Below are 56,867 nucleotides of genomic sequence, written 5' to 3'. Positions count from 1 at the left end.
TCATGCACGCCATCCTGGCCGCCACCCGGGCCCCCGCGGCCGCCCCGCACAGGGGCTGAACCGGCCATGGCCGGGACCGGATCGACCGTCCCGGATGCTGGAATTCGCGGTCCGCCCACCGGGCCGCTGACTATCGTCCCCGCCGTGGAGCACAGCACCGCCCTCTACCGCCGCCTGCGCACCGACCCCGGCCGCCCCCTGCCCGAACTGCGCGACGAACTCGGCTGGAACGAAACCGAGTTCGACCGGGCAATCGGCGAACTCCGCGACCTCGGACTGCTCCAACCCACCACCGCCACCGGCAGCGGACTCGCCGCCGTCTCCGTCGCCTCCGCCGTCCGCCACCTCCTCGCCGACGCCGACGGACACCTCGCCGAACTCTTCACCGCCGTCCGCCGCACCCGCGACTCCGTCGAACACCTCCACACCCGCTACCTGCCCGCCCAGACCGACCCCGGCGACGAAGGCTCCCACCACCTCGTCCACGGCGCCGACCGCATCGCCGCCCTCCTCGAGGACGCCGCCCGCAGCGCCCGCACCGAAGCCCTCTCCCTGCGCCCCGGCCAGGACCACTCACCGACCGCCCTCGACGGCAAACTCGCCCGCGAACGCATCGCCCTCGCCCACGGCGTCCGGCTGCGCACCGTCTACCCGGCCGCCGCACTGCGCCACCCGGACGTGCTGGCCCACGTCCAGGAACTCACCGCGGCCGGGGCCGGCATCCGGGTCGCCCACACCCTGCCGCTGTGGCTGATCGCCGTGGACACCACGATGGCCGTGCTGCCCGCGCCCGGCGGCGCCCCGGACACCGCCCTCGTCGTCCGGGACCCGGCGGTCCTGGCAGTGGTCCGCGAGCTGTTCGAGTACTTCTGGGCGGCCGCCTGGGTGCCGCCCGACCTCCTCGGCCGCCCGGCGCCCGACGACCGCCACCGCGAGGTGCTGCGACTGCTCTCGGCCGGACTGACCGACCAGGCGATCGCCCGGAAGCTGGAGATCTCCGAGCGCACGGTGCGCCGCCTGGTCTCCGACCTGACCACCGACCTCGGCGCCCAGAGCCGCTTCCAGGCGGGCGTCCACGCGGCCCGCCTCGGCTGGATCTAGCGACTCGCGCCCACCCGCTGCCGCAGGCGGGCCAGGGCCAGTCGCGGCTCGCGGCGGGTGCCCAGCGGGACGAGTGCCGCCCGGCCCGGTACCCGGACGCCGCCGGTCAGCGCCACCCGGGTGGCACCGGCGCCGTCGGCGACCGCGGCCATCCCGACGATCAGGAACCGGCTCTGCAGCCAGCACCAGCCCGGCCGGAGCACCCCGTCGAACCGGGCCCGCATCCCGTACCGGCTGCGCGCCAGCGCCGCCACCCGCTCGCCGTCCCGGCGGGTCACGCGCAGGCTGTGCATGTCCGGCTGGAAGCGGCCGAACTCGCCCTCCAGGTCGGCCATGACCGCCCACACCCGGTCGAACGGCGCGTCGACCACGCCCTCGGTGACGTGGGCGCCGTGGATGCCCGCGGCCATCACGTGCAGCCGCCGCACCGGGTCCAGCGGGGCGGTCGGGTCGTCCGTCGTCATGCCGTCCACATCCTTCGGAATACGGTCCGGGCGCGGTGCAGCCGGGACTTCACGGTGCCCTCGGGGATGCCGAGCAGCCCGGCGGCGGCCCGCTCGTCCAGACCCTCGACGTCGCGCAGCAGCAGGACGGCCCGGTGCTCGGGGGAGAGCCGGCCCAGCACGTCCCGGATGTCCGCGGCGAGCTGCGCGTCCCCGGGCGAGGGCAGCGCGGCGAGTTCGGCGGGGGTGTCCCGGCCGTCCCGGCGGGCCGTCCGCACCGCCTCGCGGACGGCCAGCACCCGGACCCAGCCGTACAGCGCTTCCGGGTCCCGCAGCGAGCGCAGGCCCCGGAAGACGGCGGTGAGCGTCTCCTGCACCGCGTCCTGGCGGCCGGCCGCGGCGGCGGGCCCGCAGATCCGTCCGCAGATCCGCCCGACGTAGGGCGTGAGGTGGTCCAGCAGGTCGCTCATCGCGAGGGTGTCCCCGCGCCGGGCGGCGCGGGCCAGCGCCACACCGCGGGAGTGGTCGTCGGGATCAGCCACGGCGGAAGTCTCGCACCCGTCGGCGCGGGCCGAACCCGGCGGCTCGGGCCGCCGCCGCGCCGAAGCCGAGGCAGAGCGGGGTGTACAGCACCAGGTTGAGCAGGTGGAAGGTGCTGCCGGGGTCCGTGCCGAGGCCGCAGGCCCACACCAGCCCGGCCGCCCCGCGGAGCAGCAGCCCGACGGCCACGGCGGCGGTGGCCGGCCGGCAGAGCCGGGCGGTGCGGGGGCCGCCGAGGCCGTACGCGCGGGCGAGCACCGCGGCCGCTGCGGCCAGCAGTACGGCGGCGAGCGGCAGCACCACGGGCGGCGTGAACGGGACGTCGGCGTTGAGCACGGCCTGCGAGAGCGTACGGCTGTCGGCGGCGGGCCAGGTGAGGCCGGTGGCCCAGTACAGGTGGAGTGCGGCGTCGGCGGCCAGCAGTCCGGCCACCGCCGTTCCGGTGTGCTGCGCGGTGCGGTTCACCGGGTTCCCCCTCGGTTCGGTCGGCCGGGTCGGCCGGTCGGCGCGGTCCCGTCGACGGGCCGTCACGGGAGAGGGAGGAGCGGCCCCGGCCGGACGTTCCGTGTGTCCTGCCTCACACCGGGCGGGAACGGTGACGGACCCCGCCCCGAGCAGTGGGGCGGGGTCCGTGCGGCGGGGGAGCGGCGTCAGGCCTTGGTGACGTCCTCGACCTCGGTGTCGTCCTCGCGACCGGGGGTCTTGAGGTTGAACTTGGTGATCGCGAAGCGGAAGAGCACGTAGTACAGCGCGGCGAAGACCAGGCCGATCGGGATGATCAGCAGCGGGTGGGTGGCCTTGCTGAAACCGAGGCCGTAGTCGATCAGACCGGCCGAGAAGGTGAAGCCGGCGTGCACGCCGAGTGCCCAGGTGACGGCCATGGAGACGGCGGTCAGCACCGCGTGGATGGCGAACAGGACCGGGGCGATGAAGAGGAAGGCGAACTCGATCGGCTCGGTGACGCCGGTGACGAAGGAGGTCAGCGCCAGGGACATCATCATGCCCATCACGGCGGCGCGGCGCTCCGGCCGGGCGGCGTGGGCGATGGCGAGCGCGGCGGCGGGCAGCGCGAACATCATGATCGGGAAGAAGCCCGACATGAACTGGCCGGCGGTGGGGTCGCCGGCGAAGTAGCGGGTCAGGTCGCCGTGCACCACGGTGCCGTCGGCCTTGGTGTAGTCGCCGGTCTGGAACCAGGCGTAGGAGTTGACGAACTGGTGCATGCCGACCGGCAGCAGACCGCGGTTGATCAGGCCGAACGCGCCGGCACCGAAGGCGCCCGCGCCGATCAGGCTGTCGTTGAGGCTGCCGATCGCGTCGCCGACCGGGCCCCAGAGCAGTGCGAAGAGCACGCCGACGGCGGTGCCGACGAAGGCCATGATGATCGGCACCAGGCGGCGGCCGTTGAAGAAGCCGAGCCAGTCGACCAGCTTGGTGCGGTGGAACTTCTGCCAGAGTACGGCGCTGAGCAGGCCGATCACGATGCCGCCGAGCACGCCCGGGTTCTGGTAGGTGGGTGCGATCCACTTGCCGTCGGCGATGTGGCCCTCGGTGATCGGGAACGCGGTGAGCACGTTCTTGTACACCAGGAAGCCGACCAGGGCGGCGAGGGCGGTCGAGCCGTCGGCCTTCTTGGCGAAGCCGATGGCGATGCCCACCGCGAAGAGCAGCGGGAGGTTGCTGAACACGGCGTCGCCCGCCGTGCTGAACACCGCGGCGACCTTGTCCCAGCCGAGGCCGTCCTTGCCGAAGACGTCGTCCTGGCCGAGACGGAGCAGCAGGCCCGCGGCCGGCAGCACGGCGATCGGCAGCTGGAGGCTGCGGCCGATCTTCTGCAGGCCCTGGAGCGTGCTCTGGCCGATCTGCTTGATCGGGGAGGGGCCCGGTGCCGTAGCGGGCGCCGGTGCCTGCGCAGTCGTACTCATGGGGTGGTTCCTAACGGCAGGGCGGGTCGGTGGGGGTGCATCGGGGGCCGACTCGCAAACTGGTCTACACCACGAGTGGTGTAGACCAGTTTCTAACACGCGTCTGACGGAGGGGGGAACCCTGGAAAGCGCCGCAGGTGGGAAGCGCTATGAAATCGAAACCTTGTTGCGGATCGACGATCTTGACTGCGCTCGGTCACCCATCCTTTTGGCGAGTTGCGCAACAAATGGCCCTCAGGCCTTGGTCACGTCCTCGACCTGGTCCTCGTCCTCCCGGCCGGGCGTCTTCAGATTGAAGTGCACGATCACGAAGCGGAACAGCGCGTAATAGACCACCGCGAATCCCAGACCGATCGGAATGATCAGCCATGGTTTCGTCGCCAGCCCCCAGTTGATGACGTAGTCGATCAGTCCGGCGGAGAAGCTGAAGCCGTCGTGCACCCCCAGGGCCCAGGTCACCGCCATCGACGCGCCGGTCAGCAGGGCGTGCACGACGAACAGGGCGGGCGCGATGTAGGCGAAGGAGTACTCGATCGGCTCGGTCACGCCGGTGACGAAACTGGTCAGCGCCACCGAGGTCATCAGGCCGTAGATCTCCTTGCGCCGGTGCGGCTTCGCCGAGTGGGCGATGGCGAGCGCGGCGGCGGGCAGCGCGAACATCATGATCGGGAAGAAGCCCGAGGTGAACTGGCCGGCCGTCGGGTCGCCCGCCAGGAACCGCGGGATGTCGCCGTGCACGACCTCGTCCGTCCCCGGCTTGGTGTACTCGCCGAACTGGAACCACACGAAGGTGTTGATCAGCTGGTGCATGCCGATCAGCAGCAGCAGCCGGTTCGCCAGGCCGAAGATGCCCGCGCCGCCCGCGTCGAGATCGGCGAGCCACTGGGAGAAGTCGTTCATCGCCCGGCCGATCGGCGGCCACACCCACAGCGCCAGGCAGGCCAGCGCCAGCCCGCCCACCGCCGTGATCATCGGCACCAGGCGCCGGCCGTTGAAGAAGCCCAGCCAGTCCACCAGCTTCGTCCGGTGGAAGCGCACCCACAGCCAGGCCGACATCAGGCCGATCAGGATGCCGCCCAGCACGCCCGGGTTCTGGAACACCGCCGCGCTCGACGTGTCGGCCGAGAAGTCGATGCACTGGTTGCCCTGGATCGTGCCGGCGCACTGCTCCCGGTCCGGGAAGGCCCGCAGCACGTTGTAGTACACGAGGAAGCTCGTCACCGCCGCCAGCGCCGTCGAACCGTCCGACTTCTTCGCCATGCCGATCGCCACGCCGATGCAGAACAGCAGCGGAAGGCCCAGATTGGAGTCCAGCAGGGCGCCGCCCGCCGCCGCGAACACCTTCGCCACGTTGTCCCAGCCCAGGCCGTCCTTGCCGAACACGTCGTCCTGGCCCAGCCGGTTCAGGATGCCCGCCGCCGGCAGCACCGCGACCGGCAGCTGCAGGCTCCGGCCCATCTTCTGGAGCCCGCCGTAGAAGGACTGCCACCACGGTGTCGGCGCGGGCGCCGTACCTGCTGTACTCATCCGAGTCCTCCGCGTGCGGTCGTCGGCCCGTCCCGGGGTCCGTTCCGCCCATCCGCGGCATACACCTACTATTGGTGTAGACCACTTGGATGGGCGGGCGGACGCCGGACGGCAGCCCGATGATCGCCATCCTCCGACCCGGCCGCACCCCCGTGCGCGCCAAAATGGGCCAAAAGTGGACTGGCGTGGCAAACCACCCCGAAAAGGGAAATGCTTGTCGCGCCGCCGGCCGACACGGAACCTGAACCCGCGTCACCACACACCGGCACCACCGCACCACTGCAACGACGCGGCAACGGCACCCGACACCACCCCGCCGAACCGCCGACAGACAGGGAGACACACATGGCCAGCAAGGCAGAGAAGATCGTCGCCGGCCTCGGCGGAATCGACAACATCGTCGAGGTCGAAGGCTGCATCACCCGCCTGCGCACCGAAGTCGTCAACCCCGGCGTCGTCGACGAAGCCGCCCTCAAGGCCGCCGGCGCCCACGGCGTCGTCAAGATGGGCACCGCCATCCAGGTCGTCATCGGCACCGACGCCGACCCCATCGCCGGCGAAATCGAAGACATGATGGACTGACCCACCACCACACCACGGCCCGCCGCCCCCACCAGGACGGCGGGCCGCACCACACCCCACAACGACTACCCTCGATGCCTATGTCACGCATCGACGGCCGCACCCCCGACCAGCTCCGCCCCATCACCATCGAACGAGGCTGGAGCAAGCACGCCGAAGGCTCCGTCCTCGTCTCCTTCGGCGACACCAAAGTCCTCTGCACCGCCAGCGTCACCGAAGGCGTCCCCCGCTGGCGCAAGGGCACCGGCGAAGGCTGGGTCACCGCCGAATACTCCATGCTCCCCCGCGCCACCAACACCCGCGGCGACCGCGAATCCGTCCGCGGCAAGATCGGCGGCCGCACCCACGAAATCAGCCGCCTCATCGGCCGATCCCTCCGCGCCGTCATCGACCACCGCGCCCTCGCCGAAAACACCATCGTCCTCGACTGCGACGTCCTCCAGGCCGACGGCGGCACCCGCACCGCCGCCATCACCGGCGCCTACGTCGCCCTCGCCGACGCCATCACCTGGGCCCGCGACAAGAAGATCCTCCGCGCCAAGGGCCAGCCCCTCACCGGCGGCGTCAGCGCCGTCAGCGTCGGCATCATCGACGGCACCCCCATGCTCGACCTCCGCTACGAAGAAGACGTCCGCGCCGAAACCGACATGAACATCGTCTGCACCAGCGACGGACGCTTCGTCGAAGTCCAGGGCACCGCCGAAGGCGCCCCCTTCGACCGCGCACTCCTCGACCAACTCCTCGACCTCGGCACCCTCGGCTGCGCCGAACTCGACGAGATCCAGCGCAAGGCCCTCGGCCGACTCGAAGGCTGACCCCGCATTGTCGACCCGGCACAGGCCGCGGGCGCGCATCCTGTACACAGCGCGCCCGCAGCCCGTACCGTTCGGACCGGAACCGGAGGAACCGGCAGAGCACCACCCGCCGTCCCACACCACGGACCCGCGCGCCCACCACACAACGGAGGACACCCGATGCCGGACAGCCTCACCCGCTCCACCACCCTCGCCGTGGCCGGCCTCGTCCTCCTCCTCCCACTCAGCGCCGTCAGCTGCTCCGCCGCCCAGAAGGCCCTCGACTGCGGCAACACCGCCGTCCGCATCACCAACGACATCGCCCAGGCCGGCGACGCCTTCAACAACGCCGCCAACGACCCCGCCGCCGCCGGCCAGGCCCTCCAGACCCTCAAGAACGACCTCGACCAGATCAGCCGCAACTCCAGCGACACCGACGTCTCCCAGGCCGTCACCGACCTGCAGACCCAGGTCGACAAGGCCCAGCAGGCCATCGACAACAAGCAGGTCCCCGACCTCAAGCCGCTCGGCGACGCCGCCGGCAACCTCAGCAAGGCCTGCACCGGCTGACACACCCCCGAGCATGCGGCCCCTCGCTAGGGTGGGCCGCATGACTGCACGACGCCTCGTCCTCGCCACCCGCAACCGCCACAAGGTCGCCGAACTCCGCGACATCCTCGGCGACGCCGGACTCGACGTCGAACTCGTCGGCGCCGACGCCTACCCCGAGATCCCGGACGTCCCCGAGACCGGCGTCACCTTCGCCGAGAACGCCCTCCTCAAGGCCCACGCCCTCGCCGAGGCCACCGGCCACCCCGCCGTCGCCGACGACTCCGGCCTCTGCGTCGACGTCCTCGGCGGCGCCCCCGGCATCTTCTCCGCCCGCTGGTCCGGCAAGCACGGCGACGACCGAGCCAACCTCGAACTCCTCCTCGCCCAGCTCTCCGACATCGCAGAGCCCCACCGCGGCGCCCACTTCGCCTGCGCCGCCGCCCTCGCCCTCCCCGACGGCACCGAACGCGTCGTCGAAGGCCGCCTCCTCGGCACCCTCCGCACCACCCCCACCGGCGACGGCGGCTTCGGCTACGACCCCATCCTCCAGCCCCTCGGCGAGACCCGGACCTGCGCCGAACTCACCCCCGCCGAGAAGAACGCCATCAGCCACCGGGGCCAGGCCTTCCGCGCCCTCGCCCCGGTCGTCCGCGAGCTGCTGGGCTGACCCAACGCCGAAGGCCCGCCCTGGAGATCCCTCCGGGGCGGGCCTTCGTTTCTTAGGTTCGTGCGGCCGGAGGGATTCGAACCCTCACGGAGTTTCCTCCACTGGCACCTAAAACCAGCGCGGCTGCCCGTTACGCCACGGCCGCATGGCCCCAGTCTAGGGGCTGCGTCCGTGGCGACGACAGCGCCTTTGCGCTCGTGGCGCGGGTGCGCCTTTCAGTCGGTGCGCGTGCCGCGGCGGTTCTTGTTCCGACCGCAGTAGGTGTCGGTCGTGGCATGACAGTTGGGGCAGAGCAGCCGGACGTTGCCGGGTCGGTTGTCCGACCAGTCTCCGTTGATGTGGTCGACCTCCAGGGTCATCGGCCTTCCTCGCCAGACCGGGCCGGTGCCACAGTCCGTGCACTCCTCGGGGAGGCCCATTTCGAGCAGGGCTTGGCGGATTCGGCTGCCTGGCAGCCGCTTGGCGTCCGCGGGCCGCCGCACGAGTACCTGGTCCGGACGCAGGCGACGCCCGGAGCGCTGGCCTCGGTTGTGCGCCTGGCCCGTGAAGTGCGAGGTGTCAATCCCAAACGCCTTGATGCGCCGTCCGACGTGTTGCTGGGTTCCCCCTGACGAGCGCTGGCCAAGGTAGCGGACCACCCCGGCGATGCTGTGGCACGCGGCGACTGCCTCTTCGAGCCGCTCCTTCGTGTAGACGACGCCCCTTACCCGGAAGTGAGAGGTGTCCACCCCGTGGAGGTTGAGCTGACTCCGTAGGTACCGCCGGTTGTTCGTCTCGGGTTCCTTGCCGAGCGCGACCAGCATCTCGTCGATCGACGAGGCCTCCGCCGCCGTCGTGGCGAGGAGTTCGCGGGTGTATCTGACCTGCATGTGTGCCCCCGTGTGGGTTCCTGTGTTCGGTACCCGTCCCCCAGTGTGGAAACGAGCGGGCGGGGCGGGGGTCACGGGGGAGTTCAGCGGTTTATTGGTACAGACCTATTGACCGGGATGGTCCAGACCACATAGCTTCGGCGCACTCTGTGGTTCGGCGGCCGGGTGGTTGACGGTGCGTCGGCTGCGGTGTGTCCGACCCTCCCCCACTTGCGCGTCCGGCTTCCCCACTCGGACGTGCCGACACTCTCTCCTGGAGGACCGAGTGTTGAACCGAACCCTGACGGCGCAGCGTCGTACTGCCGTCGGCAGCCACCGGGCGTCCGGCCGGCGGGCGGCTGCGGCCGCCACGGCTGCGGCCGGTCTGGCGGGCCTGCTGCTGGCGACGCTGGGTGCGTCGCCCTCGCAGGCGGCCGCCGACAACCAGTCCTGTCGCCCCGACGGCATGTACACCACCCCGGGTGTGGACGTCCCGTACTGCGACGTCTACGACACTGCGGGCCGCGAGAAGATGGGCGCCGATCACCAGCGCCGGATCATCGGCTACTTCACGGGCTGGCGCACGGGCCAGGACGGCACCCCGGCCTATCTGGTGAACAACATCCCGTGGGACAAGGTCACCCACCTCAACTACGCCTTCGGCCATGTCGGCAGCGACAACAAGCTGTCCGTGGGCACGGACTCGGCGACCAATGCGGCGACCGGGATGACCTTCCCGGGTGTGGCCGGTGCGGAGATGGATCCGAGCCTGCCGTACAAGGGCCACTTCAATCTGCTGACGAAGTTCAAGAAGCAGTACCCGAATGTGAAGACCTTGATTTCGGTGGGTGGCTGGGCCGAGACGGGCGGTTACTTCGGGGACGACGGGAAGCGGGTGGCCTCGGGCGGCTTCTACTCGATGACGGTGAATGCGGACGGGTCGGTCAACCAGGCCGGTATCAACACGTTCGCGGACTCGGCGGTCGACTTCGTCAAGAAGTACGGCTTCAACGGCGTCGACATCGACTACGAGTACCCGACCTCGATGAAGGACGCCGGCAACCCGCTGGACGCGGCCATCTCGAACGCGAAGCGCGGTTCGCTGGTCAAGGGTTACGCGGCGCTGATGAAGACGCTGCGTGAGAAGCTCGACCGGGCGGGTGCGGCGGACGGCAAGCACTACATGCTGTCGGTCGCGGCGCCGTCCTCGGGCTATCTGCTGCGCGGCATGGAGACGTTCCAGGTGACGCAGTTCCTGGACTACGTCAACATCATGTCGTACGACCTGCACGGTGCCTGGAACAAGTACGTGGGTCCGAACGCCTCGTTGTACGACGACGGCAAGGACGGCGAGCTGGAGGCGGCCAATGTGTACGGCACCTCGCAGTACGGCGGCATCGGCTACCTGAACACGGACTGGGCGTACCACTACTTCCGCGGTGCGATGCCGGCCGGCCGGATCAACATCGGTCTGCCGTACTACACCCGCGGTTTCAAGAACGTGACCGGTGGCACCAACGGCCTGTGGGGCACTGCCTCGACGTCGACCTGCCCGGCGGGTTCCGGCCTGACGGCCTGCGGTGACGGTGCGGTCGGCATCGACAACCTGTGGCACGACCTGGACGACAACGGCAAGGAGTCCCCGGCGGGCTCCAACCCGATGTGGCACGCCAAGAACCTGGAGAAGGGCATCGTCCCGGACTACCTCTCCAGGTACGGCCTGACGGACACCGCGCTGCAGGGTTCGTACACCCGCAACTACAGCTCCCAGCTGGTGGCGCCGTGGCTGTGGAACGACAGCAAGAAGGTGTTCCTGTCCACCGAGGACGAGGAGTCGGTGGGTGCCAAGGCCGACTACGTGGTGAACCAGGGCGCCGGTGGCGCGATGATCTGGGAGTTGGCGGGCGACTACCGCTGGGACGCGGCCGCGAACGGCGGCAAGGGCGAGTACGTGCAGGGTTCGACGCTGACCTCGCTGATGTACGACAGGTTCAAGGCGGCTTCGGCGTACGGTGCGACGCGTTCGACGATCGCGCTGCCGCAGCAGATCCTGCCGATCGACGTGTCGTTCACCAACTTCGCGCTGGGTGACTCGAACTACCCGATCAACCCGAAGATCCACATCGTCAACAACTCGACGGTGACCCTGCCGGGCGGCACGGAGTTCCAGTTCGACTACGCGAACTCGGCGCCGGGCAACGCCAAGGACCAGTCGGGCTTCGGTCTGACGGTGATCCGGCAGGACCACACCGCGGCGAACAACGTGGGCGGTCTGAAGGGCGTGTACAACCGCGTGTCGGTGAAGCTGCCGAGCTGGCAGTCGCTGGCGCCGGGTGCGTCGATCGACATGGACTTCGTCTACTACCTGCCGGTGTCGACGCCGGCGAACTGGACGGTCAACGTCGGCGGCACGCTGTACGGCCTGACCGGTGACCTGACCCGCGGTTCGAGCGGTGCGACCTCCTCGCCGAGCGCCTCGGCCTCCGGCTCCTCGTCGGCCAGCCCGTCGGCCTCGGCCAGCGCCTCGTCGAGCAGTTCCGCGAGCAGCTCGGCCAGCCCGACCGGCGGCACCTGCACCGCGCCGGGCTGGAACGCGGCGACCGTCTACGCCACCGCCGGTACCAAGGTGTCCTGGAAGGGCCGCCAGTACAGCAACAAGTGGTGGACGCAGGGCGAGGACCCCTCGACCACCGGTCAGTGGGGTGTGTGGAGCGACCTCGGTCCGTGCTGAGTGACCTGAGGTGAGGAACGGCGGTGGCGGTCGACCCGGTCGGGGGGTCGGCCGCCACCGCTGCTGTCGCGCCCCTGAAGACGGCCCTACTGCTCGAGGTCGGCGCGCATGGCGGCGAAGAGCTTGGCGGCCGCGGCGGGGGTGGACTGCGGGAAGAGCGCGACGGCGGCGGTGGAGGAGTCGGCCCAGCCGCAGAGTGCGTCGGCGCCGTAGGGCAGGCATTCGAGGCTGCCGCCGAGCGGGCCGGCCGCGTAGGCGGTGCCGGTGCCGGGGTCGCCCTTGGAGCCGTTGCCGGCGGCGTAGTCGATGAGGCCGCGCCACAGGTGCTCGCGGCGCTTGTTGGTGTCCTCGGGGACGTTGTCGACGCCGACGAAGAGGATGCGGCGGCCGGAGGTCTGGCCGATCCGGTCGTAGTTCTCGACGACGAGGTTCATGCCGTCGCGCATCTCGCCGGGGTCGACGGGGACGTCGGTGACGGTGCCGTCGCCGGTGGACTTGGTGAGGCCGCCGGCGTGCTGGGCGGAGACGACGGTGTGCTTGCCGCCGGCCTTGGCGCTCTGCTTGGCGGTGGCGGACGGGGCGGCGGCGGGGCTGCTGGGCGCGGTGGCGGGGGTGGTGGTGCCGGCGGGCGGCGGGGCGTCGGCGGTGGTGCCGGCCTCCGGGTCGCAGGCGGTGAGGGTCAGGGCGGCTGCCAGGGCGCCGGCGGCGAGGAGGCTGCGGGCGGTGCGGGGTCCGATGCTCGGCACGGTGTCTCCTGGGTGCGTGGTGGGCGCGGGCTGCTCGACCCGACGCCGACAGACGCTAGCGGCCGGCGGCCCCGGCCCCGGGGGCCTTGTCCGTCCCAGAACCCCATCGGTACACATCGGTGACACGGTGACAGCCCGGTGCGGTGGCGGAAACGCCGCGGCGGGCACCGGGAGTCCCGGTGCCCGCCGCGTGCCGTCGGGGTGTCAGGCGCCGATCCTCAGGTCGCGCAGCAGCTTGGCGACGTGGCCGGTGGCCTTGACGTTGTAGAGGGCGTGCTCGACCTTGCCCTCCTCGTCGACGACGACGGTGGAGCGGATGACGCCGACGACGGTCTTGCCGTACAGCTTCTTCTCGCCGTAGGCGCCGTACGCCTCCAGCACCGACTTGTCCTCGTCGGCGACCAGTGTGACCTTGAGGTTCTCCTTCTCACGGAACTTGCCGAGCTTCTCCGGCTTGTCGGGGGAGACGCCGATGACGTCGTAGCCGGCGCCTGCGAAGACCTCCAGGTTGTCGGTGAAGTCGCAGGCCTGGGTGGTGCAGCCGGGGGTGAGGGCGGCCGGGTAGAAGTACACGATCACCTTGCGGCCGAGGTGGTCGGCGAGGGACACCTGGTTGCCGTCGGCGTCGGGCAGGGTGAAGGCGGGGGCGGTGTCGCCCGCCTTGAGGCGCTCGCTCACGGTGGATCTCTCCTCGTGCTGGACGGGTGGTCGTACCCCGGCAAACCTACCCCTGTTGGTGGGTGGCGCTGCGCGGCGCGTGTGGCGAGCTGACACACTGTGCGTGTCGCACAGGACAGCATCAGTGATTGGGGTGGCTCTCGTGGCCCAGGCGAGCAAGGACAAGGCGGCGCGGACGACGGCCCAGATCGAGGCGGACATCGCGCAGGCCCGTGAGCGGCTCGCGACGACGCTGGACGAGCTGGCGATGCGGGTGCACCCCTCGACGGTCGCGGCGCAGACGAAGGCCCGGATGCTCGGGGCTGTGGAGCAGAAGGCCGGCCGTGCGTACGTGGCGGCCAGTGGGGCGCTGGAGCAGGTGAAGGCCGGTTTCACGGACGAGAAGGGCCGGCCGCGGCCGGAGCGGGTGGTGCCTGCGGCGCTGGTCGGTCTGGGTGTGGTGCTGCTGGTGGCGTCGACCCGTCGGCGCCGCCGCGGCTGAGCGCGTCGGGGAGGGGCCGGGACGCAACTGCGTCCCGGCCCTTTCCGTATGGCGGGCACCGGCGGGCCCGACGTGCACCCGGGGGCCGTCGGGCGGGTACGGTCGGGGCGTGAGCAAGAACCACGAGCAGAGCGCGCAGTACGACGAGTCCCGGCACGAGCGGCTGGGGGAGAAGCTGCCGATCAGGATGTTGCACGACCGGGTGCTGGTGAAGACGGAGGTCGGGGAGGGGGAGCGCCGTTCGACGGGCGGCATCCTCATTCCGGCGACGGCGGAGCTGTCGCGGCGGTGCGCCTGGGCGGAGGCGGTGGCGGTCGGCCAGAGCGTGCGGTCGGTGGAGCCGGGGGACCGGGTGCTGTACGACCCGGAGGACAAGCTGGAGGTCGAGGTCCGCGGGGCGACGTACGTGCTGCTGCGAGAGCGGGATCTGCATGCCGTGGCGGCCGAGCGGCTGACGGGGGCGGAGGGGTCGACCGGCCTCTACCTGTGAGACCGGGGCCCGTGCGGCCGGGCCCGTGCGGTGGGCGGCCGGGGCCGCCGGCCGGGAGGGCCGGCGGCGGGATCAGAGTCCGGCCGGGCCGGTGGGCCGGGGTGCGGGGGCTGGTGCGGGCGCTGCGGCGGGCCGGCCGGCCGCGGGGCGCTTGGGGGCGGGTGCGGGGCGCTTCGGTGCGGGGGCCTTGGGCTTCGGCTTCGGCTTGGGCTTGGGCTTGACGGGCTGGGGTGCCTTGGGGGCCTGTGCGGTGGGGGTGGGCGGTTCGGTGTTGCCGGGGCCGGGCTGCAGGTCGAACTGGGTGACGGGGGTGCCGCCGAGGGCGCTGGCCATGTAGGCGGTCCAGATGCGGGCGGGGAAGGTTCCGCCGTTGACGCGTTCGTACCCGGCGGTGCCGGCCAGGGACTCCTTGGCGTGGGTCTTGGTGTTCTCGCGGAACAGGCCGACGACGGAGGCGAGTTCGGGGGTGTAGCCGGCGAACCAGGCGGAGCGGTTGTCGTCGGTGGTGCCGGTCTTGCCGGCGGCGGGGCGGCCGAGTGCCTGGGCGGTGGCGCCGGTGCCGTTGGGGCCCGCGGTGTCGCGCAGGACGTCGGTGACGGCGTCGGCGCTGGTGCGGCTGACGGCGGTGGTGGCGTCGTGCGAGGGGAGCGGGGGCTTCTCTCCGGTGGCGGGGCGGTCCAGGGCGGTGACGGCCCAGGGGCGGACGGCCTGGCCGTGGTTGGCGAGGGCGGCGTAGACGGCGGCGAGGTCGAGGGCGCTGGGGGTGGCGGTGCCGAGCGTCATGGAGCTGTGGTCGGGGTCCATGCCCTGGAGGCTGTCGGGGAGGCCGAGGCGGATGGCGGTGCGGCGGACGTTGTCGAGTCCGGCGTCGATGCCGAGCTGGGCGTAGACGGAGTTGACCGAGCGCATCATGGCCTGGCGCAGGGTGATCTGCCCGTGGTCCTCGTCGTCCTCGTTGGGCGGGGCGTAGGGGGTGGGGCCGCCGACGACGAGGCGGCCGCTGGTGCCGTCGTAGAGGGTCTGGGTGGTGATGGGTTTGCCGTCCTGGGTGGTGCGGTCCCCTTCGAGGGCGGCGGCGAGGTCGATGGGTTTGAAGGTGGAGCCGACCTGGTTGTCCTGCCGGAGGGCGTCGTTGTAGGGCTGGACGGCGTAGTCGGGGCCGCCGTACGCGGCGACGATGCGGCCGGTGGCGGGTTCGACGGAGGCGCCGGCGACGCGGACGTCGGTGTCGGTGCGGGGGCGGCCGACGGGGTCGAGTTCGGCGGTGAGTTCCTGTTTGACGGCGTTGACGAAGGCGTCCTGGCGGTTCTTGTCGAAGGTGGTGGTGATGCGCCAGCCGCCGGCTTTGAGGGTGGCGGTGTCGAGGACGCCGGTCTGGGTGAGCCAGTCGTCGGCGATGTCGACGAGGTAGCCGGCCTGGCCCTGGAGTCCGCCGGCGGCCTTGGGTTCGAGGACGTCGGGGAAGGCGGTGGCGGCGCGGGCGGCCGGGTCGAGGAAGCCGAGGGTGACCATGCCGTCGAGGACGTAGTTCCAGCGGGCGACGGCCTTGTCGCGGTTGGCGGGTGAGGCCGTTTTGACGTCGTAGGCGCTGGGGGCCTGGAGGAGGGCGGCGAGGTAGGCGCCCTGGGCGACGTCGAGGTGGGCGGCGTCGGTGCCGAAGTAGGCGCGGGCGGCGGTCTGGATGCCGTAGGCGCTGCGGCCGAAGTAGCTGGTGTTGAGGTAGCCGGCGAGGATGGCGTCCTTGCTGTCCTGGCGGTCGACCTTGAGGGAGATGAAGAGTTCCCGGACCTTGCGGGTGAGGGTCTGTTCCTGCGTCAGGTAGTAGTTCTTGACGTACTGCTGGGTGATGGTGGAGCCGCCCTGGAAGGCGCGGCCGGATGCGCCGAGGTGGGTGGCGTTCTGCCAGGCGGCGCGGACCATGCCTTTGAGGTCGATGCCGCGGTTGCGGTAGAAGGTGCGGTCCTCGGCGGAGACGACGGCGTTGCGGACGTGGTCGGGGATCTGCGAGAGGGGGACGTCCTCGCGGTTGACGGCGCCGGTGCGGGCGATCTCGGTGGTGCCGTCGGCGTAGTAGTAGACGTTGCTCTGGGCGAGGGCGTGCGCGTTGGGGTCGGGCACGGGGACGGTGAGGTAGAGGGCGGCGAAGGCGGCCGCGGCGAGCAGCAGGGTGCCGGCGAGGGCGGCGAGGGCGGTCCGCCAGGTGGGGAGGAGGCGGCGCCAGCGGGGGAGGCTGCGGCGGTGTTCGCGGCGGGCGAGGCGGCGCAGGCGGCGGTGTTCGCGGCGGGTCGGCGGCTGCGGGCCGGTCTCGCGGGGGCGGCCGCCGTCGCGGTGGGGGCGGCGCGGGCCGGGGGCGCGGCGGGGTGCGGTGCGGGTAGGGGCGCCGGATGCTTCGGCGGAGGTGCCGGCAGGGGTGTCGGTGGTCCGCTGGGCGGGCGGGTCGGTGCGCGTGGCGGTGTCCTGCCCGGGGCGGTGGTCGCTGTCGCCCGCCGGGTTGTTGGCTCGCTGCGCTCGGTTCATGGGGCAATTATGGGCGATTTGACCCGTAATCAGGTGTTTTCGCCGGTCGGCCCGGCCGTGCCGGAATTCGGCTGCGGGAGCGGTGGCCCGGCGCTACGGTGAAAGGTGACAACCGCATAGCGCAGCGCAAGAGGCCAGCTCCGCCCGCCGTCCCCGGACCCCCGGGGTGTGCCGGTCGGAGCCGATCGCGGCTGCCCGTGCGCCCGCACGGGCGGTCGGCATGCGCGTGCGCCGACGGGCCCGCGACTGCGGGCCGAAAAGTCGACAAGGAGACAATATGTCGAGTGTCGAAGGGTCCGCCGGGACCGACAGGGAGAAACCCGGGAGGGCGGCGGCCGCCGATCCGCCCGGACGTGCCCCGGGCGGCGCCCTCGCCGTCCACCGGGCCGTGGCGGCCGGCGCCTTCCGCCGCTACTCCACCTACCGCGCCGCCACCGTCGCCGGCGCCGTCACCAACACCGTCTTCGGCTTCATCCTCGCCTACACCTTCCTCGCCCTCTGGCAGGCCCGACCCGGCCTCGGCGGCTACGACACCGACCAGGCCGTCGCCTACATCTGGATCAGCCAGGCCCTGCTGGTCACCGTCGCCGTCTGGGGCGGCGGCTTCCAGGACGACATCCAGGAGCGCTTCCGCACCGGCGACATCGCCGTCGACCTCTACCGCCCGGTCGACTTCCAGGCCTGGTGGCTCTCCGCCGACCTCGGCCGCGCCGCCTTCCACCTGCTCGCCCGCGGCACCCTCCCCACCCTCGCCGGCGTGCTCGCCTTCGGCATCCGGCTGCCCGGCTCCCCGCTGGTCTGGGCGGTCTTCCTGCTGTCCGTCCTGCTCGCCGTCACCGTCAGCTTCGGGCTGCGCTTCCTCGTCGCCCTCACCGGCTTCTGGCTGCACGACTCCGAAGGGGTGCGGGCCGTCGTCCTGGTGGTCGCGATGTTCTTCTCCGGCATGCTGCTGCCCATCACGCTCTTCCCCGGGTGGCTCGGCGACCTCGCCGCCGTACTGCCCTGGTCCGCACTGATCCAGATCCCCACCGACGTCCTCCTGGAACACCGCACCGGCACCGCACTCGCCGCCGGCCTCGCCTTCCAGCTCGCCTGGGCCGCCGTCCTGCTCGCCCTCGGCCGGGCCGTCCTCGCGCTCGCCGTCCGCAAGGTGGTGGTGCAGGGTGGCTGACGTCCCCACCGCCCGCCCCTCCCGGTGGGCCACCGCCCGCTGGGCCGTCCGCGCCTGGTGGCTGATGGCCGGCATGTGGACCCGCTCGACCATGTCCTACCGGGCGTCCTTCGCCCTCATGCTCACCGCCAACCTCGCCATCACCTCCCTCGACTTCCTGGTCGTCGTCCTGATGTTCCGCCACACCGACACCCTCGGCGGCTGGACCCTCCCCGAACTCGGCTTCCTCTACGGCACCTCCGCCCTCGCCCTCGGCACCGCCAACCTCTTCGTCGGCTCGATCGACGCCCTCGGCGACCGCATCCGCACCGGCGCCCTCGACACCATGCTGGTGCGGCCCGCACCCGCCCTCGCCCAGCTCTGCGCGGAACGCTTCTCGCTGCGCCGCCTCGGCCGGCCCGTCCAGGCCGCCGCCGTCCTCGGCTGGTCGATCACCGCGCTGCCCGTGCACTGGACGGCCGACCGCATCCTGCTCGTGCCCGCCCTGCTGGTCTGCGGCAGCGTCATCTTCGCCTGCCTGTTCGTCGGCGGCGCCACCCTGCAGTTCTGGTGGGGCGAGGCCCGCGAGCTCCAGAACTCCCTCACCTACGGCGGCGCCACCCTGCTCCAGTACCCGCCCACCGTCTTCGCCAAGGAACTCGTCGCCGGCACCGTCTTCGGCATCCCGCTCGCCTTCGTCAACTGGCTGCCCGCCCTGCACGTCCTCGGCCGGCCCGACCCGCTCGGCCTGCCCGCCGCCTTCCAGTACGCCTCACCGCTGGCCGCCGCCGTCTGCGTCCTCGCGGCCGCCCTCGCCTGGCGGGCCGGCCTGCGCGCCTACCAGGGCACCGGCACCTGACCCCCGCCCGACCCCGCAGCACCGCCCGCCGACGAACAGGAGCCCACCATGGCACTCATCGAACTCGACGACGTCCGCCGCACCTTCACCGTCCGCACCCGCGCCGGGCGGTTCCGCCGCGAACGGCGCGAGGTGCACGCCGTCGACGGCCTCAGCTTCACCGTCCGCGCCGGCGAATGCGTCGGCTACATCGGCCCCAACGGCGCCGGCAAGTCCACCACCGTCAAGATGCTCACCGGCATCCTCGTCCCCACCTCCGGCCGGCTGCGCGTCGCCGGCGTCGACCCCGCCCGCGACCGCACCGCCCTCGCCCGCCGGATCGGCGTCGTCTTCGGCCAGCGCACCACCCTCTGGTGGGACCTCCCGCTGCGCGACTCCTACGAACTCGCCCGCCGCATCCACCGCATCCCCGACGCCCGCTACCGCGCCAACCTCGACCGCTGCGTCGAACTCCTCGACCTCGGCGCCATCCTCGACACCCCCGTCCGGCAGCTCTCGCTCGGCCAGCGGATGCGCGGCGACCTCGCCGCCGCCCTCCTCCACGACCCCAGCGTGCTCTACCTCGACGAGCCCACCATCGGCCTCGACGTCGTCAGCAAGGCCAAGGTCCGGGCCTTCCTCCGCGAGGCCAACCGCAGCCGCGGCACCACCGTGCTGCTCACCACCCACGACCTCGTCGACATCGAGCAGCTCTGCGACCGCGTCATGGTCATCGACCACGGCCGGCTCGTCCACGACGGCGACCTCGACGGACTGCACACCGCCGGCGAGAGCGAGCGCACCCTGGTCGTCGACCTCGCCGAGGCGCACCCGCCGATCCGGGTGCCCGGCGCCCGGGTGGTCAAGGTCGACGGCCCCCGCCAGTGGCTGGCCTTCCCCGCCCGGGAGAGCGCCGCGCCGATCGTCGCCGCGGTCGCCGCCCGCTACCCGCTGGCCGACCTGTCCGTCCGCGAACCCGCCATCGAGGACGTCATCGCCCGGATGTACGCGGGCGCCGTCATCGGCTGAACCGCCCGGCCCGCCGGCCCCGCCCCCTGATCGCCGCCCGGCCCGGTGACGCGATCAGGACGGCGGGCGCGGGGCAGACTGTCGGGGTGAGCGTCGAACAGAGAACCGGAACGGCCTCCCGACCTCCCGGCGGGGTCAGCTTCACCGAGGCCGACGAGCGCAAGCGCCAGGGCGTACGGCGGATGAAGACCATCGCCACCGGCCTGCTGGCCTTCGCCACGGCCGTCTTCGCCCTCGCCACCTGGGCCTCCGCCGCCGGGGCCGGCGCCTGGGCCGGCTACGTCGCGGCCGCCGCCGAGGCCGGCATGGTCGGCGCCCTCGCCGACTGGTTCGCGGTGACCGCGCTCTTCCGCCACCCGCTCGGCCTGCCCATCCCGCACACCGCGATCATCCCCACCAAGAAGGACGCCTTCGGCAAGTCCCTCGGCGACTTCGTCGGCGACAACTTCCTCTCCCCGTCCGTCGTCCGCGCCAGACTGGAGGCCATCGGCATCGCCCGCCGGCTCGGCGAGTGGCTCGCCGCACCCGGCAGCGCCGAACGCGTCACCCGCGAGGCCGCGGCCGCCCTGCGCGGCGTCATCGCCGTCCTGCGCGACGAGGACGTGCAGGCCGTCGTCGCCGAGGCCGTCACCCGCCGGGCCGCCGCCACCCCCGTCGCCGAACCCGCCGGCCGCCTGCTCGGCAAGGTCGTCGCCGACGGCGGACACCACGGCGTGGTCGACCTGGTGAGCGTCCGCGTCCACCACTGGCTCACCGAGCACCACGAGGACATCGTCCAGCGGGTCACCAGCAAGACGCCCGGCTGGACGCCCAAGTTCATCGACCACCAGGTCGGCGAACGGGTCTACAAGGAGCTGATGCGGTTCGTCACCGACATCCGCGACGACCCCCGGCACCCCGCCCGCGGCGCCATCGACAACTTCCTCGCCGACTTCGCCACCGAGCTCCAGCACGACCCCGACACCATCGCCCGGGTCGAGCACGCCAAGGCCGACCTGCTGGAACGCCCCGAGGTGCAGGACCTCATCGCCTCCTCCTGGGACGCCGTCCGCACCCTCGTCCTCGGTGCCGCCGAGGACGAGCAGAGCGAACTGCGCCGGCGCCTGCGCGACGGCCTGCGCTCCCTCGGCCGGCGGCTGGCCACCGACCCCCGGCTCCAGGCCAAGACCGACGGCTGGCTGCAGGACGCCGCCGCGTACGTCGTCGAGACCTACCGCGAGGAGATCACCGCGCTGATCTCCGACACCGTCGCCGGCTGGGACGCCGACGACGCCTCCCGCAAGATCGAGGCCAACGTCGGGCGCGACCTCCAGTTCATCCGGATCAACGGCACGGTCGTCGGCGCGCTCGCCGGGCTGCTCATCCACACCGTCGCGGTCGCCCTCGGCGGGTAGCCCGGTCCGCTGGATAGCATGCGATGTCCGCCGACGTACGAAGGAGCAGAGCGGTGACCGAAGGCAACAAGGGGATCGAGGCGTTCATCGCCGCCATGCCCAAGGCGGAACTGCACGTGCACCACGTCGGGTCCGCGTCCCCCCGGGTGGTGGCCGAGCTGGCCGCCCGGCACGAGGGCCGCAGCAAGGTCCCGGTCGACCCGCAGGCCCTCGCCGAGTACTTCACCTTCACCGACTTCGCGCACTTCATCGAGGTGTACCTGAGCGTCGTCGACCTGATCCGCGACGCCGAGGACGTCCGGGCCCTGACCTACGGCGTCGCCGAGGACATGGCCCGCCAGCACATCCGCTACGCCGAACTGACCATCACCCCGTACTCCTCGGTCAGCCGCGGCATCCCGGACGTCGCCTTCATGGAGGCCATCGAGGACGCCCGCAAGGCCGCCGAGAAGGAACTCGGCGTCGTGCTGCGCTGGTGCTTCGACATCCCCGGCGAGGCAGGCCTGGCCGCCGCCGAGGAGACCGCCCGCCTTGCCGTCGACCTCGCCCCCGAGGGCCTGGTCAGCTTCGGCCTCGGCGGCCCGGAGATCGGCGTGCCGCGCCCCCAGTTCAAGCCCTACTTCGACCGGGCCCGCGCCGTCGGCCTGCGCAGCGTCCCGCACGCCGGCGAGACCACCGGCCCGCAGACCGTCTGGGACGCCCTGCGCGACCTCGGCGCCGAGCGGATCGGCCACGGCACCCAGGCCGTCCACGACCCCGCCCTGGTCGACCACCTCGGCGAGCACCGCATCCCGCTGGAGGTCTGCCCGACCTCCAACATCGCCACCCGGGCCGTCGAGCGGATCGAGGACCACCCGATCAAGCAGATGGTCGACGCCGGCCTGCTCGTCACCGTCAACAGCGACGACCCGCCGATGTTCGGTACCGACCTGAACACCGAGTACGCCGTCGCCGCCCGCCTGCTCGACCTGGACGAGGCCGGGGTCGCCGCCCTCGCCAAGAACGCCGTCGAGGCCTCCTTCCTCGACCCGGCCGGCAAGGCCCGGCTGGCCGGCGAGATCGACGCCCACCTGGCGGCCTGGAAGGGCTGAACCGCCCGGAAGCGCCGAGACGGCCTCCCCGGGAAGCACCCGGGGAGGCCGGGGTGGGAACAGCCCCCGGGGGAGGGGATGTTGTGACCGTCGGGTGACGAGTGCGTACCGATAGCAGCCGTGCGGCCCGACCCCCTGACGGGGTGTTGGCGGCGGCCGCTATGTTACGGGTGGTGGTTGCTGCCGCCCGTCGGTGCGCGCAACCGATCGGATGGTGACGGACCCTGATTCCGGGGGTCGACAAGATGTGGTGAACGGCGGGCCGTGCCGGGCCGGCCGGACACGGGGGAGGTTGGATCGATGGTCAGCGCAGCGGCGGATTCGGGCGGCGGCGGAAGCAACACGAACGGCATCTTCTACAACGTGGTCTCCACGGTGACGGCCGCTCAGACCGCGGCGATGGTCGCCCAGTCCCAGGCACTCGCCGGGCAGGTCGGCGCCCAGGCCGTCAAGGTCGAGGTCGAGAACCTGCAGACCTTCAAGAACAAGGTCGACGCGATCCTGAAGGACCTCGACGGCTCGCCCGCGAGTCACGGCGAGGTCTCCCAGCAGCAGCTGCAGTCCTGGCAGCTCGGCCAGAACTTCGGCCAGGCCGGCAGCCTGATGAGTGCCTACGCCACGGTGCACGCCAACCTGGAGCAGCTGTCGAAGACGCTCTCGATGCAGATCGAGGCGATGGGCGCCAGCATCGACATGGCGGCTCGCGGCTACGAGAACTCCGACGAGGAACAGCGGCAGAAGTTCCAGTCGATCCTCAACCAGGCGGACCAGCAGACCCAGGTGTCGTCGGCAGGCGGCTACCGGGCCGCCGCGGGCGGCGGCAGTCACGCGCAGCCCGCCTCGTACCCGCAGTCGGCCCCGCAGCCGTCCAGCGGCAACCAGCAGGTTTCGTACTGATGAGTGCTCCGGCAGCGGAGAGGGGGAGTGAGGCATGACCGAGAAGCGGTTCATCAGGCGGATCCACCGGGACGGCGACGACTTCGGCGGCACCAGCCACGAGCAGCTGGTGGCCATGGTCGACAGCGCGGACCCGGTGGCCGTCATGCAGGTCGGCCAGCGACTGCTGCTGGCCGCCCAGAAGATGGACGAGATCAGCAACGAGCTGCACGCCCACATGAGCGGCCTCGACTGGCAGGGCGAGGCGGCCGACAACTTCAGGACCTGGGGCGGCAACGTCTCCAGGTCCACCATGCAGCTGGCCGAGTACTCGCGGAACGCCGGCACCTACATGGCCACGGCCGGCGAGACCCTCAGCGAGGTCAAGCGGACGATGCCGGACGTGCCGACCTCCGACATGGAGATCGTCCGGCGGTACGAGGCCCAGCCCAACACCGCGGTCTCCGTCGGCGGCTTCATCGCGGGCGGCGCCGTCATGCCCGGCATCGGCAACGTGGTCGGCGGCTGGGCGGCCGACAAGGTCGCCAACATGGTCAGCTCCGACTGGGTGACGGAGGACGAGGCCCAGGCCGCCCGGAAGCGCATCGACCAGGCCCACCAGGACGCCGTCCAGCAGATGAACAAGCTGGGGCAGTCGTACGACCAGTCGGTCACGCGGCTGAACTCCGCGCAGCCGCCGGAGTTCCCGCCGGTGCCGGGTGCCGAAGGGCGGAACGACTCACAGAACGTGGACGTGGGCGGCGGCACCGGCGGTGTCGGCAACGGTACGGGCGGATCGCCCCGGTCCCCGCAGACGCCTTCGTGGAACCCGCCGTCCGGGCACCAGACGGTGCCGACGCCGCCCGTCCACCAGGTGCCGACCGGTCCCGGTCCGATCCAGACCATGCCGTACCCGGCGCCGCACATCCCGAGCACGGGCATCGACCATGCGCCGACGGTGCCGACCGCGCCGAACCCGAACCTGCCGAACCCGAACCTGCCCGGCGGGGGCTCGGTGGGGTCGCTGCCCGGCGGCGGCAACCTCGGCGGTGGCGGCGGTGGCGGCCACCTGCCCGGCGGCATGCCGCCCGGCGGCCTGGGTGGTCTCGGGGGCGGCGGCGGTACCGGTCGAGGCGGCAGCACCGCCGGGGCCGGCCGCGCGGGCGGCGCGGGTACGACCGGCGCCGGGGCGCGCCCGGGCGGTACCGCGGGCGGCAGCACCCCGACCGCGGGCCAGGCGGGCCGCGCCGGCGCTCCCGGCATGGGCGGCATGCCGCACGCCGGTGGTGCGGGCGGCGCGGGTGCCGGGCGCGGTGCAGGCGGCGGCGGGCGTGCGGGCGGCGGCCTGGTGGGCCGCTCCGGAGGCACGGTCGGCGGACGCCGCGGCCCGGCTGCGGGCGGCGAGTTCACCCAGGGCGGCACCGGTCTGCGCGGTCGCGCGGAGCGCGGTGCGGACGGCCGGTCGGGCCAGGGCGGCTTCGGCGGCGGCCACGGCGCTGCCGGTGCCGGGCGCAAGGACCGGAACCGCGGCAACCGTCCGGACTATCTCGTCGAGGACGAGAACACCTGGACGTCCGGCACGGGTCCGGTCAACCCGGGCGTGATTGAGTAGGAATCAGATCGACTGCCCGGCCGCGGGGCCACGAGCCGCCCCGGGGCCGGGCAGGTCCGTGCGTCAGGAGGCGTGCCGGGCCGACGGCGACGGTTGACGAGGGAGAACGGGATGCGGCGAACGGGCACGGGAGTGCGGGGGCGGCGGTTCGCCGCGGTGATGGCTGTGGCGGCGGTGGCCGTCGGAGCGGCGGCCGGGCCGGCCTCCGGCGCGGACTCGATCCGCGCCCAGCAGTGGTACCTGGACGCCATGCACGCCCCGGACATGTGGAAGACCAGCACCGGCCAGGGCATCACCGTCGCGGTGATCGACAGCGGCGTCAACGCCGCGCATCCGGACCTCGCCGGGCAGGTGCTGCCCGGCAAGGACTTCACCAAGGCCGGGAACACCTCGGACTCCACCGGCCACGGCACCGGCATGGCGAGCATCATCGCCGGCACCGGCAAGGGCCTGGGCGGCAAGGGCGCGTACGGCCTGGCACCCGGCGCCAAGATCCTGCCGATCAAGGTCAACGACGCCTACGGCGGCAAGGTCGAGGCGGAGAACTCCGACCTCGCCCAGCTCGGCGAGGCGATCGTCTACGCCTCGGACCAGGGCGCGAAGGTCATCAACCTGTCGGTGGGCATCCCGGCGTCGAACCTCAAGCCGGTCGACCTGCAGAAGTTCAAGACCTCGGTGGACCACGCCCGCGCCCGCGGCAGCCTGCTCTTCGCCGCGGTCGGCAACAGCGGCAACACCACCAACCGGGTGGAGTACCCGGGAGCGTCCCCCGGAGTGGTCGGCGTCGCCGCCACCGACAAGGACGGCAAGGCCACGGCGGAGTCCGAGCACGGCCCGCAGGTCTCCCTGGCCGCGCCGGGCGCGGACATGTACCACGCCTGCACCGGCCCGTCCGGCTACTGCAAGGCCAACGGCACCTCCGACGCCACGGCCGTCGCCTCCGCCTCCGCGGCGCTCCTCTGGGCCGCGCACCCCGACTGGACCAACAACCAGGTCCTGCGCGTGCTCATCAACACGGCCAGCAGCCCCAAGGAGCGCAGCGACTTCATCGGCTACGGGGCGGTCCGTCCGCGCATCGCGCTGACCGAGCCCGGCGACCCGGGCCCGGCCGGCGAGTTCCCGCTGAAGACCGCGGCGGCCGCCGAGCCGTCCCAGGGCGCGGGCACCGGCGGCGCCTCCGCGCCCGCGACGGCCCAGGGGCAGGAGCCCGCCTCCTCGCAGCCCGCGGCCGCCCCCTCCTCGGACTCGGATTCGGACCCGATCGACCAGGTGCAGCTGATCCTCGGCGCGGTCGTGATCGCCGCGGTGCTGCTGGTGATCGTCTTCGCGGTGCTCGCCAAGCGGAAGAAGGTCGCCGCGGCCCGGGCCCCGGTCGCACCGCCGGCCCCGTACGGGGCGCAGCCGCCGTACCAGGCGCAGACGCCGGGCTTCCCCGCACAGCAGCCGCCGGCGGGCCCGTACGCCCAGCAGCCGCCGGCTCCCGGCGGGTTCCCGCCGCCGCAGGGGCAGACCCCGCCGCCTCCAGGTGGCAATCCGTACGCCCGCTGACGGGCGGAGGACGGCTCCGGGGCCGGTCGCGATCCGCGACCGGCCCCGTTCCTTTGCCCTGCCGACGCCGGCAGGGGTACCGCCACCCGCCCGCGGTGCCCGCCGTCAGTCGAGACGGACGACGCTGCCGGTGGCGGCGGAGCCGCGGGCCGCCTCCAGGACGGTGAGGGCGGCGACGGCGTCGCGCGGGTCGACCGGGGGCGGGGTGCCGTCGGCCAGGGAGGCGGCGATGCCCGCGTAGAAGGCCGGGTAGTCGCCGGGGTCGGTGGGGATGCGGTCGGCGGAGCCGTCCTGGCCCAGCGTCCCGTACGCGGCGGGGTCGTCGGCGCCCCAGGGGCGGCCGTCGCCGGGGTGGCGGCCGGCCTTGAGGTCGTCCTCCTGGGGGTCCATGCCGAACTTCACGTACCCGGCACTGTCGCCGAGGACCCGCAGGCGGGGGCCGCCGAGCGCGGTGAGGGCGCTCGTCCACAGGTGGGAGCGGACGCCGGAGGCGTGGGTGATGGCGAGGAAGGCGTCGTCGTCGACCACCGCACCGTCACGGCGGGTGTCGATCTCCGCGTAGACCGTCTCGGCCGGGCCGAACAGGGCCAGCGCCTGGTCGACCAGGTGGCTGCCCAGGTCGTACAGGGTGCCGCCGACCTCGGCCGGGTCGGCGAGCTCCCGCCAGCCGGGCTTCGGCTTCGGGCGGAACCGCTCGAACCGGGACTCGAAGCGGTGCACCCGGCCCAGCGCGCCCTCGTCGACCAAGCGGCGGGCGGTCAGGAAGTCGCCGTCCCAGCGGCGGTTCTGGAAGACCGAGAGCAGGACGCCGGCCCGCTCCGCGGCGTCGCACAGCCGGGCCGCCTCGAAGGCGGTGCCGGCCATCGGCTTGTCGATCACCACGGGGAGGCCGGCGGCGACGGCCGCCTCGCCCAGCGGCACGTGGGTGCGGTTGGGCGAGGCGATGACGACCAGGTCGAGCTCGTCGGCGCGGGCGAACAGGTCCGCGGGGGTGTCGAGCGGCTGCGCGCCCGGGTGGGCGAGGCGCAGCCGGTCGCGGCGGTCCGGGTTGGCGGTGACCACCGCGGCCAGCTGCAGTCCGGGGGTGGTGGCGATCAGCGGGGCGTGGAACGCGGAGCCGGCCAGGCCGTAGCCGATCAGGCCGACGCGGAAGGGAGGGCGGGGCTCGCTCATTCCCCTACTCAACCACGGCCGCGCCGGCCGTCCGGTGGTTCAGCGCGCGTGCGCGCGGCGGCGGTTGCGGCGGCGCAGCACGGCCATGGCGGTGCCGGAGAGCACGAACGCGGTGCCGACGGCGGCGATCAGGCCGGTGGAGCGGTCGGTGCCGGTCTGCGCGAGCTGCGCCCCGGCCGGGACGGCGGCGGGGGAGGAGGCGGCGCCGTCGGCGGGCGTGCCGGGCGCGGTGTTCCCGGTGCCGCCGGGGGCGCCGGCCGGGCTCGTCGCGGGCGAGGCGGTGGCCGCGGCGGGGGCTGCCGCCGGGACGGCGGCCGGGGCGCCGGCGCTGCCCGGGGCGGCCTCGTGGGTGTGCTGGACGCCGCTGCCGGCGGTCGGCACGGCGGCGGTGCCGGGGGCCGCCCCGCTGCCGTCGAAGACCACGTCGGAGCAGGAGTAGAAGGCCTCCGGGCTGTCCGAGCGCTGCCAGATCGCGTAGATCAGCTGGCGGCCCTTCAGCCCGGCCGGGACCTTCCCCGGCAGCACGTACTGCCCGTCCACCAGCTTCGGGTCGGTGACCGTCAGGAACGGCGTGGACTGCAGGTTCGACCACTTCAGCGGTTCCGACGGGTTGTACGTGCCGTTGGTGACGTACAGCCGGAAGGTGCCGCGGTGCGGTGCGGTGGCCCGGTAGCGGAAGGTGAAGTCGCTGCCGGCCTTCAGGCTGGTGGCGGGCCAGTCGGCGCGCGGCAGGTCCAGGCCGGCGAACCCGGGGCTGTTGGCGCTGCACAGCTTGCCGTCCGGGATCAGCTGCTGGTGGCGGCCGTTGGCGTCGCCGATCCGCACGCCGTTCCAGTCGTACATCGCCTGGGTGCCGCCGAGGGCGATCGCCGCCTTGCAGGCCGCCGACTTCGGGTGCTCCGGGCCCTCCAGGTAGCAGCCCTCGACCCGGCTCAGCGGGTTCTGCATCGAGCCGTGCGCGGCGGCGGTGCCGGTGCCGAGCGTGCCGGACAGGGCCAGGCCGGCGAGGGCGCCGGCGAGGACGGTGACCCGGCGGCGGGCGGACGGGCGAGCGGGCATGGTGGCGCTCCAGGAATGAGGGGGCGGGAGGCTGTGTCCAGCACGCTAACCACTGCGGGAGGGGAAGTTGACCTGCCCTCAGTGTTGTTAGGGGCCGCTTAAGGACGTCTTGAGACGGCGGCCGGGGCCCGTCGTTCCTCCGCTCGCCCGCCCGTTCGCCGGCCCTGCCCGCGGGCCCCGGGGCGTCCGCTGGTCGGGACGTCCTCCCCTCGGCCAGGTGTGCGGATTAGGCTGGTCGCGTTGGGGCAGCCAGTAGGACCCCCGCACGTCGCGGTACGCCCGCTGCGGGCGCCGCGCGGAGGGGTGCAGTTCTGTACGACCACCGCACGACCTCGGGAGACACGCACGTGGCAGACCGCAAGCCCATCGAGTCCTGGCTGACCGACATGGACGGCGTCCTCATCCATGAGGGCACGCCGATCCCCGGCGCGGAGGAGTTCCTCCGCCGCCTGCGGGAGTCCGGGAAGCCGTTCCTGGTGCTCACCAACAACTCGATCTACACCCCCCGCGACCTCAGCGCCCGCCTCGCCGGCATGGGCCTGGAGGTGCCGGAGGAGTGCATCTGGACCTCCGCCCTCGCCACCGCCAAGTTCCTCAAGAGCCAGCGGCCCGGCGGCACCGCCTACGTCATCGGCGAGGCCGGCCTCACCACCGCGCTCTACCAGGCCGGCTACGTCCTCACCGACAAGGACCCGGACTACGTGGTGCTCGGCGAGACCCGCACCTACAGCTTCGAGGCCCTCACCAAGGCGATCCGCCTGATCAACGGCGGCGCCCGCTTCATCTGCACCAACCCGGACGAGACCGGCCCGTCCACCGAGGGCGTGCTCCCGGCCACCGGATCGGTCGCCGCCCTCATCACCAAGGCGACCGGCGTCGAGCCGTACTTCGTCGGCAAGCCCAATCCGCTGATGATGCGTGAGGCGCTCAACACGGCCGGTGCGCACTCGGAGACCGCCGCGATGATCGGCGACCGCATGGACACCGACGTGGTGTCCGGCATGGAGGCCGGCATGGAGACGATCCTCGTGCTGACCGGCCTCACCGCCCCCGCCGACGTGGAGCGGTTCCCGTACCGCCCGACCCGCGTCGTGAAGTCGATCGCCGACCTGATCGACGAGATCTGACCGTCGGGAACAGTCGCAGCGCCCCCACCGGCGGGTCTCCGCCGGTGGGGGCGCACCTGTGGGGCACGGGGCCGTGCGCCGACGTACCGAAGGTTGTCCGTGGGACGGCTTCGAGGCGAGACTGACCCGGAGTCAGAACTCTCCGGGCCGTCCCCGGGCCGTCTCGGGCAGTCCAGAGGTCGACCGGGGCACCGGCCCCTGCGGCGGCGCCGTGGGCGGACCGGACCGTTCAACCGAGGGGGAGCAGTGGAACGGACGACGGAAGCCGGCCTGCCGAGGACACAGGCGTCGGAGGGCGAGGGGGCCGCCGGGGCGGTCGGCCGGACTTCGGGGGACGCCGACGTGGCCTCGGAGGCGGTCGGAGGGGCGTCGGAGACGGTCGACGAGAAGCGGGTGACCTGGGCGGAGCTGTACTTCGACCTGGTCTTCGTCTTCGCCGTCACCCAGGTCTCCCAGCTGCTGCACCACCACCACGACTGGGTGGGCGTCGGCCAGGCACTGGTGGCCTTCGCACCGGTCTACTGGTGCTGGGTCGGCACCACCGTGCAGGCCAACGTGCGCGATGTCGACACCCCGCGCGACCGCATCGGCATCTTCGCGGTCGGCCTGTGCGGACTCTTCATGGCACTCGCCCTGCCCGGTGCGTACGGCGCACGCGGCCTGCTCTTCGGCGCAGGCTACTGGGCCGCCCGGCTGGTGCTGCTGTGGCTGGTCCGCGGGATCCGCCGGGTCTGGGTCGGCCCGTACGGGGTCGGCGTCGCCGTCAGCGGCCCGCTGATGCTCCTCGGCGGACTGGCCGACGGACCGGCCCGGACGGCCCTGTGGGCCGCGGGCGCCTGCTGCGACCTGGCCGCGCCGCTGGTGTTCCGCCGCCGGCTCGCCGCGGTGACGTACCACCCCGGCCACCTGCCCGAGCGGTTCGGGCTGTTCCTCCTGGTAGCGCTCGGCGAGTCCATCGTGGGCATCGGCGGCCCGGTCGCCGGGTCCCGGTTGCACCCCGGACAGCTGGTGTCGGTGGCGGCCGCGTTCGTCATCGCCTGCGCCCTGTGGTGGCTGTACTTCGGCTTCGCCTCCGACGCGATGCGGTTCGCCGTGGAGACCGCGGCCTCCCGACGGGACATGATCCGCTGGGTGTTCTCCTACGGCCACCTGCTGCTGATCGCCGGGGTGATCGCCGTCGCGGTCGGCTTCGGCGAGACGGTCGCCGAACCCGGCCACGCCCTCGGCCTCGGCACGCTCGCCCTCCTCTACGGCGGCTGCGTGCTGTACCTGCTCTCCTTCAGCTACACCCGGTGGATGATGTTCGGCAGGGTGTCGCCGACCCGGCTGGCGGCCGCCGGCGTCGTCCTCGTCCTGCTGCCGCTGATGCTGCGGCTGCCCGCCGTCGCCGCGCTGGTGGCCCTCGCGGCCGTGCTCGTCGGCCTCAACGTCCTCGAACACGTGCGGGTGAGCCGCGGGAAGGCCCGGACGGCGGCGGCCGAAGGGTAGTTCGGGGGCGGACGCCGAGGGCCGGCCGGTGCGGGGCCGGACGGCCGGGGGTGGCGGGGCCTGGCGGAAGCGGGTGGGCGGCGCGGGCTGTCGGTCGGGGTGTGTAGCGTTCAGGGTCGTAGGAAGTCGTACGTCGGAGGCGGCCGCTGCGCAGTGCGGCGCGGTCGGTGGGAGGTTAGTGGTGACGGATATGGCTGAGGCGGCCGTGGACGCCGGTTTGGAGCTGCCCGAGTCCTGGCAGGACGTGCTCGCGGACGAGGTCGGCAAGCCGTACTTCGCGCAGCTCGCCGCCTTCGTGGCCACCGAGCGTGCTGAGCACCAGGTCTTCCCGCCCAGCGGGCAGGAGTTCTCGGCCCTTGAGGCGACCCCGTACGACCAGGTCCGCGTGCTGGTCCTCGGCCAGGACCCGTACCACGACGACGGCCAGGCCCACGGCATGAGCTTCTCCGTGCTGCCGGGCACCAAGACGCCGCCGTCGCTGCGCAACATCTTCAAGGAGCTGGAGGCCGACCTCGGCATCCCCGCCCCCGACAACGGCTACCTGATGCACTGGGCCGAGCAGGGCGTCCTGCTGCTCAACGCGGTGCTGACGGTCCGTGCGCACGAGCCCAACTCGCACAAGGGCAAGGGCTGGGAGAAGTTCACCGACGCGGTGATCAAGGCCGTCAGCGAGCGCGAGGAGCCCTGCGTCTTCGTGCTCTGGGGCAACTACGCCAAGAAGAAGCTGCCGCTGATCGACACCACCCGCCACGTGGTCGTCCAGGGCGCGCATCCGTCGCCGCTCTCCGCGAAGCTGTTCTTCGGCAGCAAGCCGTTCTCGCAGATCAACGAGGCCCTGGAGGGCTTCGGCTCGGAGGCCATCGACTGGCAGGTGCCGAACCTGAACTCCTGACACCGGGAGCGGGAGTACGAAGGCCGGCCGTGCGCCGTTGAGGGGGCAGCGCGGCCGGCCTTCGCTGTCCCGGCCGGGGCCCCGCCGCGGGGTGCGGGGCCGCTCGCGCGGGACCGCGGCAGGGCCTGTGGCGGGACGGGCGGGGGAGGGTGAGCGGGGTGGGTCAGACGTCGGCCGACAGGGCGGGGGAGAGCAGCAACCGGGGCCCGGTGGCTGCCCGGACCTCCTCGACGGTGCGGCCGGGGGCCACCTCCACCAGCAGGAGGCCGTCCGGCGTCACGTCGAGAACGGCCAGGTCGGTGACGATCCGGTGCACCACACCCCGGCCCGTGGCGGGCAGCGTCAGCTCGTTCACGATCTTCGGCGATCCGTCCCGGGCGACGTGCTCCATCACCACGATCAGCCGGCGTGCACCGTGGACGAGGTCCATCGCCCCGCCCATGCCCTTGACCATCTTGCCGGGGATCATCCAGTTGGCCAGGTCGCCCGAGGCCGAGACCTGCATCGCCCCGAGGACGGACACGTCGATCCGCCCGGCCCGGATCATGCCGAACGAGAACGCCGAGTCGAAGTAGGACGCACCGTCGTTGACGGTCACCGTCTCCTTGCCGGCATTGATGAGATCCGCGTGCTCCGACCCGCCCTGCGGATAGGGACCCACACCGAGGATGCCGTTCTCCGAGTGCAGCACCACGTGCACACCGGGCGGCAGGTGATCGGGGATCAGCGTCGGCAGGCCGATGCCGAGGTTCACGTACTGTCCGTCGCGGAGCTCCCGGGCGGCCCGGGCCGCGAGGGCGTCCCGCGGATCGAGGGCCGTGGGGGCGGTGGGGGCGGTGGACGTGTCGGTGGGGGCCGTGACGGCGGACGTGGCGGTGGCGGGCATCTCAGACCTCCTGGGGGATCGGACGGACGGTGCGGCGCTCGATGCGACGGTCCGCGGGGTCGGCGGCCACCACCCGGTCGACGTAGACACCGGGCAGGTGCACCGCATCCGGCGGCAGCTCGCCGGGCTCGACGATCAGGTCGGCCTCGACCACGGTGACCCGCCCGGCGGTGGCGCAGAGCGGATTGAAGTTGCGGGCCGCCGCGTGGAACACGCAGTTGCCGTGCCGGTCGGCCACCTCGGCCCTGACCAGCGCGAAGTCGGCCGTGACGGCCTCCTCCAGCAGGTACCGCCGGCCGCCGAACTCGCGGACCTCCTTCGCCGGCGAGGCGACCGCCACCGACCCGTCGGCCGCGTACCGCCAGGGCAGACCGCCCTCCTCGACCTGCGTGCCCACACCGGCCGGCGTGAAGAACGCCGGGATGCCGGCGCCGCCCGCCCGCAGACGCTCGGCCAGGGTGCCCTGTGGAGTGAGTTCGACCTCCAGCTCGCCGCTGAGGTACTGGCGGGCGAACTCCTTGTTCTCGCCCACGTAGGAGGACGTCATCCGGGCGATGCGCCCCGCCCGCAGCAGCAAACCCAACCCCCAGTCGTCGACACCGCAGTTGTTCGACACGACGCGCAGCCCCGACGTACCGGCTGCCGCCAGGGCACCCAACAGCGTGCTCGGGATGCCGCAGAGACCGAAGCCGCCGACGGCGAGGCTCGCTCCGTCCGGGATGTCCTCGACGGCGAGATCGGGGGAGTCAAGGACCTTGTCCAAGGGGTCACCTCACTGAGGGATCGGGGGTGGGGTGTGACAGGTGGGGCGTGTGTGACGGGTGGGGTGGTTGCAGGTACGGCGGGGTGGTGGCGCGGAGCCCGGAGCTCGGGGTGGGGGCACTGGGGCAGGGGTGGGGGCGCTGCCGTGCCGGGCACCTCCACCCTTGCTGTGCGGCGGGGGCCGATCCATGGCGGTTCCCGACACTCGACGCGCGCGATCCGTGGGGTTCGGCCACATGGGAGGCCGCCCGGTGCGCGGACATGGCTGCAGGGCACACAGCCGCGGTGGGCAGTGCGTCGTCCGGCCACATGTCGCGCCCTTGGGCGTGCTCCTACGGTTCCGGCATCCACCCCCGCAGCAATCCCAGGAGCCGTCCGCCATGCGCAGCAGAATCTCTTCCCGAGTCAGATCCAATGGAGCGGAAGGCGTTTCCGCGACCGCCACCGCCGTCTCCGGTGCCCCCGGCGGGCGTTCGCTGCGCGTCGGCCGCCGGATCGCGGTGCTGGCGGCGTGCACCGTGCTCGCGGTCGGCTGTGCCAAGGCAGGTACGGCAGGTACGGAAGCTGCGGGTGGCTCGGGCGGCGATGCCTCGAGCCCGGTCAAGGTCGGACTGCTCTACTCCAAGACGGGGCCGCTCGCCGCGTACGGCAAGCAGTACCTGGAGGGCTTCAAGGCCGGTCTCGACTACGCGACCAAGGGCACCGGCAAGGTGGACGGGCACCCGATCGAGTTCGTCGAGCAGGACGACGCCGGTGACCCGGCGAAGGCGGTCTCCGGCGCCAAGGACCTGATCGGCAAGGGCTACAAGATCCTCGCCGGTTCGACGGCCTCCGGAGTGGCCCTGCAGGTCGCCCCGTTCGCCGCGCAGAACAAGGTGCTGTTCATCAGCGGTCCCGCCGCGGCGGACAAGGTCACCGCGCTCAACAAGTACACCTTCCGCTCCGGCCGGCAGTCGTACCAGGACACCCTGACCGCGGCCTCGTTCGTCGGCGACGCCAAGGGCAAGAAGGTGATGGTGCTGGCGCAGGACAGTGCCTTCGGCCAGGCCAACGTGGCCGCCGTGAAGGCCGTCCTCGGCAAGGCCGGTGCCACTGTGGACGCCGTGCTCGCCCCGCCGAGCGCGACCGACCTCACGCCGTTCGCCACCCAGGCCAAGGCCACCCAGCCCGACCTGCTGTTCGTCGCCTGGGCCGGCGAGACGGCGTCCGCGCTGTGGACCTCCCTCAACCAGCAGGACGTCTTCTCGGCCACCCGCGTGGTCACCGGACTCGACCTCGCCGCCTCATACCCGCTGTTCGGTCCCGCGGGCGAGAAGATCTCCTTCCTCAACCACTACTTCGGGGGCGCGGCCGGCACCGACATCGAGAAGGCGATGACCGAGGCCGTGGCCAAGTCCGGCAGCAAGTCCGACATCTTCACCCCGGACGGTTTCACCGCCGCCCAGATGATCGTCCACGCGATCGAGGCCAACCACGGCTCGGCCGACGACACCGCTGCACTGGTGAAGGCGCTGGAGGGCTGGAGCTTCGACGGCGTCAAGGGCAGGCTCACGGTCCGCGCCGAGGACCACGCCCTGCTGCAGCCGATGTTCCAGGTCAAGCTCAGCGGCACGGGTGCCGCAGCCAAGCCGACGGTGGAGAAGACGCTCCCCGCCGAGCAGGTCGCGCCCCCCGTCATCGCCATGGCGGGCTGAGCGACATGGCGCGATCCGTGTCCTCGCCGGGCCGGGAGGTCTCCGGCCCGGCGTCGGCAACTGCGTCGGTGTCGGTACCGGTGTCGGGGGCGGCGTCGGCAACTGCGCGGGCGGCGGCGGGGGCCACCGGTGGTGCGGCCGAGGCCGACGCGACGCCTGTCCTGCGGTTGCAGGGGGTGGGCTGGTCGGTCAGGGGTGTCCCGATCGTGGAGGACGTCTCCTTCGCCGTCGGCGAGGGTGAGTTCATCGCCTTCATCGGTCCGAACGGTGCCGGCAAGACCTCGCTGTTCAACATCATTTCCGGCATCTATCCGGCGACGCACGGGGCCCTGGAGCTGGACGGTGTCGACATCACCACCCAGTCCGTCCACGCCCGTGCCCGGCGCGGCCTCGGCCGGACCTTCCAGACCTCCTCCCTGTGGGCCGGGATGACGGTCGCCGAGCACGTCCGGCTCGCCGCCCAGGCCGCGGCGGGGCCGGCGGCCTCCTACCGGCTGTGGCGCCGGGCGGACCGCTTCTCGGCCCAGGTGGCCGAGACGCTGGAGCGAACCGAACTCGCCCACCGCGCAGACACCCTGGCGAGCGCCCTGTCGCACGGCGAGAAGCGCAAGCTGGAGCTGGCCGTCCTGCTCGTCGCCGAACCGCGGCTGATCCTGCTCGACGAGCCCATGGCCGGCGTCAGCGCGGAGGAAGTGCCGGCCCTCACCGAGCTCATCCGCTCGGTGCACCGGGACGCCGGCCGGACGGTGCTCATGGTCGAGCACCACATGGACGTCCTGCTCGGCCTGGCCGACCGACTCGCCGTGATGCACCACGGCACCCTTCTGGCATTGGACACGCCTGCCGCCGTGATGGCGGACTCCACCGTGCAGCAGGCCTATCTCGGTGAGGCGCTGTGACGGACGACTCCTCTCTGGCCGGACCTCTGGTCCCGACCGGCCCCGTCGAGGCGCGGCCGCTGCTCGCAGTACACGACCTGCGGGTCGTGATCGACGGACTGCACATCCTGCACGGGGTGCACTTCGACGTTGCGGCCTCGGGTGTCACGGCACTGCTCGGCCGCAACGGGGCCGGCAAGACGACGACGGCCAAGGCGATCATGGGCCTTGTCCCGAGAACGGGAAGCCTCCTGTTCGACGGGGCCGAGCTCGTCGGCCTGCCGACCCATCTCGTGGTCCGGCAGGGCATCGGCTACGCCCCTGAGGACCGCGGCATCTTCGCCGGCCTCTCGGTCGCAGAGAACCTGCGGCTGGCCGAACGGGACGCCGAGCCCGCCTACGACCTCGTCCACGAGCTGTTCCCCGAGCTGCGCCGGCGGTCCCGGCAACTCGCCGGGACACTCTCCGGAGGACAGCAGCAGATGGTGGCGATCGGCCGCACCCTGCTCAATCGCAACCGCCTGATCATCGCCGACGAGCCCACCAAGGGCCTGGCGCCGAAGATCGTCTCGGAGGTGGCGGACGTCCTGGCCCGTGCGGCCGAGCGCGTACCCGTGCTCCTGGTCGAACAGAACCTCGCGCTGGTCAGGCGGCTGGCCGGCCTATGCGCAGTCCTGGCGGACGGGCGCACCGTCCACCAGGGCGACACTGCGGAGCTGCTGGCCGACGAGGACGCCTCCCGCCGGCTGCTCGGCGTCGGCAGCCGCCGTACGCCAGCTGCAGACCCTGTGTCGACGGAGCCGACTGTGCCCTCCGTGTCTTCCCTGCCTGCTGCGCCCTCCGCGAAGGCCGATCAGGCCGCGGTCGGTGGCGGCCCCGATGGATCGTCCGTCACGGAGGTGACCTCCCGATGAACACTGTCGTCCTCCTCACCTGTACCGGTCTGGGGCTGGGTGCTCTCTACTTCCTGGTGGCCTCCGGGTTGTCACTGATCTTCGGGCTGATGGATGTGCTCAACTTCGCCCACGGCGCTCTGCTCTCGGTGGGCGCGTACGCCGCCTGGTGGGCAGCGGCAGAAGCGGGTATGAGCTTCTGGCTGGCCGTGCTCTTCGGCACGGCTATCGGGACCCTTGCCTCGGTCCTGCTCGAACTGGCCGTGATCCGGCCCCTCTACAGCCGTCCACGTGACCAGATCCTGGCCACCGTCGGGGTCGGCCTGGCCCTGCCTGCCCTTCTCATGGGTGTCTGGGGCGCCGACGCCCGCCCCTTCCCGCAGCCGGAGGAGCTGTCCGGCACGGTCTCGCTGCTCGGTGCGGTCGTTCCGGTCAACCGCTTCGTCCTGATGGGGGCTGCCCTCGTCATCCTGCTGCTCCTGCGCCTGTTCCTGGCCCGGACCCGCTACGGCCTCATCGTGCGGGCCGGTGTCGAGGACCGTGCCATGGTCACGGCCCTGGGGATCGATGTGCGTCGCGCGTTCACTCTCGTTTTTGCCATCGGCGGCGCTGCTGCCGCGCTCGGCGGTGCACTGGCCGGCCTCTACTTCGGCTCGGTCAACCCCGGCCAGGGCACCGGTCTTCTGGTCTTCGCCTTCGTCGTGGTCGTCATGGGCGGCATGGGCTCCGTCACCGGCGCTGCGGTCGCCTCCGCCGCGGTCGGCCTCGTCCAGCAGTTCGCCAACTACTACACCGCCGCCGGGCTGGGCGATCTCTCCGTCGTCGTACTCCTCGCCGTACTGCTGCTCGTACGGCCCCGCGGACTCACCGGGAGGCTCGCGTGAGCACCAACTCCTCGACCACGAGCACCGAAAGCCCGACGGGCATCACTGCGCCGTTGCCCAGCAGTGTTCCTGACGGACATTCTGGAACGGCGGTGCGTGGCCACACCATCCCTCGAACAGGTGAATCATTTTCCGAGGGCTCGACTCCGCTCCGCCGAGCACTACGCTGGTGGCCGATCGCTCTGCTGATCCTGCTCCTTGTCGCCCCATACAGTGCGCTTCCCGTCCCGGGGCTCCTCGACGGCCCGCTCGGCAGCCCCGGAAGCCTGCAACTGATCGCCCTGTGCCTGCTCTACGGGGCCCTCGCCACCGGCTACGACCTGCTCCTCGGCCGGACAGGCCTGCTCTCCTTCGGACACGCCCTCTACTTCGCCACGGGTCTCTACTGCACGGACCTGGCCATGCTCGAACTCCACCTCCCGTTCGCCGCGGCCGCCGCCGTCGGCATTGCCTCCGCCACCGGGCTCGCCCTGGCGCTCGGCGCCGTCAGCCTCCGGGTGACCGGCATCGGCTTCTCCATGGTCACGCTCGCGTTCGCCCAGGCGGGCGCCATCCTCGTCCAGCGCAATCCGCACGGCCTCACCGGTGGAGAGGAGGGCCGTGCCGCGCCGGCCGACATGCTGCCGTCCTGGCTGGTCGGCATCGGCAACACCGCCAACCTCTACTGGATCGCGCTCGGCTACCTCGTCCTCACCCTCGCGATCGTGCACCGCACCGTCGGCTCGCCCACCGGCCGGGTCTGGGCCGGCATCAGGGAGAACGAGCGCCGGGTCGAAGTGCTCGGCCTGCGACCGTACGGCTACAAGCTGATCGCCTTCGTCGTGGCCGGCTCCCTGGCGGGTGCCGGCGGAGTTGTCCACCTGCTGCTCACCGGCGGCGCCACGCCCCAGGCAGCGACCTCCGACGCCACGCTCGCCCTGCTGGTCATGGTGGTGCTCGGCGGCTCGGGCACACGGTGGGGCCCCCTCCTCGGCGGCGTCCTCTACACCTGGGCCGGGCACCGCCTGGGTGACCTCGCCAATTCGTCCGCCATCGCCGACCTGCCCGCCGTCCTCCGGGTGCCACTCTCGCAGCCGCTTTTTCTTCTCGGCGCCCTCTTCGTCGTGGTGGTCTACCTCCTGCCCGGTGGCCTGGCTAGACTGCCCGCCCGCCTGCGTGCCACCCGCGCCCGTGCGACCGTGCCCGCTCTGACCCGTGGAAGTGAGGCAGCGTGACCATCTCCGGAGCCCCCGGCCATGACGAGTTGGCCATCCCCGTACCCGGTGGCGACCTTGCCGTCCTCCGCTGGCCCGCCCGTGTCCCGGACGCCCCCACGGTGGTTGCCGTCCACGGCATCACCGCCAACGCCCTCGCCTGGGGCGAAGTGGCCGACCGCATCGCCGGCCGGGTCGCACTGGTGGCGCCCGACCTGCGGGGTCGGGCCGGCAGCCGGACGGTCGACGGCCCGTTCGGCCTCGCCCGCCACGCGGACGACGTGGCCGCCGTGATCAGCGCTCTGGCGCCCGGGCCCGTTGTCTTGGTGGGCCACTCCATGGGCGCCTGGGTCAGTGCGCTCACCGCGATCCGCCACCCGGAGCTGGTGCGGCGGGTGCTGCTCGTCGACGGCGCTCTCAGCTTCCCGCTGCCGCCGGGCGTCCACGAGGACGACGCCCTTGCCGCCGTCCTCGGCCCGGCGCTCGCCCGGCTGTCGATGACCTTTCCGGACCGCCAGGCGTACCGGGAGTTCTGGCAGGGCCATCCGGCCTTCGGCGATGCCTGGTCCGCCCGGATGGACGCCTACACGCAGCGTGACCTGGTCGGCCGGGAGCCGGAGCTCCGCTCCTCGTGCGTTCACGAGGCCATTCGGCAGGACGGCCGGGAGGTCCTGCTCGACAAGGACGCGGCAGCCGCCGTCCACCACCTACCGTGCCCGGCAGAACTGCTCTGGGCCGAACGCGGGCTGCTCAACGAGCCACAGGGCCTCTACGACGCGGAGCGGATCAAGACTGCCGCCCTGGACGAGACCCGTGTGCCCGCCACGTCAGTGCCGGGCACCAACCACTACTCGATCATCGGTGGGGCCGTCGGCGCGACTGCCGTGGCCGAGCGGCTGCTGGGCAACAGGGCCACGGCCTGACGGCGGGACGGCCTGTCGCGGGACGGTCCGATGCCGGACGGTAGGGCGGTACGCGATCGGACCGGGGCGGACGGCTGGCGGGGCAGCCCGGCAGCCGTCCGCCCCCGGCCGTCAGCCGGCCGTGCCGAGGAAGCTCTCCCAGCCACCCGTCGGCGTCTTGCCCACGCCGAGGGTCCGGAGCTTGCGCAGCGTCGACTGGTCCTGGACCTCCAGCCATTCGACCAACTGCTTGAAGGACACCAGCCGGACGTCGGGCTTGCTCGAGATCTCCTTGATGGTCTCCTCGACGGCGTCCATGTAGATGCCGCCGTTCCACTGCTCGAAGTGGTTGCCGATGAACAGCGGCGCCCGGTTCGTGGTGTACGCCCGGTTGAACCCGGCCAGGTAGGCGTCACGTGCCTGCGTCCGCCACTCCGCGTACTTCGAAGGATCGCCCTTCGTCGTACCGTGCGACTGGTTGGCGAGGATGTTGTAGTCCATCGACAGCACCTGGAAGCTGTGGCCGGGGAATGGAAGCCCCTGCAGCGGGAAGTCCCAGATCTTGCCGTCCTGGACCTTCTGCGGCCATATCTGCAGACCGCCGGGGGAGCTGGCGTCGTACTTCCAGCCGAGCTTGGCGGCGGTGGGCAGCAGCGCCTTCTGGCCCTGTAGACAGGGCGTGCGGCCGCCGATGAGCTCCTTCTTGTAGTCGAAGGGCAGCGGATCGACGTCGGTGAAGCCGGTGTTCGTCTTCCACTGGGTGACGAACGACACGGCCTGCTGGATCTCGTTCTCCCAGTCCTCCGGGGTCCACTTGTTGACCGCGTTGCCGTCGTCGGGCTGCCGCGCGCAGAAGTGGCCGTTGAAGTGGGTGCCGATCTCGTGGCCGGCCAGCCATGCCTGGCTGAGCAGCTTGATGGTGTTGCGGACGGCGTTCTCGGAGAGGAACGGGATGTCCGACGTGCCGACCGGGTGGCGGGGCGGGTGGTAGAGGCTCGCCTTCTCCTTCGGCACCGTGTAGATGCCGGACAGGAAGAAGGTCATGGACGCCTTGTGCTCGTCGGCGATCTTCAGGAACCGGCTGAACTGCCCGTCGTCGGTGGCACCCGCGCCGTCCCAGGAGAACACCACGAACTGCGGCGGCTGCTCGCCGGGCTTGAGCTTCTCGGGCTTGGGCTGCTTCGGCTGGACACCGGTGTCCGACGTCGACCCGTCCCCGAGCGGCGTGCCCTTGACCGGCGTGCTGGTCGCCTTGGCGCCGGCACCGTCACCCGAGCCGCCCTTGGAGCCCGACCCGCGGGTCTTCGACTTGCCGCCGCTGGAACAGGCGGTGACGGCGCCAAGTGCCGCGGTGGCCGCACCGGCACTCAGCACAGCCCTGCGCGAGATGCTGCTCATGGTCTCCCCTACCCGCGTGGTGCCCGCACCCAGCAGTCGTCCGGACGCCTGGGAGGCATCCGGACGGCGCCGACATAATCGGACAATTGATCAGTATTCCTGCTCAAGGATGTCACGAGCGCCGAAGCTGCCGAAACGCCGCGTCCACCCCTACGCACCACGCAGACCATGCCCGCACGGCTCCATGAGCCATCCGACTGTTGCCGTCCTGAGACAGATCCATGGGCAGGAGTTGGGCCGGCCCGCTCTCGGGCGCCACCCTGGCCGCCGAGGGTCTTCGGAGTCCCGCAGGCCACCGGTGCCCGGCTGTCGGGCGGGCGGTCAGCAGGCGGCCAGGGCCCTGCGCCGACGGCGGACCACGCGGGCGATGGCACTGCTGATCAGGGTCGCCGCCGTGCACGAGACCGCCAGGCTGAGCCAGGCGGTGTCGAACCAGTGGCTGTTCAGCCAGCCCAGACTGACGATGTAAGCGGCCCACACCACGGCGGCCAGCGCCGACCAGCGGAGGAATCCGCGCGAGGACGAGTTCGAGTGCCCGACCGCCAGGTCGATGACGGTCCGTCCGGCCGGGACGAACCGGGCGATGATCACGATGGCGGCAGCCGCGCGGCTGGTGCGCTGGGCCAGGCTCTCCTGGGCGCGTTCCACGCTGCGGGCCAGGGCGGGGCGGCGTGCGAGGCGCCGGTGCACCGCCGGTGCACCGCGGCGTGCGAGCCGAAGCAGCAGCAGGTCACCCAGGAAGGAGGCGACGGCCACGCCCAGCCCCAGCAGCAGCGGTGCGCCGTCGACCTCGGAGGTGCGGAGCACCGCGAGGATCACCAGCGTCCCGCTCGGCAGGAACGGGAGGAACGCGTCACCGAGCACGGCGCACAGCGCCAGTGCGCAGATCCACGACGGGCCGAGTACGGCTGCGGCGTCCAAGGTCGAACTCCCTCCAGACCGCCCGGGGGAGAGCAGTGCTGCGGGGAGTAACGCTAGCGACTCGACATTTCATGCCATGAAGCACCCCCTTGTGCTGCGACTCACAGCTCGATTCGGGAACCCGCGCCTCGCGGCGGGCCGGCGGGCCTCGCCCGGTGCGGGGTGACGCTCCTCGTCCAGGCAAGTCGGCGGTTCTGTTCGCACCCACGCCCACGCCCATGCCCTCGGTACGGGCTGCCCCGAACATGGCGCGAGCCCCCGGAGCGGGGGTGCCGCTCCGGGGGCTCGTGGGGACCGCCGGTGCTGGTCCAGCCCGTCGGTCTTCGTCAGGAGCGCGGTGATGCGTACACCGCACTGATGAGTAACTTTGCCCGATCCCACTATCTGACGCGACCTCAGGGACTGGCGACTTCCCGCGCTGGCATGAAGTCGCCAGCGGCTCCGGCCGCGGAGCCCGGCACCCCGAGCCTCGCGGCAAAACTGTCCCGCCGCGGGAACACGGCCGCCCACCCTGCGGTTGACCCAGGTCGCCGGTCGGCCGACCGGCGACGAACGACCCGCAGCGATCAGGAGGACGGGCGGCATGAGCGGCGAGCGCACGGGCGGCACCCAGGAGCACGCAGGGAAGGCCGCCCTCGGCGGCACCGATACCGCCACGGCCGGCGCCGCCACCACAGCCGGTGCCACCGCCACAGAAGCCGTCACCGCCGCAGAAACCGCCGCCGACCCCGTTCGCGGAAGGGCCCGGGGTACGGCCCCGGCACCCCTCTCGATCCTCGACCTGGCCACCGTCGGTGCCGGCTACACGCCCGCCGACGCCCTCGCCGCCACCACCGAGCTGGCCCGGTCCGCCGAGGGCTGGGGCTACCACCGCTTCTGGGTCGCCGAGCACCACGGCATGCCGGGCGTCGCCAGCTCCAACCCGGCCGTGCTGCTCGCCCACCTCGGTGCCCACACCCGGACCCTGCGCCTGGGTTCCGGCGGTGTCATGCTGCCCAACCACGCGCCGCTGACCGTGGCCGAGCAGTTCGGCCTGCTGGAGGCCATGCATCCCGGGCGGATCGACCTCGGCCTGGGCCGGGCTCCCGGCACCGACCAGGCCACGGCCCGGGCCCTGCGCCGCGGCCTCACCGACGGCGCCGAGGACTTCCCGCAGCAGCTCGCAGAGCTGACGCACTTCCTGGACGGCGACTTCCCGGACGGCCACCCGTACGCCCGCCTGCGCGCCGTTCCGCAGAACGGCGCCCGACCGCCGATCTGGCTGCTCGGCTCGTCCGGCTTCAGCGCGCGGCTGGCGGGGCGCCTCGGCCTGCCGTTCGCCTTCGCCCACCACTTCAGCGCCGCCAACACGGTGCCGGCGCTCGATCTGTACCGCAGCTCCTTCCAGCCCTCGGAGGTCCTGGAGGAGCCGTACGCGCTGATCGGCGTCAGCGCGGTCGCGGCCGAGCAGGAGGCTGACGCGCTGCGGCTCGCCCGGTCGGCCGGCCTCGCGATGCTCCGGCTCCGCCAGGGCCGTCCGGGTCTGATCCCCACCCCGGAGGAGGCGGAGGCCCACCCCTACACGGAGATGGAGGCGGACTTCCTGGAGAGCTGGCTGGGCAACGTCGTCCTGGGGAGGCCGGGGCAGGTGGCCGACGGCCTGGAGGCCCTGCGGAAGCGGGTCGGTGCCGACGAGCTCATGGTGACCTCGCACATCCACGGTCACGAGGCGCGCCACCGCTCCTACCGGCTCATCGCCGAGACCTACGGACTGACCGCAGCCCCCACCGAGCTCCAGGCGGTTGCGGAGCCGCTCGGCACCCCGGCGGTGTAGCCCACGGGCTGTCGTGGAGCTGCCGCGGAGCGTCAGCGGGACCGGCTCTCGCGGAGCATCTCCGCGACGAGTTCCGCCTCGCCCGGCTTGGCGAAGTACCAGCCCTGGGCGGTGTCGCAGCCGGTGAGGCGGAGCCGCTCCGCCTGGGCGGCGTTCTCGATGCCCTCGGCCGTGACGGTCAGGCCCAGGGCGTGGGCGAGCTGCACCATGGCGCCGACGATCTGCTCGTCCGCCTCCGTCCGCCGCGACCGGACCCCGTCCGTGTCGCCGGCGGGGGCGCGCCCGCCGGGGCGGCCGGGAGGCATGCCGCCGGTGTCGCGGAAGGCCTCGACGAAGGTGCCGTCGAGCTTCAGGACGTGCACCGGGAGGCGGGAGAGGTAGGCGAGGTTGGAGTAACCGGTGCCGAAGTCGTCGATCGCGATGCGGATACCCATGTCGGCGAGGGCCTGCAGGGCCTGGATGGGGCGTCCGCCGGGGCCGAGGAGGGCGCTCTCGGTGATCTCCAGCTGCAGCAGCCCGGCCGGCAGACCGGTCCGTTCCAGGACTTCGGCGACGTCCGCGACCACGTCCGAGTCCCAGATCTGACGGGCGGCCAGGTTGACGCTGACGAAGGTGTCGGAGTCGGGGAACTCCGCCAGCCAGCGTCTCGCCTGTCTGCAGGACTCCTCCAGCACCCACTTGCCCAGCGGAACGATCGCCCCGGACTCCTCGGCCAGCGGGATGAACCGGTCGGGGGAGAGCGTCCCGTACCGGGGGTGCCGCCACCGGACGAGGGCCTCGGCGCCGTGCACCAGGCCGTCCGACAGGCCGACGAGCGGCTGGTACTCGACGGTGAACTCGCCGCGTTCCAGGGCGGGCCTCAGCGCGGTGGAGAGGAGCTGCCGGGTCAGCTGGTGGGCACCGCGGGCCGGGTCGTAGAGCGTCCAGCGGGCCCGGCCGTCGGCCTTGGACCAGTACAGGGTCGAGTCGGCGTCCTTGAGGAGGTCGGTCGGCGAGGTGCCCTCGACCGGACGCTCCACCACGCCGACCGAGGCGGTGACCGCCAGCCGGTGCCCACCGATCTCGAACGGGCGCTCCAGCGTTTCGAGCAGGCGGCCGGCCAGCGCGGTGAGCTGCTCGGACCCCTCGCTGTCGGTGACCAGCAGGGCGAACTCGTCCCCGCCGAGCCGGGCGACGAGCTGCTTGTCCCCATGAGCGAAACCGTTCTCCAGACGGGCGGCCACGGCTACCAGCAGCTGGTCGCCGACGTGGTGGCCGAGCGTCTCGTTGATCACGGCGAAGCCGTCCAGGTCGAGGTAGCAGAGCCCGATCCGGGGCTCGCGCTCGCCGTCGGCACTCTCGGCCACCGCCCGGTCGGGGGTTCGCTGCCCGGCCCCCGGCATGCCGTTCCGCACGGCCGTGCCGTGGGTGAGAAGACCCCGGGCCGAACCGCCGGCCGAACCGCCCACCGAACCCGCGGCCGGAGCCTGCACCGCACTCCTCACGCCCACCGAACCGGCACCGCCGACGCCCCCGACGCGCCCGCCACCCGCACCTCCGACACCCGCACCCCCGACGCCCGCAACGCCGCCGGGCCCCCGCTCGCCGTGGCCGCGGCCCGTCCGCACGCCGACGGCGAGGAACGCCGCCTCCAGACGCTCGAAGAACAGCGTGCGGTTGGGCAGGCGGGTCAGCGGGTCGTGCAGGGCCTGGTAGGCCAGCCGGTCGCCGAGGAGCCGCTGCTCGGTGACGTCCTCGACCATGGCGAGCGTGTAGAGGGGGTGCTCGGCGCCGTCCCGGATGAGGGAGAGGGTCACCTTGCTCCACACCGAGCGGCCGTCCTTGTGCTTGAGCCGCTTCTCGACCCGCAGGCGGTCCCGCTTGCCGTGCACCAGCTCCAGGTAGAGGCGCCGGGGGGTGTCCTCGGGGTCGATGATGTCGTGGATGTGCGTCCGGGCGAGGTCGGACGGCTCGCGCCCCAGCATCGCCGCGAAGGCGGGGTTGGCCTCGATGATCAGGTCGTCGGCGTCGATCAGCGCCATTCCGATGCCCGCGTCGGCGAACGCCGCCCGGAACCGGGACTCGCTGGCGCGCAGGGCGGCGAGGAGACGCCCGGTGCTGCCGCCGACCGGGCCGGCGCAGGTGGGGCAGGAGACCAGCGGCTCGACCGTCACCGGAGGCTCGGCGGCTACCTGCTGACCGGTCAGCAGCGGCCCCAGGGGCTGCACCGACGACTGCACGGACGACTGCAGCGGGGACTGCACGGAGGGGTGCTGGTCGGCCCGGCCGGGTGGCGCGTGCGGCGGCTCGGGGCGGCCGGGGCGCTCACGGTGCATCTCCTCGTGTCGCACGACCGTGTGGTGTGCGTCGACCCCCTCGTTTCGCCCCGGCACGGCATGCTCCCGTCCGCTGCTCCCGCATGATCCGGACGGCTGCCGCAGTGCAGTTGTCCGTGTCCACGGCGGTCCACGCCCCTGTCCGATCCAACCCCTCGATCGAACCCCTCGGGTCGGGCCACCGCCGCCGATCATAGGCGTCGCGCGGAAGCGGCGGCGACCGCCGCCAGGGTGATTCGTCGGGTTTCTGACGGAGTGTGGGCCGACGCGGCGGCGCCCCCGGCCTCCGTCGGGCGACGGTGAACGGGGGCGCGTGCGCATACGGCCTGCTTGTCCGGTGTGCGGTCCGGCGGCAGGCCCCCGGGGCGGCGGCTGCGGGCCGACCGCGCCGGGTGTCGGCGGAGCCGTCCGAGGATTTTTCGAACGGTGCCGCCGACGGCGTGTCGCGGGTCAGGCCAGCTTGGCCGTGAGGGTGATCGTCGTGCCGGTGAGGGCCTTGCTCACCGGGCAGTTGGCCTTGGCGTCCTCGGCGGCCTTCACGAAGCCGGCCTCGTCGAGGCCCGGGACCTCACCGGTGACCGTGAGGTGGATGCCGGTGATGCCGGTGCCGGGCTGGAAGGTCACGTCCGCCTGGGTGTCCAGCCGGGTGGGCGGGGTGCCCGCACCGGCGAGGCCGTGGGAGAGGGCCATCGAGAAGCAGGAGGAGTGGGCGGCGGCGATGAGCTCCTCCGGGCTGGTCTTGCCGTTGGGCGCCTCGGCACGGGCCGGCCAGGAGACCGGGTACTCCCCGATGCCGGAGGAGGCCAACGTCACCACGCCCTTGCCTTCGAGCAGGTTGCCTTCCCACGCGGTGCGTGCGGTACGGGTGGTTGCCACGGTCAGGTACCTCCTGTGCTGAGGGAACTGCTGGGTCGTCACGTCCGGCTTGCGCCGCGCCCAGCCTACGCGGCGATTCTCCGCCCGACCGGCGCTCTGCCGGAGTCGCCGCGCGGAGTCCGGCGGAGTGTCCGGATGGCGGACGACTGGTCCGAACGGTGGGAGTTCTCGGGGTCGCCCCTGTTAGATTTGCCGAGGCCCGAGCCGGTCACCGGCCGTCCGGGCGTGTCCAGCCCAGCAAGCTCCGGAGCGATCATCCGATGACCGATCAGCCCACCGACCCCGCCGCCGACACCACGGCGGGGATCGACGAAGCGGTGCGTGCCGAGCTGACCAGCCTGCGCGAGAGCATCGACAACATCGATGCGGCCGTCGTGCACATGCTTGCCGAGCGCTTCAAGGCGACCCAGCGGGTCGGCCGGCTGAAGGCCGCCCACAAGCTGCCCCCGGCCGATCCGGCCAGGGAGCGCGAGCAGATCAAGCGGCTGCGCGAGCTGGCCGCCGGCGCCCACCTCGACCCGGTCTTCGCCGAGAAGTTCCTGAACTTCATCATCGCCGAGGTCATCCGCCACCACGAGGCCATCGCCCGCGCCTGACCGGTACACCTGCGCCGGCCCTGTCCCTGCGCCGGCCCGCGCAGCCCCGGCCCGCGCAGCCCCGGCAGTGCCGGCAGCGGCAGCGGACCGGTTCGCGGTGTCGGCTCCGGCTAAAGGCGGGATTTCGCCGGGGGCCTCCCCGGCGCTAGCGTGCTGTTCTCTTCGACCGGCGATCTCGAACCACCGGCGGGGCACACCGCCGATCGGTCCGCCGGGCCGGCGGGCGGCCTGCGGTGGCGCGGAGGGTGGCACAGCAGATGACCAGCTACGTGGGCACCCCGGACGCGGACCCCGCGACCGGCCCAGAACCGCGCCCGCACGCGCCTGCCGCCGACCAGGACGCACTGCCCGACGGAAGGGGCACGGCCCGAGCGGCGGAAGCCGCCGACTCCCGGCCGGTGCGCCGGCGGCGCTGGCCGTGGTGGGCCGAGCTGCCGGTGATGGCGGCCGTCGGGCTGCTGGTGGCGCTCGTGATCAAGACCTGCCTGTTCCAGGTGTTCACCATCCCGTCCGGCTCGATGGAGAACACGCTGCGGGTCAACGACCGGGTGGCGGTCAACAAGCTGGCCGTCCTCACGGGGTGGGAACCGCAGCCGGGGGAGCCGGTGGTCTTCCGTGATCCCGGGAACTGGCTGCCCGACCGGAAGGAGTCCGACGGCGTCCTGCCCGGCGCGGTCGACGCCCTGCTGAGCTTCGTCGGACTGCTGCCGCCGAAGGACGACAACTACCTGGTCAAGCGGGTCATCGCGACCGGCGGGCAGACGGTCCAGTGCACCGGCACGGTACTGCGGGTGGACGGCCACCCGGTGGCGGAGCCGTACCTGCACGAGGGCGACGACTCGTGTTCGGGGCTGGACTTCGGCCCGGTGGCGGTGCCCCAGGGGTATCTGTGGGTGGAGGGCGACCACCGCAGCAACTCGGCCGACTCCCGGTACCACCGGGACGGGCCCGGCGACGGCGCGGTCCCGGTGGCCAACGTGGTCGGCCCCACCGCCGCCGTGGTCTGGCCGCTCGGCCACCTCGACTGGTTCGGCTGGTCCGGCCGCTGACGGGTCCCGGCCGCACCCTGAACCGAGACGCGCCCCTACACAGAAACGAACCCCCGCACAGAGACGCACCCCGACCGCCCCGGCCGAGCGGCGCACACCCCGGCCGGGGCGGTCGCCCGTTCAGGCGGAGCCGCGTACCGAGTCCCGGGGCTCGCTCCTCGGCCCGGTGTCCCGCTCGTCCCGCGGCCCGGCAGCGCCGTCCCGCCGGCACCCCTCAGCAGGAGCGGCAGGAGCAGCGGGCTTGCTGGTCTGGGCGGCGAAGGCGCCGACGAGCACGAGCAGGCCGCCGAGCAACTGCGGGGTGCCGAGGTGCTCGCCGAGCAGGACCCAGGCGAGGACGGTCGCGACCACGGCCTCCAGGTTGGCCACCACACCGGCCACCGGCGGTGACAGGTGCTGAACGGCCACCACGCCGGTCAGGTACGCCAGCACGGTGGCGACCAGCACCATCCAGGCGGCGGGCAGCAACGCGGGCAGGCTGTGGCCGTTCATGGAGACCGAGCCGCCGAGCAGGCTCCAGTCGGCCTCCCACGGGCGGGTGAACGCGGTGAGCACGACGGCGCCGATGAGCAGCCCGAAGGCGCTGACGGCGATCGGGTCGATCGGCCGCTCGCCGCGGCGGCCGGCGTCGGCGAGGACGAAGTAGCCGACCTGGCAACAGGCCGCACCGAGGGCGAACAGGACGCCGAGCGCGTCGAAGCCGAGCCCGTTCCACACCTCGACCACGCAGGCCAGGCCGGTGACGGCCACGGCGGCGCCGATCGCGGCGGCGCGGGAGACCGGCTTGCGCTGGACGAACCGTACGTAGGCGAGCAGCAGCGGCGGCCCGAGGTACTCGATCAGCAGGGCGACGCCGACCGGGATGCGGGAGATGGCCGCGAAGTAGCAGGCCTGCACACCGGCCACGGCCAGCAGGCCGAAGCCCACCAGCAGGCCCGGGCGCTGCCGCAGGGCCGCCCGGTGCCGGTACGCGAGCGGCAGCAGGACCAGGGCCGCGCCCGCGACCCGGAGCCACACCACGTGCAGCGGCGAGAGCCCGGCTTCGATCAGCGGCTTGGCGGCGGTGCCGGAGCCGCCGAAGGCGAAGGCGGAGAGCAGCGCGAGCGAGAGGCCGAGCGAGCCGATCCCGCGGGCCGGGGAGGGTGGTGAGCTGTGCACCGCCGCATTGTGCCAGTTCGCGGACGTCCTTGGTAAGGCGCCATCTCACCTTTTGGTGCTGTGCTCGTTCGGCCGGAGCCGTGGCCCGCCCGCCGGGCCCGCCGCTACCCCCAGGTGCCCGTGCCCGTCCCGCCGGTGCTGCCGCTCGTCCCCGAGTCCGAACCGCTGCCCGAGCCGTACCCGAGCAGTCCGCCCCCGCCGTCGGTCGTGCCGGACCCGTACCCGCCGGTGCTGCCGGTGCTGCCGGTGCTGCCGGTGCCCGAGCTTCCCGGGCGGCCCGTGCCGGGGGTGGCGCCCTTCGACGCCCACGGCCGCTCCGGCTGCCGGGTGGCGTCGTCGTCCTCGGCGGGCTCCGAGGCGGCCGGGGAGGTCGGGCTCGCGGAGGGGGCGGCCGACGGCGTGCCGCTGGGTGCCGGGTCGGCGGGCCGGGAGCGGACCTGCTTGGGCGGGGTGAACTCGCCCACCGGCTGCCCGGCGAGCGCGGCCTTCGTGTAGGCCGTCCAGATCAGCGCCGGGTAGCGGCCGCCGGCGGCCTCGCCGGTGCCTCCGATGCCGTCCAGGGTGACTTGGGCGCCGCTGGCCGGGTCCTGGCCGAACAGGGCGACCGCGGTCACCAGCTCCGGCGTGTAGCCGACGAACCAGACCGAGCGGGAGTCGTCGGTGGTGCCGGTCTTGCCGGCGACCGGCCGGTTCAGGGCGCCCGCCCGCCAGCCGGTGCCGCCCGGGTCGTCGACGACGCCCCTGAGCATGGCGGTGGTGGCCCGGGCGGCCTCGGTGCTGACCGCCTGGGTGGTGCTCTGCGCGGGCAGCGGCACCTGCTCGCCCTCGACCTCGACGGACTTCACCAGCCACGGGGTGATCTGCTTGCCGTCGTTGTCGAGCGCCGCGTACGCACCGGCCATCTGCAGCACGCTGGGCGTGGCCGCGCCGAGCGGGATGGACGGCACGGCGCTCAGGCCGGGGGTGTCGGCGGGCAGTCCGAGCGCGACGGCCGTCCTCCGGACGGTCTCCAGGCCGGTGTCCTGCGCGAGCTGGGCGTACACCGAGTTGACCGACCAGTCGGTGGCCTGCTGAAGGGTGATCTGGCCGTAGTCCTTGCCGCCCTCGTTCGGCGGCGCGTACGGAGTGCCGGTGCCGCCGCGGACCGGGCGGCCGCTGGTGCCGTCGTAGACGGTGTCGGCGGTGATCCGGCGGCCCGCCTGGGTGCGGGCCCCGCTGTCGAGGGCGGCGGCGAGGGCGATCGCCTTGAAGGTGGACCCCGCCTGGTAGTCCTGGCGGGTCGCGTTGTCGATCCAGTGCCTGGTGGCGTCGCTGCCGCCGTACAGCGCGACGACCGCGCCGGTCTTCGGGTCCACGGAGACGGCGCCGGCCTGGGCGTCGGCGTCCTTCTTGCGCTTCGCCGGGTCCAGGTTGTCGGTGAGCTGGCTGCGGACGGCGGCCTGCAGCTGCCGCTCCCGCTCGGAGTCGACGGTGAGGGTGATGGTGTAGCCGCCCTGGGCGAGCTGGGCGTCGCTCAGGACGTGCTGCGAGGTGAGGTGGTCGGTGGCGGCGGCCACCAGGTAGCCGGCCTGCCCGGACAGCCCCGGCGCGCTCTTCGGCTCCTTCACGTCGGGGAAGGAGGTCGCGGCCCGCTCGGAGGCGGACAGCCAGTGCTGCCGGACCATGCCGTCCAGCACGTAGTTCCAGCGGTTCATGGCGTTCTGCCGGCCCTGCGGGGTCGCGGTGGCGACGTCGTACGCGCCGGGGGCGTTCAGCAGTGCGGCCAGGTAGGCGCCCTGGGCGGCGTTCAGCCGGTCGGCGTCGGTGCCGAAGTACGCCTGCGCGGCGGCCTGGATGCCGTAGGCGCCGCGTCCGTAGTACGAGGTGTTGAGATACCCGGCGAGGATGTCGTCCTTGCTCTCGGTCGCATCCACCTTGATCGCGATGAAGAGCTCCTTCACCTTGCGGGTGACGCTCTGCTTCTGGCTGAGGTAGGTGTTCTTGACGTACTGCTGGGTGATCGTGGAGCCGCCCTGGGTGCTCCCGCCGGTCGCGGTGCGGAAGGCGGCGCGGGCCAGGCCCTGCACGTTGACCGCGCCCTCGTGGTAGAAGTTCCGGTCCTCGGCGGCGAGCGCGGCCTGCCGGGCGGCGGGGGAGATCCCGTCGAGCGGCACGTTCTGCCGGTTGGTCTGCCCGGTCCGGGCGATCGGCGTGCCGTCCTGGTAGAGCCAGGTGTTGCTCTGCGCCGTCGCGGCCGCGTGCGCGTCGGGCACCTGCACCAGGGCCAGCCCCAGGGCGAACAGGCCGACCGAGAGCAGCACCGCGGCCACCGAGCCGGCCAGCGCCGCCCGCCAGGTCGGGACCAGCCGGCGCCAGCCGGTGCGGCGCCGGGCCGTCCTGCGGCCGAACCACCGCCGTGCGGGCACGCCGGAACCGGTCTGCTGCGAAGTACGGGGCACCGGAGGTCCCTTCCTGCGAGCCCCGCAAAGGTCGCTCACCCGTCGGACGGCACGGACCGTCCCACCCTGCCTGATCGACTTGTCAGACGTTAGGGACTTATGTCCCATTTTTCCTTACCGTTCCCTCACCTCTCGGCGGCCACCTCGCCCGCGCCCCCGCCGCGACGGGGCCGGGATAGGGTGCCCGGACCCGCCGCACGAGGAGCACCATGGCCCGCCCGAGCATCCTGTACGTGACCGACCTCACCTATCCGGCCCGCGGCCGGCGTTACGGCGACGAGGACGTCCACCTCTCCGCGGCGCTGCGCACCGACTTCGCCGTCGCCCTCTGCCACCCGCTGGATGCGGCCGGCCTGATGGGCTCCTTCGACGGCGTCGTGGTGCGCAACAGCGGCCCGGTGCTTCACTACCGGGAGCAGTACGAGGCCTTCCGGGCCGAGGCGCTGCTGCGCGGCACCCCGGTGTTCAACGAGCTGACCGGCCGCGCGGACATGGCCGGCAAGCAGTACCTGCTCGACCTCTCGGCCGGCGGGCACCCCGTGATACCGACCGCCGGTGCGCCGGACGAGCTGCACCGGCTGCCGGAGGTCCCCGAGTACGTGGTGAAGCCGAAGCTCGGCGCCGACTCGATCGGACTGGAGTTCGTCGGGCCGGAACGGATCGCCGAAGCCTGTGCCGGCGGCGGAGTGCTCGTCCAGCCGCGGATCGACTTCCGCTACGAGGTGTCCTTCTACTTCGTCGACCGCGAGTTCCAGTACGCGCTGCACACCCCCGACCGGGACGCCCGCTGGGAGCTCGCCCCCTACCGGCCCGGCGGGGGCGACCTCGCCTTCGCCCAGCGCTTCGTGGACTGGAACACCATCGACCACGGCATCCAGCGCGTCGACGCCTGCCGCACCCCCGAGGGCGAGCTGCTCCTCGTCGAACTGGAGGACCTCAATCCCTACCTGTCCCTCCACCTGCTGGAGGAGGGGCAGCGCGAGCGCTTCACGGCCGCGACGAAGGACTCCCTCCACCGCCTGCTGCGCGGCTGAGGCGGCTCCGGGAACGTCGAAGGCCCCCCGCTTCCGCGAGGGGCCTTCGACCGTCTGTGCGCCGCCAGGGACTCGAACCCCGGACCCGCTGATTAAGAGTCAGCTGCTCTAACCAACTGAGCTAGCGGCGCCTGCTGACCTGCGGAACATTACACGCAGCCGTCCGCCGAGTGAAATCGTGTCCGCCCGGTCGCGGTGTGTCGCAGTCGGCGCGCCGGCAGGCAGCGCGGTGATCACGAGGCGGCGCGGCGCGCGGGACCGTGCGGAGAGACCGCCCCGTGTTCCGACCTCCGCCTTGACCTTCCGCGTTGCCCGCAGACCGCCCATGTGTCGTCGTGCCAGGCGCCACGGAATCTATCGGGCGGGCAGGGAGGTCCCGGAGACCTCGGCAGGCACACGCCGCACGCCCCCGTCCTGTCACCCGGATCGCGCACTGTTGCGTCAACCGTGTGATGACGGCGACCGGCCGTGGGCCGCCCGGGTGGCGGTCGCCGGCCACCGTCCGCCGGGCGGTACCGCGGCCCGGTGCGTGCACCGGGCCTGCCAGGAATGCCAGGATCACGGGGCAGATCGCCCCGACCCCCACCGAAGGCGGCACCATGACCAGTGACGCGGACGAGCCCCGGGCCGCGGCGGAGCGGCTCCCGGCGCACCTCCAGCACTCCCGCCCGGTCCGCCGGATGGCGCCGCGCGGCCGCGGCGAACCGCACCGCACCGCCACCCCGCTGGAGCTCTTCTTCGACCTGTGCTTCGTGGTGGCCGTCGCCCAGGCCGGGGTCCAACTGGCGCACGCCCTCGCGGAGGGTCACGCCGGCACCGCCGTTCCGCGCTATCTGTTCGTCTTCTTCGCGATCTGGTGGGCCTGGATGAACTTCACCTGGTTCGCCTCCGCCTACGACGTGGACGACGTGCCGTACCGGCTCACCACCCTGGTGCAGATCACCGGGGTGCTGGTGCTCGCGGCCGGCGTGCCCCGGATGTTCCAGGACCAGAACCTGGTCCTCTCGGTGGTCGGCTACGTGCTGATGCGCTTCGCCATGGTCACCCAGTGGCTGCGCGCCGCGGCCTGCGAGACCGGCCCGGCCCGTACGGTGGCCCTGCGCTACGCCCTCGGGATCACCCTGTGCCAGATCGGCTGGGCGCTGATCCTGCTGGTGCCGCACAGCGCCTACCCGTACCTGATCCCGCTCGGCATCCTGGCGGAGGTCTCCGTGCCGGTGCTGGCCGAGCGCACCGCGCAGACCACCTGGCACCCGCACCACATCGCCGAGCGGTACGGGCTGTTCACCTTGATCGTGCTGGGCGAGACGGTGGCCGCCGCCACCCTCGCGGTGCAGACGGCGCTGGACGAGCACGAGGCCCTGGACGACCTGCTGCCGATCGCCGGCGGCGGCGTCCTGCTGTGCTTCGCGGCCTGGTGGATCTACTTCGCCGAGCCGGTGCACGACCGCCTCCGCTCCAGCCGGGAGGCCTTCCTGTGGGGCTACGGCCACTACCTGCTGCTCGGCTCGGCGGCCGCGATCGGCGCGGGCCTGGAGGTGGTGGTGGAGTACTCCGTCCACCAGGCGCACATCTCGGCGGTGGCGGCCGCCGCCGCGGTCACCGTGCCGGCCGCGCTCTACCTGCTGACGGTCTGGCTGCTGCAGTCCCGGCACTTCAAGCAGGGCGCCGAGCAGGTGGTGCTGCCGGCCTCGGCGGCGGTGGTGCTGGCCTGTACGGCGCTGGGCCGCGACGCGGTCCTCGCGGCCGGGCTGGTCGCCGCCCTGACGGTGGCGGTCGGCATCACGCTGCGCGCCCGCCGCGGCTGACCGCGCACCGTCCACGGGCCGGCGGCCGCGGCCGCGGGCGCTGTCGGCGGTGCCTGCCAGGATGGCCGGGAGAGCAGTCCGCCCCGCACAGATCGGCCACGCCATGTCCGCCGTCCCCGAGCAGCTCGCCGACCTCCCGTACGCCGAGCTGCTGAGCCCGCACACCGGCGGCCTGCGGAGCGACGTCCGCTACGACACCGTGCACTTCGACGGCGGCGCGTACGACGGCCGGGCGAGCGGCGCGAGCTTCCTGGAGTGCGCCTTCACCGGCGTCGAGCTGGACGGCACCGGTCTGCGCACCGCCCGCTGGAACGAGGTCTGGCTGCAGGGCTGCCGCCTGGTCGCCGCCGACCTCGCCGAGACCGAGTGGCAGGACGCGTCCCTCCTCGGCTCGGTGCTGGCCGGGATCTCCTGGTACGGCTCGCAGCTGCGCCGGGTGGTGCTGCGCGGCTGCAAGCTGGAGGCGGTCAACCTGCGCGGCGCGGTGCTGCGCGACGTCGTCTTCGAGGACTGCCTGCTGCGCGACGTCGATCTCGGCGAGGCGAAGCTGACCTCGGTGTCGGTGCCGGGTACCACCCTGGACGGGGTCCGGTTCGCCGGGGCGCGGATGGAGAAGGTGGATCTGCGCGGCGCCGTCCGGCTGGGCCTGCCCGATGGCCACCTCGGCCTCTCCGGCGCCGTGCTGAACACCGGCCAGCTGTTCGAGCTGGCCCCGCAGTTCGCCCACGCCCTCGGCATCACCGTCAAGGACTGAGCCGGAAGGAGCCGGTCCGCAACGGCCGAAGCGCGGCTCAGAGCGCCGCGACCGCCTCGGCGACCGGCTGCTCGCCCGCGGCCAGTTCCAGCGTCCGTCCGACCGCCGGTGCGGGCTCGGTCAGCAGCGCGGCGAGCACCGCCGCCACGTCCTCCCGCGGCACCCGCCCGCGCCCGGTGCGCTCGGCGAGCAGCACCCGCCCGGTGCCGGGCCCGTCGGTGAGCGGGCCGGGCCGCAGCACCGTCCAGTCCAGTGCGGCCCGCGCCCGCAGGTCGTCGTCGGCGGCGCCCTTGGCGCGCAGGTAGGCGCCGAAGACCGGGTCTGCGCCGTCCGGGGCCGCCGCGTCCGCCCCCACCGTGGAGATCATCAGGTAGCGCCGGACCCCGGCCAGTTCGGCGGCGTCCGCGAGCAGGACGGCGGCCGCCCGGTCGACGGTGTCCTTGCGCGCGGCGCCGCTGCCGGGCCCGGCGCCGGCTGCGAAGACGACCGCGTCCGCCCCGTCGAGGACGGCGGCGAGGCCCTTCGGGTCGACGGCCTCCAGGTCGAGCACGACCGGTTCGGCGCCGCGCCGCCGCAGGTCGTCGGCGTGTTCGGCGCGCCGGACCAGCCCGACCGGGGTGTCCCCGCGGTCGGCCAGCAGCCGTTCCAGGTGCAGGGCGATCTGTCCGTGTCCACCGGCGATGACGATGCGCATACCGGCCACGCTATCCCCGTTC

Annotated in this window: 52 protein-coding genes and 2 tRNA genes (1 of these 54 cut by a window edge); 31 read left to right on the top strand and 23 right to left on the bottom strand. The window is 72.7% G+C overall.

All coding sequences use genetic code 11. The annotated features are described in order from the left end of the window. Positions 1–25: the 5' portion of a branched-chain amino acid transaminase gene (locus AB0M03_RS02625; RefSeq protein ID WP_363487580.1), read on the bottom strand. The gene continues 902 nt to the left of window position 1, outside the view; only the first 25 of its 927 coding nucleotides appear in the window; it begins with the start codon at positions 23–25; its stop codon lies off the left edge, out of view. Positions 26–144: 119 nt separating this feature from the next. Between AB0M03_RS02625 and AB0M03_RS02620 the strand changes: the two genes are divergently transcribed. Next, positions 145–1,101: a helix-turn-helix transcriptional regulator gene (locus tag AB0M03_RS02620; RefSeq protein ID WP_363487578.1), complete on the top strand. Its 957-nt coding sequence runs from the start codon at positions 145–147 to the stop codon at positions 1,099–1,101. On the opposite strand, the gene AB0M03_RS02615 is transcribed toward AB0M03_RS02620, so the two are convergent. The 5 genes from AB0M03_RS02615 to AB0M03_RS02595 form a co-directional block, all read right to left on the bottom strand. Next, entirely contained in the window at positions 1,098–1,565 is a 468-nt protein-coding gene (locus AB0M03_RS02615; RefSeq protein WP_363487576.1) for a hypothetical protein, read from the bottom strand. The genes AB0M03_RS02620 and AB0M03_RS02615 overlap by 4 nt on opposite strands. Next, positions 1,562–2,014 carry a sigma-70 family RNA polymerase sigma factor gene (locus AB0M03_RS02610; RefSeq protein ID WP_363487765.1) on the bottom strand — a complete coding sequence of 151 codons (453 nt, stop codon included), beginning with the start codon at positions 2,012–2,014 and terminating at the stop codon, positions 1,562–1,564. The genes AB0M03_RS02615 and AB0M03_RS02610 overlap by 4 nt, the downstream gene beginning before the upstream one ends. Before the next feature lie 64 nt (positions 2,015–2,078). Further along, a complete protein-coding gene (locus AB0M03_RS02605; RefSeq protein WP_363487574.1) occupies positions 2,079–2,549 on the bottom strand; it encodes a DUF3995 domain-containing protein in 471 nt (156 codons plus the stop codon). A gap of 185 nt (positions 2,550–2,734) precedes the next feature. Beyond that, positions 2,735–4,009 carry a PTS transporter subunit EIIC gene (locus AB0M03_RS02600; protein WP_363487572.1) on the bottom strand — a complete coding sequence of 425 codons (1,275 nt, stop codon included), beginning with the start codon at positions 4,007–4,009 and terminating at the stop codon, positions 2,735–2,737. A gap of 234 nt (positions 4,010–4,243) precedes the next feature. Then, the gene (locus tag AB0M03_RS02595) at positions 4,244–5,536 is read right to left on the bottom strand and encodes a PTS transporter subunit EIIC (protein WP_363487570.1); all 1,293 of its coding nucleotides are present in this window, start codon (positions 5,534–5,536) and stop codon (positions 4,244–4,246) included. Between the two features lie 345 nt (positions 5,537–5,881). On the opposite strand from AB0M03_RS02595, the gene AB0M03_RS02590 reads away from it, so the two are divergent. The 4 genes from AB0M03_RS02590 to rdgB all read left to right on the top strand — a co-directional run bounded on the left by AB0M03_RS02590 (position 5,882) and on the right by rdgB (position 8,131). Continuing rightward, positions 5,882–6,118, top strand: coding sequence for a PTS glucose/sucrose transporter subunit IIB (locus tag AB0M03_RS02590; protein WP_363487568.1), 237 nt, complete (start codon positions 5,882–5,884; stop codon positions 6,116–6,118). A gap of 80 nt (positions 6,119–6,198) precedes the next feature. Continuing rightward, entirely contained in the window at positions 6,199–6,933 is a 735-nt protein-coding gene (gene rph / locus AB0M03_RS02585) for a ribonuclease PH (protein WP_363487566.1), read from the top strand. Between the two features lie 159 nt (positions 6,934–7,092). After that, positions 7,093–7,482: a hypothetical protein gene (locus AB0M03_RS02580; RefSeq protein ID WP_363487564.1), complete on the top strand. Its 390-nt coding sequence runs from the start codon at positions 7,093–7,095 to the stop codon at positions 7,480–7,482. Positions 7,483–7,522: 40 nt separating this feature from the next. Next, positions 7,523–8,131 carry an RdgB/HAM1 family non-canonical purine NTP pyrophosphatase gene (rdgB, locus tag AB0M03_RS02575; protein ID WP_363487562.1) on the top strand — a complete coding sequence of 203 codons (609 nt, stop codon included), beginning with the start codon at positions 7,523–7,525 and terminating at the stop codon, positions 8,129–8,131. 61 nt (positions 8,132–8,192) lie between these two features. Here rdgB and AB0M03_RS02570 read toward each other — a convergent pair. After that, positions 8,193–8,276: transfer RNA gene (locus AB0M03_RS02570), tRNA-Leu, on the bottom strand. A gap of 70 nt (positions 8,277–8,346) precedes the next feature. Further along, entirely contained in the window at positions 8,347–9,000 is a 654-nt protein-coding gene (locus AB0M03_RS02565; RefSeq protein WP_363487560.1) for an HNH endonuclease, read from the bottom strand. Between the two features lie 364 nt (positions 9,001–9,364). Between AB0M03_RS02565 and AB0M03_RS02560 the strand changes: the two genes are divergently transcribed. Beyond that, complete coding sequence (locus AB0M03_RS02560) at positions 9,365–11,710, top strand: chitinase C-terminal domain-containing protein (RefSeq protein WP_363487763.1); 2,346 nt, start codon at positions 9,365–9,367, stop codon at positions 11,708–11,710. Between the two features lie 86 nt (positions 11,711–11,796). Here the strand turns inward: AB0M03_RS02560 and AB0M03_RS02555 are convergent, their stop codons facing one another. Both AB0M03_RS02555 and bcp read right to left on the bottom strand, forming a co-directional pair. After that, on the bottom strand, positions 11,797–12,456 hold the full coding sequence (locus AB0M03_RS02555) for a hypothetical protein (protein ID WP_363487558.1): 660 nt from the start codon (positions 12,454–12,456) through the stop codon (positions 11,797–11,799). A gap of 204 nt (positions 12,457–12,660) precedes the next feature. Beyond that, positions 12,661–13,134, bottom strand: a complete 474-nt coding sequence (gene bcp, locus AB0M03_RS02550) for a thioredoxin-dependent thiol peroxidase (RefSeq protein ID WP_263105223.1) — start codon at positions 13,132–13,134, stop codon at positions 12,661–12,663. Between the two features lie 142 nt (positions 13,135–13,276). Here bcp and AB0M03_RS02545 point away from each other — a divergent pair, with 142 nt between their 5' ends. Next, on the top strand, positions 13,277–13,615 hold the full coding sequence (locus AB0M03_RS02545; protein WP_363487555.1) for a DUF3618 domain-containing protein: 339 nt from the start codon (positions 13,277–13,279) through the stop codon (positions 13,613–13,615). A 187-nt stretch (positions 13,616–13,802) separates the two neighbouring features. Beyond that, a complete protein-coding gene (locus tag AB0M03_RS02540) occupies positions 13,803–14,105 on the top strand; it encodes a co-chaperone GroES (RefSeq protein ID WP_363487761.1) in 303 nt (100 codons plus the stop codon). Between the two features lie 72 nt (positions 14,106–14,177). Here the strand turns inward: AB0M03_RS02540 and AB0M03_RS02535 are convergent, their stop codons facing one another. Next, on the bottom strand, positions 14,178–16,622 hold the full coding sequence (locus AB0M03_RS02535; protein ID WP_363487553.1) for a transglycosylase domain-containing protein: 2,445 nt from the start codon (positions 16,620–16,622) through the stop codon (positions 14,178–14,180). A gap of 277 nt (positions 16,623–16,899) precedes the next feature. Between AB0M03_RS02535 and AB0M03_RS02530 the strand changes: the two genes are divergently transcribed. The 8 genes from AB0M03_RS02530 to mycP all read left to right on the top strand — a co-directional run bounded on the left by AB0M03_RS02530 (position 16,900) and on the right by mycP (position 26,160). Beyond that, positions 16,900–17,793 (top strand): ABC-2 family transporter protein, encoded by an 894-nt coding sequence (locus AB0M03_RS02530; RefSeq protein WP_363487551.1) that lies wholly within the window; start codon positions 16,900–16,902, stop codon positions 17,791–17,793. Between the two features lie 64 nt (positions 17,794–17,857). After that, positions 17,858–18,631, top strand: a complete 774-nt coding sequence (locus AB0M03_RS02525; protein WP_363487759.1) for an ABC transporter permease — start codon at positions 17,858–17,860, stop codon at positions 18,629–18,631. A gap of 48 nt (positions 18,632–18,679) precedes the next feature. After that, on the top strand, positions 18,680–19,639 hold the full coding sequence (locus AB0M03_RS02520) for an ATP-binding cassette domain-containing protein (RefSeq protein WP_363487549.1): 960 nt from the start codon (positions 18,680–18,682) through the stop codon (positions 19,637–19,639). A gap of 86 nt (positions 19,640–19,725) precedes the next feature. Further along, positions 19,726–21,033 (top strand): DUF445 domain-containing protein, encoded by a 1,308-nt coding sequence (locus tag AB0M03_RS02515; protein WP_363487547.1) that lies wholly within the window; start codon positions 19,726–19,728, stop codon positions 21,031–21,033. Positions 21,034–21,086: 53 nt separating this feature from the next. Then, positions 21,087–22,124, top strand: a complete 1,038-nt coding sequence (locus AB0M03_RS02510) for an adenosine deaminase (protein WP_363487545.1) — start codon at positions 21,087–21,089, stop codon at positions 22,122–22,124. A gap of 300 nt (positions 22,125–22,424) precedes the next feature. After that, complete coding sequence (locus tag AB0M03_RS02505) at positions 22,425–23,021, top strand: hypothetical protein (protein ID WP_363487543.1); 597 nt, start codon at positions 22,425–22,427, stop codon at positions 23,019–23,021. 34 nt (positions 23,022–23,055) lie between these two features. Continuing rightward, positions 23,056–24,612, top strand: a complete 1,557-nt coding sequence (locus AB0M03_RS02500) for a hypothetical protein (protein WP_363487541.1) — start codon at positions 23,056–23,058, stop codon at positions 24,610–24,612. 111 nt (positions 24,613–24,723) lie between these two features. Continuing rightward, positions 24,724–26,160 carry a type VII secretion-associated serine protease mycosin gene (gene mycP / locus AB0M03_RS02495; protein ID WP_363487539.1) on the top strand — a complete coding sequence of 479 codons (1,437 nt, stop codon included), beginning with the start codon at positions 24,724–24,726 and terminating at the stop codon, positions 26,158–26,160. Between the two features lie 105 nt (positions 26,161–26,265). Here the strand turns inward: mycP and AB0M03_RS02490 are convergent, their stop codons facing one another. Both AB0M03_RS02490 and AB0M03_RS02485 read right to left on the bottom strand, forming a co-directional pair. Further along, positions 26,266–27,333, bottom strand: coding sequence for a Gfo/Idh/MocA family oxidoreductase (locus AB0M03_RS02490; RefSeq protein ID WP_363487537.1), 1,068 nt, complete (start codon positions 27,331–27,333; stop codon positions 26,266–26,268). 39 nt (positions 27,334–27,372) lie between these two features. After that, complete coding sequence (locus AB0M03_RS02485; protein WP_363487535.1) at positions 27,373–28,392, bottom strand: lytic polysaccharide monooxygenase; 1,020 nt, start codon at positions 28,390–28,392, stop codon at positions 27,373–27,375. 347 nt (positions 28,393–28,739) lie between these two features. Here AB0M03_RS02485 and AB0M03_RS02480 point away from each other — a divergent pair, with 347 nt between their 5' ends. The 3 genes from AB0M03_RS02480 (at position 28,740) to AB0M03_RS02470 (ending at position 31,899) form a co-directional block, all read left to right on the top strand. Next, positions 28,740–29,519, top strand: coding sequence for an HAD-IIA family hydrolase (locus AB0M03_RS02480; RefSeq protein WP_363487533.1), 780 nt, complete (start codon positions 28,740–28,742; stop codon positions 29,517–29,519). A gap of 246 nt (positions 29,520–29,765) precedes the next feature. Further along, positions 29,766–31,007, top strand: coding sequence for a low temperature requirement protein A (locus AB0M03_RS02475; protein WP_363487531.1), 1,242 nt, complete (start codon positions 29,766–29,768; stop codon positions 31,005–31,007). Between the two features lie 190 nt (positions 31,008–31,197). Beyond that, entirely contained in the window at positions 31,198–31,899 is a 702-nt protein-coding gene (locus AB0M03_RS02470) for a uracil-DNA glycosylase (RefSeq protein WP_363487529.1), read from the top strand. A gap of 163 nt (positions 31,900–32,062) precedes the next feature. Here the strand turns inward: AB0M03_RS02470 and AB0M03_RS02465 are convergent, their stop codons facing one another. Both AB0M03_RS02465 and AB0M03_RS02460 read right to left on the bottom strand, forming a co-directional pair. Continuing rightward, positions 32,063–32,785 (bottom strand): 3-oxoacid CoA-transferase subunit B, encoded by a 723-nt coding sequence (locus AB0M03_RS02465; protein WP_363487527.1) that lies wholly within the window; start codon positions 32,783–32,785, stop codon positions 32,063–32,065. A gap of 1 nt (position 32,786) precedes the next feature. Further along, complete coding sequence (locus AB0M03_RS02460) at positions 32,787–33,548, bottom strand: CoA transferase subunit A (protein WP_363487525.1); 762 nt, start codon at positions 33,546–33,548, stop codon at positions 32,787–32,789. Between the two features lie 379 nt (positions 33,549–33,927). Here AB0M03_RS02460 and AB0M03_RS02455 point away from each other — a divergent pair, with 379 nt between their 5' ends. The 6 genes from AB0M03_RS02455 to AB0M03_RS02430 all read left to right on the top strand — a co-directional run bounded on the left by AB0M03_RS02455 (position 33,928) and on the right by AB0M03_RS02430 (position 40,012). Further along, positions 33,928–35,241 (top strand): substrate-binding domain-containing protein, encoded by a 1,314-nt coding sequence (locus tag AB0M03_RS02455; protein WP_363487523.1) that lies wholly within the window; start codon positions 33,928–33,930, stop codon positions 35,239–35,241. 206 nt (positions 35,242–35,447) lie between these two features. Further along, a complete protein-coding gene (locus AB0M03_RS02450) occupies positions 35,448–36,140 on the top strand; it encodes an ABC transporter ATP-binding protein (protein WP_363487521.1) in 693 nt (230 codons plus the stop codon). An 86-nt stretch (positions 36,141–36,226) separates the two neighbouring features. Next, the gene (locus AB0M03_RS02445; protein WP_363487519.1) at positions 36,227–37,033 is read left to right on the top strand and encodes an ABC transporter ATP-binding protein; all 807 of its coding nucleotides are present in this window, start codon (positions 36,227–36,229) and stop codon (positions 37,031–37,033) included. Then, on the top strand, positions 37,030–37,896 hold the full coding sequence (locus AB0M03_RS02440; protein WP_363487517.1) for a branched-chain amino acid ABC transporter permease: 867 nt from the start codon (positions 37,030–37,032) through the stop codon (positions 37,894–37,896). Before AB0M03_RS02445 ends, AB0M03_RS02440 begins: the two co-directional genes overlap by 4 nt. A gap of 107 nt (positions 37,897–38,003) precedes the next feature. Continuing rightward, positions 38,004–39,110, top strand: coding sequence for a branched-chain amino acid ABC transporter permease (locus tag AB0M03_RS02435; protein ID WP_363487757.1), 1,107 nt, complete (start codon positions 38,004–38,006; stop codon positions 39,108–39,110). Beyond that, entirely contained in the window at positions 39,107–40,012 is a 906-nt protein-coding gene (locus AB0M03_RS02430; protein ID WP_363487515.1) for an alpha/beta hydrolase, read from the top strand. The genes AB0M03_RS02435 and AB0M03_RS02430 overlap by 4 nt, the downstream gene beginning before the upstream one ends. 111 nt (positions 40,013–40,123) lie before the next feature. On the opposite strand, the gene AB0M03_RS02425 is transcribed toward AB0M03_RS02430, so the two are convergent. Together AB0M03_RS02425 and AB0M03_RS02420 are read right to left on the bottom strand one after the other, a co-directional pair. Then, on the bottom strand, positions 40,124–41,389 hold the full coding sequence (locus AB0M03_RS02425; protein WP_363487513.1) for a hypothetical protein: 1,266 nt from the start codon (positions 41,387–41,389) through the stop codon (positions 40,124–40,126). 321 nt (positions 41,390–41,710) lie between these two features. Continuing rightward, positions 41,711–42,310: a VTT domain-containing protein gene (locus AB0M03_RS02420; protein ID WP_363487511.1), complete on the bottom strand. Its 600-nt coding sequence runs from the start codon at positions 42,308–42,310 to the stop codon at positions 41,711–41,713. A gap of 583 nt (positions 42,311–42,893) precedes the next feature. Between AB0M03_RS02420 and AB0M03_RS02415 the strand changes: the two genes are divergently transcribed. Continuing rightward, positions 42,894–44,123, top strand: a complete 1,230-nt coding sequence (locus AB0M03_RS02415; RefSeq protein ID WP_363487509.1) for an LLM class flavin-dependent oxidoreductase — start codon at positions 42,894–42,896, stop codon at positions 44,121–44,123. A 32-nt stretch (positions 44,124–44,155) separates the two neighbouring features. Here the strand turns inward: AB0M03_RS02415 and AB0M03_RS02410 are convergent, their stop codons facing one another. After that, a complete protein-coding gene (locus tag AB0M03_RS02410; RefSeq protein ID WP_363487507.1) occupies positions 44,156–46,453 on the bottom strand; it encodes an EAL domain-containing protein in 2,298 nt (765 codons plus the stop codon). A 435-nt stretch (positions 46,454–46,888) separates the two neighbouring features. Continuing rightward, positions 46,889–47,314, bottom strand: a complete 426-nt coding sequence (locus AB0M03_RS02405) for an OsmC family protein (protein WP_363487505.1) — start codon at positions 47,312–47,314, stop codon at positions 46,889–46,891. A gap of 260 nt (positions 47,315–47,574) precedes the next feature. On the opposite strand from AB0M03_RS02405, the gene AB0M03_RS02400 reads away from it, so the two are divergent. Next, positions 47,575–47,910 (top strand): chorismate mutase, encoded by a 336-nt coding sequence (locus AB0M03_RS02400; RefSeq protein ID WP_363487503.1) that lies wholly within the window; start codon positions 47,575–47,577, stop codon positions 47,908–47,910. Between the two features lie 257 nt (positions 47,911–48,167). Then, a complete protein-coding gene (gene lepB, locus AB0M03_RS02395) occupies positions 48,168–48,959 on the top strand; it encodes a signal peptidase I (protein WP_363487501.1) in 792 nt (263 codons plus the stop codon). Positions 48,960–49,079: 120 nt separating this feature from the next. On the opposite strand, the gene AB0M03_RS02390 is transcribed toward lepB, so the two are convergent. Both AB0M03_RS02390 and AB0M03_RS02385 read right to left on the bottom strand, forming a co-directional pair. Then, positions 49,080–50,117: an EamA family transporter gene (locus AB0M03_RS02390; protein WP_363487499.1), complete on the bottom strand. Its 1,038-nt coding sequence runs from the start codon at positions 50,115–50,117 to the stop codon at positions 49,080–49,082. A gap of 104 nt (positions 50,118–50,221) precedes the next feature. Next, positions 50,222–52,555 carry a transglycosylase domain-containing protein gene (locus AB0M03_RS02385; protein WP_363487497.1) on the bottom strand — a complete coding sequence of 778 codons (2,334 nt, stop codon included), beginning with the start codon at positions 52,553–52,555 and terminating at the stop codon, positions 50,222–50,224. A 209-nt stretch (positions 52,556–52,764) separates the two neighbouring features. Here AB0M03_RS02385 and AB0M03_RS02380 point away from each other — a divergent pair, with 209 nt between their 5' ends. Then, the gene (locus AB0M03_RS02380; RefSeq protein WP_363487495.1) at positions 52,765–53,589 is read left to right on the top strand and encodes a hypothetical protein; all 825 of its coding nucleotides are present in this window, start codon (positions 52,765–52,767) and stop codon (positions 53,587–53,589) included. A gap of 57 nt (positions 53,590–53,646) precedes the next feature. On the opposite strand, the gene AB0M03_RS02375 is transcribed toward AB0M03_RS02380, so the two are convergent. Then, positions 53,647–53,720, bottom strand: a tRNA-Lys gene (locus tag AB0M03_RS02375). 549 nt (positions 53,721–54,269) lie between these two features. On the opposite strand from AB0M03_RS02375, the gene AB0M03_RS02370 reads away from it, so the two are divergent. Further along, positions 54,270–55,397 (top strand): low temperature requirement protein A, encoded by a 1,128-nt coding sequence (locus tag AB0M03_RS02370; RefSeq protein ID WP_363487755.1) that lies wholly within the window; start codon positions 54,270–54,272, stop codon positions 55,395–55,397. 61 nt (positions 55,398–55,458) lie between these two features. Then, positions 55,459–56,151 (top strand): pentapeptide repeat-containing protein, encoded by a 693-nt coding sequence (locus tag AB0M03_RS02365; RefSeq protein WP_363487493.1) that lies wholly within the window; start codon positions 55,459–55,461, stop codon positions 56,149–56,151. A 37-nt stretch (positions 56,152–56,188) separates the two neighbouring features. Here AB0M03_RS02365 and AB0M03_RS02360 read toward each other — a convergent pair whose 3' ends face one another. After that, positions 56,189–56,845, bottom strand: a complete 657-nt coding sequence (locus AB0M03_RS02360) for an NAD(P)H-binding protein (protein ID WP_363487490.1) — start codon at positions 56,843–56,845, stop codon at positions 56,189–56,191. Positions 56,846–56,867 lie beyond the last annotated feature (22 nt).

This window comes from Kitasatospora sp. NPDC051914, assembly GCF_040680995.1.
Taxonomy (GTDB): Bacteria; Actinomycetota; Actinomycetes; order Streptomycetales; family Streptomycetaceae; genus Kitasatospora.
The sequence above is the reverse complement of the archived record's forward strand: the minus strand, read 5'-3'. Positions and strand labels throughout refer to the sequence as shown.

Coding starts and splice junctions, on each gene's coding strand:
- AB0M03_RS02380 (WP_363487495.1), top strand. CDS start 52,765: ATGGCCCGCCCGAGCATCCTGTACGTGACCGACCTCACCTATCCGGCC.
- AB0M03_RS02600 (WP_363487572.1), bottom strand. CDS start 4,009: ATGAGTACGACTGCGCAGGCACCGGCGCCCGCTACGGCACCGGGCCCC.
- rdgB (WP_363487562.1), top strand. CDS start 7,523: ATGACTGCACGACGCCTCGTCCTCGCCACCCGCAACCGCCACAAGGTC.
- AB0M03_RS02530 (WP_363487551.1), top strand. CDS start 16,900: ATGTCGAGTGTCGAAGGGTCCGCCGGGACCGACAGGGAGAAACCCGGG.
- lepB (WP_363487501.1), top strand. CDS start 48,168: ATGACCAGCTACGTGGGCACCCCGGACGCGGACCCCGCGACCGGCCCA.
- AB0M03_RS02505 (WP_363487543.1), top strand. CDS start 22,425: ATGGTCAGCGCAGCGGCGGATTCGGGCGGCGGCGGAAGCAACACGAAC.
- AB0M03_RS02490 (WP_363487537.1), bottom strand. CDS start 27,333: ATGAGCGAGCCCCGCCCTCCCTTCCGCGTCGGCCTGATCGGCTACGGC.
- AB0M03_RS02485 (WP_363487535.1), bottom strand. CDS start 28,392: ATGCCCGCTCGCCCGTCCGCCCGCCGCCGGGTCACCGTCCTCGCCGGC.
- AB0M03_RS02595 (WP_363487570.1), bottom strand. CDS start 5,536: ATGAGTACAGCAGGTACGGCGCCCGCGCCGACACCGTGGTGGCAGTCC.
- AB0M03_RS02440 (WP_363487517.1), top strand. CDS start 37,030: ATGAACACTGTCGTCCTCCTCACCTGTACCGGTCTGGGGCTGGGTGCT.
- AB0M03_RS02535 (WP_363487553.1), bottom strand. CDS start 16,622: ATGAACCGAGCGCAGCGAGCCAACAACCCGGCGGGCGACAGCGACCAC.
- AB0M03_RS02465 (WP_363487527.1), bottom strand. CDS start 32,785: ATGCCCGCCACCGCCACGTCCGCCGTCACGGCCCCCACCGACACGTCC.
- AB0M03_RS02615 (WP_363487576.1), bottom strand. CDS start 1,565: ATGACGACGGACGACCCGACCGCCCCGCTGGACCCGGTGCGGCGGCTG.
- mycP (WP_363487539.1), top strand. CDS start 24,724: ATGCGGCGAACGGGCACGGGAGTGCGGGGGCGGCGGTTCGCCGCGGTG.
- AB0M03_RS02360 (WP_363487490.1), bottom strand. CDS start 56,845: ATGCGCATCGTCATCGCCGGTGGACACGGACAGATCGCCCTGCACCTG.
- AB0M03_RS02400 (WP_363487503.1), top strand. CDS start 47,575: ATGACCGATCAGCCCACCGACCCCGCCGCCGACACCACGGCGGGGATC.
- AB0M03_RS02590 (WP_363487568.1), top strand. CDS start 5,882: ATGGCCAGCAAGGCAGAGAAGATCGTCGCCGGCCTCGGCGGAATCGAC.
- AB0M03_RS02455 (WP_363487523.1), top strand. CDS start 33,928: ATGCGCAGCAGAATCTCTTCCCGAGTCAGATCCAATGGAGCGGAAGGC.
- AB0M03_RS02365 (WP_363487493.1), top strand. CDS start 55,459: ATGGCCGGGAGAGCAGTCCGCCCCGCACAGATCGGCCACGCCATGTCC.
- rph (WP_363487566.1), top strand. CDS start 6,199: ATGTCACGCATCGACGGCCGCACCCCCGACCAGCTCCGCCCCATCACC.
- AB0M03_RS02500 (WP_363487541.1), top strand. CDS start 23,056: ATGACCGAGAAGCGGTTCATCAGGCGGATCCACCGGGACGGCGACGAC.
- AB0M03_RS02580 (WP_363487564.1), top strand. CDS start 7,093: ATGCCGGACAGCCTCACCCGCTCCACCACCCTCGCCGTGGCCGGCCTC.
- AB0M03_RS02415 (WP_363487509.1), top strand. CDS start 42,894: ATGAGCGGCGAGCGCACGGGCGGCACCCAGGAGCACGCAGGGAAGGCC.
- AB0M03_RS02565 (WP_363487560.1), bottom strand. CDS start 9,000: ATGCAGGTCAGATACACCCGCGAACTCCTCGCCACGACGGCGGCGGAG.
- AB0M03_RS02525 (WP_363487759.1), top strand. CDS start 17,858: ATGGCCGGCATGTGGACCCGCTCGACCATGTCCTACCGGGCGTCCTTC.
- AB0M03_RS02470 (WP_363487529.1), top strand. CDS start 31,198: ATGGCTGAGGCGGCCGTGGACGCCGGTTTGGAGCTGCCCGAGTCCTGG.
- AB0M03_RS02370 (WP_363487755.1), top strand. CDS start 54,270: ATGGCGCCGCGCGGCCGCGGCGAACCGCACCGCACCGCCACCCCGCTG.
- AB0M03_RS02610 (WP_363487765.1), bottom strand. CDS start 2,014: ATGAGCGACCTGCTGGACCACCTCACGCCCTACGTCGGGCGGATCTGC.
- AB0M03_RS02425 (WP_363487513.1), bottom strand. CDS start 41,389: ATGAGCAGCATCTCGCGCAGGGCTGTGCTGAGTGCCGGTGCGGCCACC.
- AB0M03_RS02520 (WP_363487549.1), top strand. CDS start 18,680: ATGGCACTCATCGAACTCGACGACGTCCGCCGCACCTTCACCGTCCGC.
- AB0M03_RS02540 (WP_363487761.1), top strand. CDS start 13,803: ATGTTGCACGACCGGGTGCTGGTGAAGACGGAGGTCGGGGAGGGGGAG.